Here is a 57671-nt window from a genome sequence, read left to right as displayed (position 1 = left end):
TGATTACCATACGCTCTCGGTAATCATGCATATGAGGGGAGGTAAAGACCCCAACCTGATACCCTGCTTCCCGCAAAATTCTGGCGATCATTACGGTCGTCGAACCTTTGCCGTTTGTACCACCTATATGCACCACTCGCAGGGCCTTTTCCGGATTTCCCATTCGCTTAAGCAGTTCTTTAATCCGCCCCAGCCCAAAATTGATACCGAAAGTTGTCAGTGTAGTGAGGTATTGTAAGCTCCCTTGATATTCCTGATCAAGATTGTTATCAGACATAGCATTAACCCTCCTGCGCAAACATGATTTCGATTCACGATTTATGCTCAACGAGTTACAATTCCTGTGTAACCAAGTAACTCCTGCAACACTAATGCCAACTAAATTTTTCTTAGCAACCAGCTAGGCTTTAACCTGCTAAAGTTAAGGCGTATCATCCCTTTTAGTTTAATCCCTTTTAAATTAAATACAACCTTGAAGCTAGCCTTGCTTCAACTCGTTTAAGCGCTCTTCTAAAGCGACCCTGCGAGCTGAGAGTCCTTCCAGTCGCTCCCGTTCTTTCGCTACGACTGCCGCCGGTGCTTTGCTGGTAAAGCCCGGATTATTCAGTTTAGTCTCCAATACTTGTTGGTCCTGTAAAGCTAAAGAAATCTCCTTTTCAATACGGGCAACTTCCTTATCCAGATCCATCAGTCCCTTTAAGGGGAGATATATTTCTACCCCTCCCAGAACGGCACTTGCAGATTGAGAGGGTTTCTCTGTCAAAGTCTCAAACAATTCTACACTGGCCCCTCCGGCTAATTTCAAGATATCTGCCTTCCCGTTTTCCAGCACGGCTCGTTGGGTCTGATCCGGGGCGAGGATTATGATCTCCACTTTCTGCCCGGGTGACACCTTCATTTCCGCCCGGATATTACGGATGGCTTTGATAGCTTCCATAAGCAGGGTCATATTCCCTTCGGCCACCGCATCTCTGTAGGCAGGTACTTCAGGCCAAGGCTGCATCATGATGCTTTTTCCTTGGACGGGGAAGTTCTGCCAAATCTCTTCCGTCAAAAAGGGCATAAAGGGATGCAATAGTCGCAGAGTTCCTTCGAGGACTTCAAGCAGCACGGATTGGGCAGTGTGCCGGGCCAACACATCTTCTTTATTATAGAGGCGCGGCTTTGTGAGCTCAATATACCAATCACAGAACTCATTCCAGATAAACTCGTATAACAAGCGTCCGGCTTCGCCAAGATCAAACTTTTCCAGAGCCCCGGTAACATTCTCCACTGTGGATGCATAGCGGGTTAAAATCCAGCGATCTGCCAAGGCGAGTTCTCCGCGAGGTCCCTCTTCATAGTCTTCTAAATTTAAGAGTACATAACGTGAAGCATTCCAAATCTTGTTGGAGAAATTTCTGGTGGCTTCAAGCCGCTCAGGGTGAAAACGCAGGTCATTACCCGGTGTATTACCTGTAATCAGCATGAAGCGCAGGGTATCTGCTCCGTACTGATCAATTACTTCAATAGGGTCTACACCATTGCCTAAGGATTTACTCATTTTACGACCTTGAGCATCCAATACCAGTCCATGAATCATGACTTTTGGGAAGGGAACTTCTTTCTTAAATTCCATAGCCATAAAAATCATACGGGCAACCCAGAAGAAAATGATATCCCTTCCCGTTACTAACACAGAGGTGGGATAAAATTGTTCCAATTCCGGCGTTTTCTCCGGCCAGCCCAAGGTGGAAAAGGGCCACAATCCCGAGGAGAACCAGGTATCTAAGACGTCAGGATCTTGCTTTAACTGATCCGCTCCACAGGTCGGACAGCTAGAAGGATCTTCCTTTGAACAAATTTCAGCACCGCACTTCTCGCAATACCAAACAGGAATGCGATGCCCCCACCATAACTGTCGGGAAATACACCAATCCCTGATGTTTTCCATCCAACCCAGGTAAATTTTATCAAAGCGGTCCGGAACAAATTCCAATCGCCCATCACGCACCACATCAATGGCAGGCTCAGCCAGGGGCCCCATTTTCACAAACCATTGTTTACTTACTAAAGGTTCGATGATGGTAGAACAACGATAGCATTCCCCTACTGCATGGGAATGGGCATCAATCTTAACCAACACTCCGGCGGTTTTTAAATCTTCAACAACCGCTTTACGTGCCTCAAAACGATCCATTCCTTGGTACTGTCCCGCATTTTCATTCATCTTCGCTTCTTTATCCAAAACGATAATCTGAGGCAACTTATGACGGAGACCAATTTCAAAGTCATTAGGGTCATGGGCAGGGGTGATCTTCACTGCACCTGTCCCAAACTCACGATCAACGTACTCATCTGCAATAATTGGAATTTCCCGATTCATCAGGGGCAGAATCAAGGTTTTACCGATTAAATGTTGATACCGCTCATCCTGTGGATGAACAGCCACCGCTGTGTCCCCCAGCATGGTTTCCGGTCGGGTAGTTGCTACCACCAGGGACTCCTGGCTGCCTTTTACCGGGTAACGCAGATGATAGAGGTTGCCATCCCGATCAGTATGTTCCACTTCAATATCTGAAATTGTCGTATGACATTTGGGACACCAATTGACTATGTAATTCCCACGATAAATGAGCCCTTTGTTATAGAGATCAACAAAAGCCTCACGAACGGATCGTGAACATCCTTCATCCATGGTAAAGCGTTCACGTTCCCAATCACAAGAAGAACCTAATCGGCGCAACTGCTGCGTAATTCGTCCACCATACTGCCTTTTCCAATCCCAGACCCGTTCTAAGAATTTCTCTCTTCCCAGTTCATTGCGACTGGTTCCTTCCTTCGCTAACTGCTCCTCTACCTTGGCTTGAGTTGCAATTCCAGCGTGGTCCGTCCCCGGAACCCAGAGAGTATTAAACCCTTGCATCCGCTTAAAGCGCGTCAAAATATCCTGAATCGTACTGTCCATGGCATGACCCAAGTGCAAGGCACCTGTAACATTCGGCGGAGGCATAACAATACTGAACGCCGGCTTATCCTTATTCACCTCTTCATGGAAGAAGCCATTATCCTCCCAATACTGATACCATTTGCCTTCAACTAAGCTGGAATCATATGTTTTTGCCATTTCCACTGTGTCTGTTTTCGCTATATTCTCTTCCATTATTAACGAACTCCTTTCGTCTATTTAATCTGCCGTTTTTAGCTCTGTGGCAGGATCTGTCTACTTTTAGTGTAACCTGTGGTTCTACTGAACAACCCTAGCGAACAAGGACGGATCTTAAGTTCTTATCCTGGGGAGGGTCGCGTCACACTTGCTCAACCATGCGCTCGTCGTGCCAAACTAGGGCTTTAATCCGTTATGAAAGCGGGCAGGGCGAAACACATGTGTTTCGGCCAAAGCGGCGTCCGTGCCGCATGGCCGGCGGGAAACGTCCTGTTTCCCGCCCTGCTTTATGCAAGCGGATTAAAGCCGAGTTTGGCTACGACTCACGCAAAGGTTTCGCGCCGTGTGATCGCGACCCTCTGAGGCTTAGGGAGACGTAGGGTCACGTGGGACGGTTCTTAATGGACGCAGTGTCACACGAGCACAACGTCTTTACATAAAGCAGATTAACAAACTTCCGTTTAAGCAACCGACCCCAGATGCGGGGCAGTGTACAGGGTCCCCTCCCGCCATCCTGCAAGAAGGCTAATCCGTGCGAAAACAGTGTTTTCGTGGGCTACAGGGGCACTAGACCATCCATGGTCGTCGGACGGCTCATCTGGCACGATAGTCTCCAGTGACGATAGTCTCCAGTGGAGACTATCGCCGAAGCCGCTATTCTCCAAACGATACTTACCGGCGTAGGATGATTATCGCCGTAGGCGGGTTCTTTAAAATGATACTATCGCCGAAGGATGAACCCCGCTCCCCAAAGCCAGTCGCTTAAACGGTTAGTTTGCTCTGCGTCGTATGACCGAGCGCCGTGTCACTCAAGTCAAAAAAAGCCTCTCCTCCTAGCAAAGGACGAAAAGCTTCCGTGGTACCACCTTTATTCTGAGAAACAAACGTTTCCTCAGCTCTTGGCATTGCTAACGGGTTTTTCCGTCAGAGAGTACTTCATTCCCCTCTGCCCCTCCTGTGCGACCTTAGCGTTTCCCGAAAAGGCCTTCCAGCTATGGCCCTTCTCTCTGAACGGTAATTGTCACTATTCCTCACATTCTTTGGGTTTATCTCGATTAACTTACAGTTGAATACATTATACTCGGCACAATAAATCTTGTCAAAATGGTACAACCAGCGACACCGACAAAAACAGATAAAACTAAAATTGATGCGATTAATTTTTTGAATAGTTTCATAGATTTCTTTTCTCCTTTTATATTAGCATATCTTTTTCAGCAAACTAAAAGAAGCCACTCGTATAAGAGTAACTTCGAAATATCTACATATATTATAGCATGGATTCTTCATACCTTAATTCAATTAACTTTTACGCTATTATGGCTATTTGGCAATGATTTAGGTGATAGTTTGATTTCTAAACTTCTGGAATTCATCAATTCTCTTGCTGCATGTCAGACTTTGATCACTATTCCAAAAAGCGATGCAAGGGACGCCATCGAACCAGCGACTCCGAGAATGCTTGTCAATAAACCAAAAACTCTTTCCGTTTTCTTTTTATCGTTATTCTTATAAGATTCCTTTAAATCTTCGGCAAGATATTCCGCCTGTTCTCTTGAACCTCTATCTTCAATTTGTTCAATTTCAGTCCTTAGTTCACTAAATATTCTTTCGAATTCTTCTTGCTTGCCTCCAAAACATTGAACAGTATCATCACTCTGGATAGCTATACCATTTTCCAACTTCGATTGATTAAAACTACCATTAATACTTCTATCATTCAAGTTATTTCCTCCTTCAGAAAGAAATATATGTTTAGCGTTGGGAGCAAGTACTTGTATCATCCTTGGAGCTTGAAGAGATTCTCCAACATATTTTTCTAAGTCCCATGCGACCTCAGCCTCTTTCAACGCTGAGCTAACTGCAGATACGGACGAATGTTCGTTTTTTTTTCTTCATAGATATCTGCCTTAAACTGATCAGTAACTTCAAAAACCGGGAAGTAATCACCTGGCCTTGCATCGAATTCTATACCGCAATACGGGCAGAATACAGAACTGTCTGCCTTAGCTTTATCATTTGATAGCTCTATTCTCCGTATGCAAGTGTCATTTGGACACCTTAATTCCCATTTGATGATAAGTTCTCCGTCGATTACTAATTGTAAAAGAGCCTCAAAGGCTACATTTAGAGGGACTTGAGCATACTTTGCAGCAGCTGAAGGATAAAATTGTTTAACACGGCTGAAAGCCACAGTATCGACAAATCGACTAATCTTACGCTTTATCTGGTATGCTTGCATGCCGTTCCCTCCTTAGTAATACTTCTTTAGCTTTATACTAATATAACACGATTTCGAACAAATTCAACTACAGATTCATTCGCTGGAGTGTTAAAATAAATACTTTTACTCTTTAGCCCAACCCTTACTGTATAAGGTTTTTCTACCCCTCCGTCTGGAAAGCTAAATCGGATGAATCCACTCTGGTGGTCAAGATATGGATTAAAACAGTCATAAAGGGGTAGTCCCCGCAATTCACGTTCTCCTCCTAAGCCTACTCGTTCCATCCCCCCCAAGATAAGAGCAGTAAAAGGAACCGCGATAGTTTGTTCATCAAATAATTCATCAGCCTTTTTCAGGCAAGTCTCGACAACAGTAATATCCTTAGTATTAAAATATTCATTTAGCGAGGCTAATATGTCTACCACTACTTTGGCCTCATCTGCGCTAATATCTGCCAGAAGAAGCTCCGGTTTAGATACGGTATCAATGAGTTCGCCATTTAGCTTGTCCGCAATATCATCGATTGGTTGATCAAAAGGAGTAATTATTTGCTCAAGCGTAATTTCTTTTCGCAAAATCCTAACAAAAGCGGAAGCAACTTTTTCTGCTTTTTTCGAATCTGCCCTTACTTCAATGATACCCAGATCTTCATTGACATAAACTGTCGTTATTTCGCTTATTGGTGATATATTCATTTCATTTCCGTAGTACTCTTTTTTTACGCCATTCTTATACATAAATCGCAAGTAATACTCGCAAACATATTCGCCGTTAGCCCCAGCAATTAAAACTGGTTCAGTTGTCAACTGCTCCTTTAGGGGAAGCTTCACTTGTTCAAAGGGATTAAATCCGGCATTTTCAATGACCAATTCCCTCGAACCTCTTAAGCTCTCCCTGCTCTCTAAGCGAAACCATGTTAGAGAAGCTTGTCCAACAAGTAATTTGTTTTTGGATTTCTCCAAGACGTTCTCTGAATTTTGGCCATCGCGAATATGCTCCCATACTCTCTGCGCAAGCTCATATGCTGATCCGCCGTTATCTAAATTTAAATCTGTACAGATTTCGGTTAATGTTATTTTGGGAAGTCGTGTGATATCATTAGCAAATACCACATTTGGTATGGTAAACATTTCAGACGCCTCCATATATTAGTAACTACACCTAATATATACGACAAATATTTAAGTTTTTCCTTTATGAAATAGCTAAATATTCAAAAAATATTTCAAGTAATAAATACTTAACATTTCTGATTGATTCTCTTTAAAGAAAAAGACCCAATGGCCGCTCAGGAGATTCCAGAAGGCTGGGTCGAGGGACATATAATCCTAGAAAATACCGAAAATGGTTACCGACATTACGTTTGCGGAGTGCCGATCCCATGCCGGAAGCGCAGTTCAAGTCAAGTTCGGCGGTGGTTGAATCGCTGGCCGATACGAGTGGAGCTTTGACGGTAAAAGCCCCATTAGAATCCATAGTGGTTGCGATGTGATTTATGTGAATATGGAGCATGTTGTCCGGGTACGGGGTGAAAGTTTTTTAGGGAGAGCATAACAAAAACGTGAGCCTCACTGAAAGGTTAGAAGTTTGTTTGTCTTGTAGGGGGCGATTAGCGTTCGAATAAGTTCAATTTGCATACAAAAAGAGGTTCGAGCATTTAAACTTTGAACCCTTTTTTTGTAGTCTAATCTTGCCAATCATAAGCAGGTTTTACTCCCGTTACTTTAGCCGTCCATTCATCCAGTGCCACGAGATCATTGGGACCAAGCTCTGACAAACTTGTCTTTCCGAGAGCCCTAACCCCCTCTTCCATTTCCAGAGCCATGGATTTGAGGACATTGGCCACACTTTTACTAGCCAATGGGATATCTAAACGTTGCTTATAGGGAGAATTGTACCAAATCAACTGAGTTAAGGGTTCCCAGGGGAGAATCTTCTGAATTTGGTTGTGAACTAATCCAAACAGAGGAACGGTTCCTAAATAGATGGCATCCGCACCTAAGGCAATCGCTTTAAGGCATTCCCCAGGTGTTACATATCCTCCTGAAACCACTAAACTCACTTCTTTTCGAGCACCCTGCTCCCGCAAAAAGCGTTCCGCCCGAACTAAGGCCAATAAACTTGGAATTCCCATATCGTCGCAAATCAAGGGTGATGCTCCAGAGGCTGCACCTTGGGCTCCATCGATGACAATCACATCAAAATCTGCTTCTAAACAGACGGCCAAGTCTCTTTCTAACCCCCCCGTCGCCATAATCTTAATGGCAATGGGTTTTCCTGCCGCTTCTGAGCGCAAATCCGAAACATACTTTGGCCAGTCCCAAGGAGTGTTAATTCCCGGGGTTACTGCTGAAGTAACAACAGATTCCACCGGAGAAATGCCCATTAGTCTTTGGGCCTTTCCCTTTACAGTACTGGGTTCTTTAGAAAAATACCCCACCCTGGCCCCCTGACCCATCTGAACTTCCAGCATATCTGCAGAGGCTATACCTTGTGAGCTGTGACCCCATTCACTTCGACTTATTTGCCAAATGAACTTTCCCGCTTCGTCTCGTTCCTCTTGTAAAAAAGGTCCTTCTCCGGAATTTGTGGCAGTACCCATTTGTTTCGCTGCCCTTGCTAAGGCTCGTTTAGCTTCTTCGCTGAGACCTAACCCGAAACTCATGCCGGTAATCATCAGCGGGATATCGATCTGAAGGGGTTTTTCGGCTTTGGCTCCTAAGGTTACCTTCATATCTACCGGAATCGTTCCTTCTTTAGGCAAGCGTGCCATTTGGGCCCCAACAAACATCAGAGTATCGTAATGGGGCAGTGGTTTTGGTGATCCTAAGGGGCGCTGAATGAGCTTTCCCTCTTCCGCTCGCAAACTGATTTCCAGGATGTTTTGTACGGAGGTACGACGTACTGAATTCCAAAGTTCCATCAAATTTTCCGAGTACTTATCTCTCAGCAACCTTTCTACGACCAACCCAAAAAGTCGTTGGGCTATGGCTCGAAACCAATGTTTACCAACGAAATAAAAAAGAATCAAAAGAATTCCTATAGCAATAAGTGTTCCCACTACTGAAAGTGCAACAATGAGCAGGGCCGTCTGTAACAACAAAGGTCAATCCTCCACCTATTTAATTCAAGCAACCAATACCCTAAGCTTAACAAGCTTAGTCTGTACTTCTCAGTCAATAATATTCGCCAACTAAGCTAAATTTTCCATCTCTGGAATTCAAATACCATTTGTAAGAAAAAGGATTTTTCGTTTTTTAGCGAAGTATATCGGGTAATCATTGTTCACTTAAAACATTTTCATTTACTTTTTAAGAGATTTATAAGAGATTACTAGAAAACTTAACAGTTGTCTCACAAAACAGTCCAAAAACGAGGAGGAAAAAACTTAATGAATAAAACTAAAAAAACCTTAGCTGCCTTAGCCATCGCAGGTATGACCCTCAGCATGCTTCCTTTCAATGTATTGGCAGCAGGAACAGTCCCGCAACGCTTAGCAGGAATAACCGCCCCAGAAACTGCTGTAGCAATTGCTGAACAAACCGGGTGGACAGGCACTGCTATTTTGGCCTCCTCTACTTCTTATGGCATGGTTGATGCACTGACTGCAGGACCGCTTGCCTCCTTCCTTGAAGCTCCTATCCTTCTGCAAGAGGCTGGTTCAGTTCTGAATGAAGCCACTAAAGCTGAACTTATTAAACTCGAAGTTAAAAAAGTTTATGTTACCAGTGGTACGGCAGTCATTAGTCAAGCAGTTTTAAACGAGCTTGCTGAGATGGATATTACAGTTGTTTCCCTTGGCGGAAAAGATCGATTCGAAACCTCTGTCAATATCGCTAATAAAATGGTGGAACTCGGTGCTTCAATAAGCAAAGTCGCAGTTGCTTACGGTTGGTTAAATCAAGATGCACTCTCTATCGCTTCGATAGCTTCCGCTCAAACTCAGCCAATTCTCTTAACAGAGGCTAATTCTCTTCCTGAAAGTGTTGGAGAGTTTCTGACTGAAAATGAAAGTGTTATCTCAACGGATGTTATTGGTGGAACAGCTGTCATCAGTGAAACTGTCAAAGCTGAGCTTCCTGGCGCTAACCGCTACTTCGGCAACACAGCCTATGATACGAACGTAGCAGTGCTTAAAGCCTTTGACGATGTTTTAGAGTATGATAAGGTTTTCTTAGCCAATGGCGAAACTGCCATCGATGCTTTAGCAGGAGCCCCTCTGGCTGCTCAATTCAATGCCGGTATTGTTCTCACTAAAGGCAGTGCCAATGAAGGCACAGAATATGCGAGCAGTAAACTGTCTGCTGCCAGCGTAGTAACTGCTTTAGGCGGTACAGCCGTAATTTCGGACAGCGTACTTGCGGATATAGTTGCAGCTCAAGTTGCCGCGGAGGCAAAAGCAGCCGCTCTTGTGAAAATTGAAGGTATTGTAGAAGGTGAGGATGCCTCATCTATATCTGTTCAAGATCTCTTAGATGCAGGCGTGACAAAGGCTGATGTTCTTGAAGTGAATCTGGAGGCTTATCAAACTGCCATTTCCGGCGCAGCAGAGTTGGAGCTCGACTCCACCGAAGAAATTCAAAAATTGGTTACCGATGTAAACGTTGCTGAAGCAGTCAAAGCTGCTGAGGCAAAAGCTGCAGCCATCAAAAAGATTGATGAGATTACCCTAGTTGCAGATGCCTCAAACGTAACTGTTCAAGATCTCATTACCGCTGGTGTCAATGCAGATGATGTTATCGCTGCAAACCTGGCCGCTTACCAAACTTCGATTTCTGCAGCTGCAGACTCTGCACTTAACTCCACTGAAAAGATTCAGAAAATGGTTACCGACGTGAACGCTGCTAAAGCTGCAGCGGCAAAAGCAGCAGCCATCTTAAAGATTGATGGAATTGTCCTAGCTGCAGATGCCTCAAGCGTGACTGTTGATGATCTCATTGTCGCCGGAGTCACTGCAACTGATGTTATTGAAGCAAACCTGGCCGCTTATCAAGCCGCGATTTTCGTAGCTGAAAACTCAGCCTTGGACTCCACTGAGAAGATTCAGAAAATGGTTACCGATGTAAACGCTGCTGAAGCAGCTAAAGTTTCCGCGGCAAGGTCAGCAGCAATCTTAAAGATTGAAGGAATTGTTCTGGCTGCAGATGCCTCAAGCGTAACTGTTGATGACCTCATTGCTGCCGGTGTCACAGCAGAAGACGTTATCCCTGCGAACTTGACAGCCTATCAAACTGCAATTTCTGAAGCAATAGATTCAGCCCTAAACTCCACTGAAGAAATTCAGAAAATGGTTACCGACGTGAACGTTGCTGAAGCTGAAGCCGAAGCCGAGGCTGAAGTTCAACAATAAGATTAGAAATTCCGTAAACGAAAGCATATGGGGCCGTAACGAAACTTGAGATTTTTTCAAGCTGGTGGTGCGTTATTCCAAAATAGAGGACTGTACACCTTTGAAGTGGTGAACAGTCCTCTAATATATAAGGGGATTACAAATAGAGCGGGGATGTAATAAACCGGAAAACAAGTTTTGTTACATCCCCTTCTTTAATATAAACAATCGATTTTTATATTAACCGTTTAAGTTCACAGTTGTCCCGCCATATCACTTAGAGAGCGTTGTAACGCCATGCTCCCTATGCTTGCCCCCATTTTCCATGGAAAACCATTTCAGACATAGTCCTTCGAGGGCGCGGACGTCGTTCCTCAGCTGCATACCCCAAAGGAGTCATAGCCACAACTCGAACATCCTCCGGAACATTTAAGGAAGCACGTACTTTTTCTTCACTAAATAGGCCCTGCCAGCACGTCCCCAGTCCTTGTTCTGTTGCTGCAAGAATTAAATGCTCCATCGCCAGCCCCGCATCAAGCATCATATTTTCCTTGCCTTCCCACACTTCCGATTCCCTGATCACTGCACAGAGCACAATGACGATGGGAGCTGACATCAGAGCTTTACGCCCCGGGTTATTTTCATCCATGCTTTCAGCCATAGATTGCCGCCCTGCTGGGTCATCGATCACAATAAAGCGCCAACACTGCATATTCTTCCAAGATGGCGCTAACCGCGCGCATTCCAAAGCATACTCCAGTTTCTCCTTCTCAACCGGCTTGTCCAAGTAAGTACGTAAACTTCGACGAGTCTGAGCCAATTCTAAAAAGTTCATTTATAAAATCCTCCCCATATTTAAATTCTTCCAGAGAACTCATTCAGCTAAGCTGAAAACCGAAGGGCCTCCCCTACAAGCCTTCGGTGATTAGTGCACTCCTTCAGCTAAATCTGAACATCGAGATTTCGGTGACGTGAGCCTCTGTAGCGATAGTCTCCAGAGGAGATTCATCGCTGAAAGCGCACGGCCATCACAACAACTGTTGCGCTGACGATAGACCTTATGCTGAAGGCGCAGATCCATAGACGAATATATTCGCGCTGTAGGCTGGACTCTACCTCCATCGCGCCAAGTGTTCCTATCGGAAAGGCGCTCGGCGATACTCCTATCCTACGCCGTTAGGCATTCCTATTGGGACCACGGCTTCGGCGATGCTCTCCATCGGGGGAACATCGTACTGGAGAATTTCGTTACCGAACCCGAATAAGGAAGACTACTCATAAGAAGTAGGAGTCTCTTTGAATTGATAACAAACTCTCAGCTGAGCAGAAGTTTTAGCTCTGGTTGTACTTATCTTATTCTGACTAATTACTTCAAATTCCTGCGTGAATCATATAATTTTCCGATTTTTCTTGTTATTGCTCCCACCAAGGCTTTGCTTTTTCCTCTCCTCTATCCCACACTACCAAATCATTTCGCACCTGATTTGGCGCTCTTGTCGCAATGGCAATCTCATTCGTAGTTTCATTCTTGGTCTTATTCTTAGCCCCATTCGCAGTCTCATTCTTAGTCTCAGGTTCCCTGTCCCAAGGCCATTCTATGACAGGTTCACGCCTTGTTTCTGAAACCTCCGCGAACTCCTCATCATAGCTGTCGATCCAATTTAGCTTGGAAGGGTTTGCCCTTGGGGCAATGTCTTCTTCAGTATCCCACTCAAAATTGCTGCTGCCACGATCTTCCCTGCCAAATCCCGCATAGGAAGGGGTAAAACGAGTCGAAACCGTTGCCTTTTTTCCTGCTCCAAAAGCTCCTGCCACTAGGCCAATGAGCGCCCCTTCTCCAAGGATTTGGATAAAACCCAATCCCCGGATTGGTAAAAACAGTGCCAACAACAACGTTCCCACTGTAACATAGCCTGCCCCGGCAACTCCGCCCATATACCACACTTTACTTTCCTTGGCTGTGCGGTACCCACCCACCAGACAACTTGCTAAAAGCCCGATATCTAACAATTTAGAAATACTTAACCCTCCCAGGCCCATGGAACTCCATACAATACCGGCGAAAAGAGTAAGTACCGTGACAAGTAAGGCCGTGGTGATTCCCCTTAAGACATATGAACCCACTCCCGCACTCCTCCTTTTTCAAGATAGTTCTATACATAACTACGTCGGACTCGTCCAATTCATTCCATTTTCCAACCCATTATTATCCATTATCATGTCTCTTTCTTCTCGAATATAGTGTGCTATGACATAAAGAAAACTTGGCTAGCGCCCGAAGACACTGTCTTCGCACGTATTAATCATTCTGTCAGCCATAGGCGCAGGACAGGGATGTCCAAGTGTCCCTGTAGCCATGGACGGCGAGAAGGGACCGCAGGCGGTAGCTTAGTTGCACTTATGCTTCCAGAAAGTATATAACGAAAAGTTATACTTTCTGGCTAGTATAAAAAAGGGAGGATTTCCTAATGGATTACGCACGCTATATCGTTAATGCCGGGGATACCATCTATAAAATAGCTAAAGCCTACAACATTGAAATGGCTGAAATCATCCATCTTAATAATTTAAAGCATCCTGATCGAATTTATGCAGGTCAAGTTTTGCTTCTTCCATTCCAAGGAACCTGTGAACAACCGCCGTCAGAGCCTGCACCTATACAAATTCCCGAACCTACCTATACATATGCCATGTGGCTGTATGAGGCCTATGCAGGGAAGGATTCGGAATTAACGGCGATTACAACTTACCTTTATCAGGCAGTACTTTTAGACCGTCCGGAATTCGATGCCTTGTTAAGGCCTATTGCCTATGATGAAATGCAACACCTGGAGAAATTAGCCCTCGCCTTGCGTCATCTGGGTGTCGACCCCAAATACGGCTCATTAAGCTGTGGTCATTGGGTCGATTGGCGATCTCGTTTTGTCAATTATACCACCGACCTTTGCATGCTCCTTGACTCTAACATTGAGGATGAGGCCAGAGACCATCGCGAGTATCTTGAGCTCGCAGAAAAAATACCTATTCCAGAAATTCAATGCATCCTAACTGAAATAGCAGCTGATGAAGAACGCCACTACCACTTATTCTGTCAAGCGAAGCAACAATACTGCAGTGAATTTTCTCCGCCTCCGCCTCCGCCATGTTCTCCCCCCCCAATCTATACCCCGATTGAGGAGCCTGAGCCTGTTCCGATCATTGATCTCCCGGGACCTCATGACGGAGGAAGAGGTTAATTACCTCTTTTCAGTTGGCATTAGATCCGTTATACTAGGAATATCGTAATCCAGTGCCACAACCATAATTTCTGTCCTTGATCAGAATAGGTCGTTGCGTATCTTACGCAACGACCTTTTTATATTAGAAAGGAAGTAATCGGATTGAAACTAAGCAAAAGCCATGGGGCTGATCTTTCTTTGCTTTTGGTTACCCTAGTTTGGGGTTCAACCTTCGTCATTGTCAAATGGGCCATCGAGGATCTCCCACCATTCCCCTTTCTGGCGGTTCGCTTTGCCCTTGCATTTGTGAGTTTATTACCATTCCTCTGGTTCCAAAGAAATCATATTAATAAAGCCTCCTTACTCTGTGGTGCAACTGCGGGAGTCTTCCTTTTCTCCGGCTATGCTTGGCAAACAGTCGGTTTGCAATATACGACCTCCTCAAATGCAGGGTTTATTACCGGGCTCTCTGTCGTCTTTGTTCCGGCCTTAGTCACCTTAACGACCCGGAAGCTTCCCAGCCGAAACCTAATCTTCGGAATCCTATGTGCTTTGACCGGTCTTGCTTTCCTTTCCTTAGGCAACAGTTTTCAACTTAATCGGGGCGACCTGATGATTCTTGTTTGTGCCTTAAGCTTCGCCTTACATATTTTCTTTGTTGGACGTTATGCTCCTCAAACAAATGCTACAGTTTTAGCCAGTTTTCAAATTCTTACTGTAAGCGTTCTAAGTGGGCTTGCTACCCTTCTTTTCCCACAGCCCGCAATTCACTTCAGCTCAACAGCTTGGTTTGCTTTACTGGTTACCGCGATTCCTGCAACTTCACTGGCTTTCTTTGTTCAAACCAAAATGCAGCAATTCACTACTTCCACCCACACCGCCCTCATTTTTTCTATGGAACCTGTTTTTGCCGCCGCCTCTGCCTATTTTCTTGCCGGTGAGCTATTAAGCCCTAAGGGATTTTTTGGTGCGGGACTAGTCTTAACGGGTATGCTGATCGCAGAGTTTAGTGGATCGCAAAGCGAATCACCGTCATAATAAACAGCAGGTAAAAAGCTCCTCCAATCAGGAGGGTGGTGGGATAAATTGCCCCTTTTCGACTCAGGGAAATGTAGGGTATAATCGCAGCTCCTAATGCCAGCAGTGCACTCCACAATGCCAAGGCATCCAGTTTCCAGGGCGTAAGAGCAATTCCGATGGCAGGGATTACGGAGCTTTGGAACACCATGGCTCCGGTTAGGTTTCCCATGGCTAGGGTGTCTTTGCCCTTCCGAATCCAAAGAACACTATTAAACTTTTCCGGTAACTCTGTGGCAATGGGCGTAATAATTAAGGCAAGCACAAATACCGGAATTCCAACGGCTACAGCAATGGGTTGCACTGCGTTGACAAAGCGATCTGCCCCAAAGACAATTGCTATCAAAGCCAAGGTGATTTGCAAGAGTATCATGGACATGCTCGGGTTACCGGAGCTCCTGTCCATATAAAGGGGTGCTAATTCTTCATGTTGGCAACCATCCTTGCAATCACGTATTGTCTGGTATACATAGATCACATAGGCTGTAACCAAAGTCATCGCTGCTCCATTTTTAAGGGTTTGAGTGGGTAAAAAGGATGCCAATATAGCCAAAGAATAAACAATGAGAAAAAACTTCAGATCGTGTCTTACGACTTTAGCATCCAGCCGTAAAGGAACATTCCGTCGGCGAAAAAACAATGCAGCAACTCCCGTAATAAAAAAAGCTACCGTCGCTAACATAAATGGGGCACCTAGAATAGCTCCTATGCCTATCTCCGCACCTTCCGGTCCTACGCCTCCGCCTAAAATGGCCATAATAGGAACCATGGTCTCGGGTAAGGCTGTGCCAACCGCCGCGAAAATACTCCCAACGGCACCCGCTCCAAGTTTGAGTCGTCTTCCCAGCCACTCAATTCCATTGGTAAAGGCTTCCGCTCCAATCAAAATGATACCTAAGCTTATAATGAGCAGTCCTATATCTCTCAAATGTTCCCCTCCCTTCTTTATGCTTATCTCCCGAGGGTCTCCCACCATACAGGCTAATTACTGATAGTTCTCACTCTATAACTATACTGGAGTGAGATTTTTTTATGATAAAACAACCCTCTTCCAAAGCAGAAAAGCCAAGATCCTTCTTTTGGACATGAAGGGGCCGTAACGAAACTTGAGATTTTTTTCAAGCTGGTGGTGGGTTATCCCAAGAAAGAGGACTGTACACCTTTGAAGTGGTGAACAGTCCTCTATTATATAAGGGGATTAACAAATAGAGTGGGGATGAAATAAACCAGAAAACAAGTTTCGTTACATCCCCTACCATCTCCTAACAAACTTTGTACTATATAGACCCAAAGGAGATGAGATGATGAAAATGCCACTGTAACTGCCATAGTAATAAAAAAAGCGTGCTGTCGCACGCGCTCAAATCAGTTATCCACAAAGCAAAAATTTTATACTTTCCTGTACAATAAAAAAGGAGCTATCTTAACGATAACTCTCTAACCGTTCATGGTGTCCGTACCTTTGAAACAAGCATATCTAAGGGAAGCCTATCAGAGTTCCTGGCTTTTCTCGTTCTTATATGATTAAATGAGTATAAAATTGGTCTCATTAATGGAATGCTAAATTAAAATTTCGGTCAAGCTAGCTCTTCCGTTGACCTGAGAACTCCGATTCCAGACTGTAAAGGGGGACTATGGTTTGAATTCTCGGTGGAAAAATCTATTCGAATTGGTTCAGATATTAGCCTTTGCTCTTATTCTGTCATTCATTGTCAGAACGTTTCTTTTAGATAACAGGATCGTGCCTTCAGGCTCCATGTTGCCCACCATCCAATTGCAAGATAGATTGCTCGTAGATAAACTGCTGTTCAAGTTTAGTGAAATAGAGCGTGGGGACATAGTCGTATTCCATCCTACTGCAAAATCCGGCGAAAAAGACGATCTCGTAAAGAGAGTCATCGGACTGCCTGGAGAGGAAATTCAGGTTAAGGATGGAAATGTTCTGGTCAATGGAACAGCGCTTGAGGAAGATTACCTTCTTGAAAAGCCGGATTACCAATACGATCCTGTTACAATTCCGGCGGATTCATACTTTGTCCTAGGGGATAATCGCCGAAACAGTAATGACAGCCACATGTGGGGTTTTTTGCCCAAGCAAAACATCACGGGGAAAGTTTGGATTCGTTATTGGCCATTTAATGCATTCGGAAAGTTAGACAGCTAAAGTAGGTAAATACGTCAAACGAATTGGCATTGAACCTGGCAAAAAGCAGATTACCGACATTCCTCTTATCATAAGTTTGTCGTTTGGTTATTTAAATACAACGTTTGCTTAACTTTAAATACAAAAGAAATATGGAAATTAAAGGTACGAATTCATCGGTGACGAATGATTTTAGTATTCCTGTAACATGGTGGAAAGCCCCCTTGCGAAGAAACATATTACATAAGCAAAAGACCACCTATAAAATAGGCGGCCTTTCATAAAAGATCGAAAACGTCAAGCCCCGAAGGCTTCATGTAAGATGGCATAATAATACCATAAAATCTAATCAAAGACAACAATTATCTTAACGCAATTTGTGATTTTATTGTGGCAGAAATCTTTGTTAATACATCTCCATCGACATTAAATATTCTTGTAGGATAAATCATTCGTTGCTTACTAATATTTCTAACACTTAATATATTTGCCCAATGTTTATCTTCTATATGTTGTTGAACCTACACGTCCTCGACGGTAAATCCCCCGATGACAAAGAATTGAGACGGAGGGAAATATCAATGATAAAAAGAATTCATATTTTAGGTGCATCTGCTTCAGGGACAACAACTCTTGCGAAGGCTTTATCAAAGGAAATAGGTTATTGTCATTTTGATACGGATGATTATTTTTGGACCTCCACTGATGTACCATTTACACAAAAGAGAAAAATAGAAGAGCGTCAAGAACTTTTAAAAAAAGATTTGAATAGTACATCTAAATGGATTTTGTCAGGTTCGTTATGTGGTTGGGGGGATATTTTCATCCCGTACTTCGATTTAGTAGTCTATCTGTCACTACCAAAGGAAATTCGGATAAAAAGACTAATTGAGAGGGATAGACAAAGGTATGGAATGGAAATAGAACAAAGTGGGAAGATGTATCAAATGCATAAAGAATTTGTAGAGTGGGCTTCGAAATATGATGAAGCTGGACCTGACATGAGAAGTAAGGCTTTACATGATCTTTGGCTTTCAAAATTACCCTGTCCAATTTTAAAAATAGAGGGCGATAAGACTGTAGAAGAACGTACGAATATAGTAAAGGAACACTTGAAACGGCTTGATATGTAAATGAATGCATTTATCTCTTAAGTCATCTTATCTCAGGCATCAAAAAGAGCCTGAATTTCAGCGCCATCTCTCCGGAAGTTTAACTTCGAATGGAAATCCTTTTACCCGACTGGTAATCGGGCAAAAAATACCCATCCCGGTCTTGCTATTATATTCCTTTGCGGATATAACCAAAGCAGGTCTGGTCCCTTGCTGTTCATGCAAGTAATTCTTTTAAATCGTATTTTTTTCGAGTGACGATGATCTTATCTCCATCAAGTTCGATATCAATTGGGGTCCCGTCATTAATTTTTATTGAATTAGCCATTGAAGCCGGTATTCTTATACCAATGCTATTTCCCCATTTCCGGGCCATTGCCTCCATAGTGTGTCACCTCATTTTTTTATTTAGTTTATACAAAAAATATACATTGTAATGAAATTTATCAACATTTGTCATTGAGTATGCCCAAAGCTATAATGAAGCAAAGAAAAACATATTTTGGGCTGGAGATTGGTACCCGATATCTCTTGGTGAGGTGTTTTACTCGTTAAGCTTCGTTCTGATTTAGCAGAGTTCTATATTTCCGATAATAATAGTCAGTTTTTCTATGTAACCTAGAAACGCGCTAGTTCACATAATTTCGTACCTCATTTAGTAGAATTTACGGAGTTGAACTATTATAAAATTGACAACCATATATAACGAAAGTACTTATTTATTATTATTTACACAAAAGAGGTTTAGTTATGATTATAGTTTATAATAGAGAAACTAAGACATATGAAACTGAGCAAGTAGCAGGAAATACGTATCTAAAGTGGACTTATTCTTCACCTGTTGGAATGAAGCTATTAGAATTAATTGTAAAGAAAAAACTTTTTTCTAAGCTATATGGCTTCTTTTGTGATAGCAAAATAAGCAGAAAAAAGATTCCGTCTTTTGTTAGTGAATTTGGTATTGATCTGTCTCTCTGCGAAAAAAAACTAGAACAATTTGAATCATTTAATGATTTTTTTACTAGAAAGCTTACTAGACCCATAGATAGGGCATTAGGTTCACTAATATCGCCTGGTGATGGCAAACTTGTAGCCTATGACAATATTGACTTGAATAAATTAGTTCAAATTAAAGGGTATACGTATAGCTTTAGTAAGCTTATCGATGATCCCAGTATGGCGTCAAAGTTTTCAGAAGGTACCTGCCTAATTCTTCGACTTAGTCCCACAGATTATCATAGGTTTAACTTTATAGATAACGGTATCTGCGAAGAAACAAAAAAAATAAAAGGTGATTATTACTCTGTGAATCCAATTGCACTAAAGGCGGTAACTGAGCTTTTCTGTAAGAATAAAAGAGAATGGAGTATTTTTCATTCAGATAACTTTGGTGATGTATTATGTGTAGAAGTAGGTGCAACCTTTGTCGGTTCAATAATACAAACCTATTCTCCAAGAGAAATAGTAAAAAAAGGGGATGAAAAAGGGTACTTTAAATTTGGCGGCTCTACTACCCTATTATTTTTTGAAAAAGGTAAGGTAAGCATTGATGAAGATATCATTGCTCAGACAAATAAAGGACATGAAACAAGTGTAGTTATGGGTGAAAAAATAGGAGAGAAAGCCATTAGATAATTAAGAAGCCGTCCTTTTCGGACGGCTTTGATACTTAACAATCTTCTTCGCATTCCCTTGTTTTACTTATCCAAATTGCAGCTCCAGTAGCTAGGGCAAGGATGAATAACGAAGGAGGGCTAAACAAACTATCTGTCTTTCTAGTTCTCATTTTTATACCAAACATTCCTAAGACCTCCTTGCAATATTATATTGACAATTTAGGTTTTACAGTTATGCCCTCGTTATACCAGTTAAAAAATGTATCTAACATGAGGTATTGAGAAAGTGAAGGTTCGAACGGCACAAAATCCATAGCATTAGATAGTTAGTAAAGTCTTTACATTACCGTAGTTAGAGGCTTTTTATATCTATGAAACAGATTCCCCCTTATTTTTCACAAAAATTATGAGATAATAAGTCGTCTTAAGATGATATTGATATTCTAAGGAAGGCGGAGCAGGTATATCAATTAATCCTTTCTGGACTTAATGGTGGAAAAGAGGTTGTCTTCACAATTCCTATAGAGTACAGCATCGTTACTAGAGGAAGTGGTGACTATCTAACACATGAAATAACACCTAAAATGCCTAGGCACGGTATCAAGCTAGGTGGAGGCAGTGTCCCAATTCCCGGGAAAATGATACCTACGAAGCGAAGATAATTTTAGGGTAAGACGGAAGAATTTGTACTAAAACCAGGTAAAATTGATGGTAATATTAAGTTATGGAAGTAGGAAAATACGCTCTTGCCGCACTGTTTATATAAAGTGTAGAATACCCTCAATAAAGAGAACTCCATATTATCCCCTTTGCTTGGAGATGGGTCAAACAGGAATGAAAAAAGTGGGGAGGAAATTGAAATGCCTTTCTTTTTGAAAATTATTGCAAGTGCATTTCTACTTATTTATATTTTTAACCCGAAAATCGGTTGGATGATTTCTGAAGGATGGAAATACAAAAATGCTGAGCCGAGTGAAGTGTATTTAATAATTAACAGAATATTAGCTGTTGCCTTTTTAATCATTATTTGGTTCCTAGTTAGGTGAAGATACTAATGCAGACTAATGAATGTCATTCTTATTATGCGACACATCAGCAGGATATGCGTATCAGTAGTAAGGTATAAAAACAAAATTCAAAAGCATTTGGAGAGGGATTATAAATGAATCTAAAATCAGTTGGTATGTTGGCATTACTACTATTAATAGTTTTTTCAATGTCTAACACTTTAGGAACTGGTATAACTCTACTTATATTTGCAATTATTTTTTTGGTACAGGCTATCTTATTTAGCATTAAAACAGAATACTACGATAAATTTCTAAGTTTTACGAATCCAGGATTATACAGTGCCTACAGTGAAAAGGGTAGTGACTTCATTAGGAAAAAGAGAAGGATGAATATAATAAGTTATTACCTCTTTTCGGCCATCACAGGATTTAATGCATTTACACAAATAAGGTTAATGACTAAGATTGATGCAAGACCTTTATTTAATTATAGAGAATATTTTCCGTTTGCAATTGTAATTATGGTCCTAATTTTTCTAACAAATCATGCTTCCATTTTAACAATAAAGAAGTCTAAAACTGCTAATGAGGATTTAGGGTGGAATATAATCATAGGCATTGTACTTGCTATTATTTTGGTTGGCTTTGTAAGCTTATATGTTTTTCACTCAATATTTTAAGTTTAGCTACCTTTTGCCATAAAAATGATTCACATCATTCTTAATACTACGTAATAGGATTGTATATCTTCAAATATTCAAACATTCCGAACTAAAAAGACACGTTTAGCAATATCTAAGCGTGTCTTCTTTATAACATTTTTAGTACATTTACTAAAACTCAAACGTTGTCTACCATACATTATCTTGGTTTTAGTACACTACTAACTATAGATAGGCATAGCTTAAACCCTCTATAGTTAATTTCACTATAAATTTAATTAAGGAACCGACGATCCCAATGATATTTTAGTCTTTCCCTCTAACCCTTTAATCCGTATTGATAAGTAGATTCCTAAGAATCGCTCTTCGCGGCTTCCGCTGCACTTTCCTGGTTTAAACCCAAGATCTCTTCAATTGCCTCATTCAGCTCGGTTTTACCAACCCCTGACTGTGCCGAAAAGGGCAGGATCAGCGACACATCTTGGATATCTAACGCTTTGGCGATAACCTTCAAGTGTTTAGCCCACTGACCACGTGCAATTTTATCGACTTTGGTTGCCACGATCATGGTTGGAACCTGCATAGTTCGCAACCATTGCTGCATTTCGATATCTTCAACGCTCGGTGCATGTCGAATATCGACAATTTGAATAACCGCACGCAAAGGCTCACGCTTTTTGAGATAATGCTCCATCATAGGACCCCATTGGGCATTTACCGTCTTGGCGACCTTGGCATAGCCATAGCCGGGCAAGTCAACTAAAAACCAACCATCATTGACTCTATAAAAATTCAAGGTTTGAGTTTTCCCCGGTGTATTCCCCGTTCGCGCAAGGTTACGCCGTCCTAAAAAACTGTTAATCAGAGATGACTTACCAACATTTGACCGCCCAGCCATCGCTATCTCCGGCAATCCATCAACAGGATATTGCTCATATTTTACAGCAGAAGCTACATACTCTGCCTTCTTAATGACTATCAAGATACCTCTTCCTTTCGTGCAATTTTTCTTGACTTGCACTCTAACTTACATTCGTTTTCCCCTAGCTTCATTTTAGCACGACGAGCGCACGGCAGAACAAGTGTGACATGCCCCTCCCATAATGAACCTCGAACCATCTCCCGGTGCCTTCATCATCAAGCCCAAGAGGATCGCGATCACACGGCGTGAATGCCTTTGCGTGAGTCGTAGCCAAACTCGGCTTTAATCCGCTTTCATCCAGCAGGGCGGAAAACAGGGACGTTTTCCGCCGGCCATGCGACACGGACGTCGCATTGGCCGGGAACCCTGCTCTCTTTCATTAGGATTAAAGCCCTAGTTTGGCACGACGAGCGCACGGCTGAACAAGTGTGTCGCGACCCTCCCCCCAGAGGAATCCCCAACCTTCCCCCGGGTACCTGAAACCCAAGAGGGTCGCGATCACACGGCGTGATGCCTATGCGTGAGTCGTAGCCAAACTCGGCTTTAATCCGCTTTCATCCAGCAGGGCGGAACACACGGACGTGTTCCGCCGGCCATGCGACACGGACGTCGCATTGGCCGGGAACCCTGCCGCTTTCATAACGGATTAAAGCCCTAGTTTGGCACGACGACCGCACGGCTGAACAAGTGTGTCGCGACCCTCTCCCCAGAAGGACCCTAAACAGCGTCTCGCGACCCTCCCTAGCAGGTCGTCGGCCTCTCCTCTGATCTCGGCACCGAATCCGGTATCCCACCCTGTCCATACACAGAATGAACCGGCATATCCTTCTGAAGCTTATCCGAATGAGCCAGCGGCAAAAGCGCCAGCTTCAACACTTCCTCAATTCGGCTGACAAAGTGAAATTCCATGACTTTGCGAACATTCTCCGGAACATCTTCCAGGTCCTTGCGATTTTCCTCAGGAAGAAGTACCACTTTAATTCCTGCCCTGTGGGCTGCCAAAACCTTTTCTTTTACGCCACCGATAGGCAATACATTGCCGCGCAAGGTTATTTCACCCGTCATAGCCAGATCCGAGCGAACTGATCGCTTTGCTATAGCAGATGCCATTGCAGTGGCCATGGTAATCCCTGCAGAAGGACCATCTTTAGGGGTTGCACCTTCCGGAACGTGAATATGAAGATCAGTTCGATCATAAAAGTCTTCTTCAATATCCAGTTGAAGGGCATATGCCCGGATAAAGGTCCAGGCCGCTTGAGCCGATTCCTTCATGACATCCCCCAGTTGGCCGGTTAAGGTTAACCTTCCTTTGCCCGGCAGAGGGGTTACTTCTACCGTGAGAACCACCCCACCTACTTCCGTATAGGCAAGTCCCGTTACTGCTCCGATTTCAGGAGCCTTCGCCGCTACTTGGAAATGATAACGGGGAACTCCCAGAGTGGATTGTAAATCTTCAACTGTTAAAGTATGAGGTTCCCATTCCTTCTTCACCCAACGGACAGCTATTTTCCGACAAAGGTTGGCCACTTGTCGCTCAAGCCCCCGTACTCCGGATTCTCTGGTATACCCTTGAACCAGTTTGAGCAGGACATCCTCCTCCAACGTAAAGACTTCTTTGGTAAGTCCATGGGCTTCTAATTGTTTAGGAACGAGATAACGGCTGGCGATATTGACCTTCTCATCTTCTGTATACCCACTTAGGGTGATTACCTCCATCCGATCAAGGAGCGGGCGAGGAATCGTGTGTAAAGTATTAGCCGTCAACACAAACAGAGTTTGGGAGAGGTCAAAGGGCACTTCTAAATAGTGATCTGTGAAAGTACTGTTTTGTTCTGGATCTAACACTTCTAACAGAGCAGAAGCCGGGTCACCACGGAAGTCCGATGACATTTTGTCGATTTCATCTAGAAGAAAGACAGAATTACGAGTTCCGGCGGTACGCAACCCTTGAATGATTCGTCCCGGCAAGGCCCCAATATAAGTGCGTCGATGCCCCCTGATCTCAGCCTCATCACGCAATCCGCCCAAGGACATGCGCACAAACTTTCGATTTAGGGATCTGGAAATCGATTTGGCCAAGGAGGTCTTCCCAACTCCGGGAGGTCCCACTAGGCAAAGAATTGGACTTTTCATTTTCGGGGTTAGTTTACGGATTGCCAAGAACTCTAGAATCCGCTCTTTGATTTTCTCCAGACCATAATGATCCTCGTTCAGAATTTCCTCTGCCCGATTCAGATCAATTTTATCTCTGGAAGACTTGTTCCAGGGCAGGACTAAAAGCCAATCTAAATAAGTACGAACGACTGTGCCCTCTGCCGAAGAAGGAGGCATTTTCTCTAAACGCTCAATTTCTTTAAGTGCTTTTTCTTCAACTTCTTTAGGGCATTTGGCCTTGGCTACTTTCTCTCGGTATTCTTCCGCCTCAGCTTGACGCTCATCTTTGTCTCCCAGCTCTTTCTGGATCGCCTTCATTTGTTCCCGCAAATAGTATTCTTTCTGCGCTTTATCCATTTGCTTACGAACTCTTTGCCCGATGCGCCGTTCTAATTCCAGAAGTTCAATCTCACGCATAATAAGTTCAGTTAAACGTTCCACCCGCAGCTCGACTGACATCGCTTCTAAAATTGTTTGTTTGTCCGGTACCTTCAGGTTCAGATGGGATGCCACAATATCCGCTAATCGTCCGGGTTCCTCAACAGCTAACACTGTTCCGATGGTTTCCAGGGGAACCCGTTTACCCAGTTTGGCATATTCTTCAAACTGATGGGTCATTCCTCGCACCAGTGTCTCTAACTCCGGCGTCAGAGATTTCGTTTCCTCTTCTAATTCCTCAACACGCACTCTAAAATACTCGTCTTCCTCAAGGAATTCAAGAATTCGGCCTCGGGAAATCCCTTCGACTAAGACTCGCATAGTGCCTCCCGGAAGTTTTAGGAGTTGCTTTATTTCAGCAATTGTGCCCATCTCATACAAATCATCCGGATTTGGCGAATCAATCTCCGTCTCTTTTTGGGACGTCAAAAGTATAATTCGATCATCGAGCATGGCTTTTTCAATCGCGGCCATAGACCGTTCTCTGCCTACGTCCAGATGAATGACCATATAAGGGAAAACAAGAATCCCACGTAACGGGAGTAATGGTAATTCACGTTCTTTTATCAACGAATATCCCCCCATTTTGAAAAAATCTTGAGAAAAAAAGACACACTACAGCTTAGTGTGCCAAACTTATCTTGAACTATTCTAACATGTTTTGCCTTGATCAGGCAAATTGGCGACTATGTTTGTAACCGCCTTATTAACCACTCCAAAATCCAATCTGCTTAAAACCTCTTCAATCGGAGGCCGGGTCTCGACTTTCTCCAGCTTAATTTTTGGGGTCAGCGCAAGCTCAAGAACTTCTGAGAGTTCTTCCACCGAAATAATTTCTATCTCCTTCTTAAACTCTGAAAAACGTTCTTGATAATTCTCTTTAGGAATCAAAACTCGTTTGCACCCGGCCTGTTTGGCAGCCTCAATCTTAGCCGCCACGCCCCCTATAGGGTTAACCCGCCCACGAATGGAAAGTTCCCCGGTCATAGCCAAATAATTGTCAACTTTTTCTTGGCGTATAGCGGACACTGTAGCGGTTGCAATGGCAATTCCAGCAGAGGGACCGTCCACAGGACCTCCCCCCGGAAAGTTGACGTGGATATCAAAATTTTTAGGTTCCACTCCCATTTGCCGTCTCAAAACAGTCAAGACATTTTCCACTGAACTTCGAGCCATACTTTTACGGCGAAACTTCTTCCCTGAATCCCCTTGTTCTTCTTCCTCCACAATCCCCGTCACCAACAGTTCGCCGGTGCCCGGAGTTACAGGAAGAGCCGTGACTTCTAACTCCAGAAGTCTTCCCATATTGGGACCATAGACGGCAAGACCGTTCACAACCCCAACACAGGGCTCTGTCGGTACTTTTTTATCCGGCCGGGGAGCGTATTGGCCGGTTGCTACAACCCATTCTACAATTTCCACATTGATTTCCGGCAATTGATCGGTGAGGGCCACTCCTGCGGCAAGCTGAACCATATTTACGGTTTCCCGGCCATTACTGGCAAACTGTTTGATGACTTCAACCGCCGCCGGGGTAATGGGAATTTCCATCTTGGCTGCAGCTACCTGAGCGATTTCTGCTATTTCATCCGGAAGCAATCCCCGAAAGTAAACTTCCATACACCGGGAGCGGATGGCAGGCGGAATTTGATCCGGGCTCCGAGTGGTTGCCCCCACAAGTCTGAAATCCGCCGGCAGACCGTTTTGAAATATATCGTGAATATGTTGTGGAATATTTAAGTCTTCCGAGCTGTAATAGGCGCTTTCCAGGGTTACTTTACGATCTTCTAAAACCTTTAAAAGCTTGTTGATTTGAATTGGATGAAGCTCCCCAATTTCGTCGATAAATAAAATCCCGCCGTGTGCTTTGGTGACGGCTCCCTGTTTAGGCTGGGGAATTCCCGCTAAACCCATGGCACCGGCCCCCTGATAAATGGGGTCATGAACCGAGCCTATCAAAGGGTCTGCAATTCCTCTCTCATCAAAACGTGCAGTTGCACCATCAATTTCAGTGAAATGAGCACTTCCTTTAAAGGGAGACAGAGTATTTTTCTTAGCCTCTTCTAAGATTAAGCGAGCGGCGGCGGTTTTGCCGACACCGGGAGGTCCATAGATGAGTACATGCTGTGGATTTGGGCCGCACAAGGCAGCTCGCAAGGCTTTAATTCCTTCTTTTTGCCCAATAATTTCCTCAAAATGTACGGGTCGAGTCTTCTCTGATAAAGGGGTGGTTAAAGCAATCTTTCGCATAGTTTGCAGTTTTTCAAGTTCTTTGCGTGATTCTCGTTCTACGGAGACTTTATTTCCCTGTTGAGACTTGAGCATTCCCCAAAAGTAAAGCCCAATCACAACGGCAAATATTAACTGAACCATCATGACTATTCCGCTGAGTCCATTCATGCACAAATTTCCCTCCTAGCAATCTCTCTTATTTAGTATTGCCATAAAGTGGGGAAAAAACCCTTAGAAAGGAGGACAAGAAAAAAAACACCGGGGATGCTTATAAAGCGACCCGGTGTTTGGCGTTTTTCGACTGAACTTTATTAGATGCCCAGTAAACTTACCAAGCAAAATATTCAATGTGTAATGCCGATATACAACTTCGACACACGATACTGAACTTCAGTAAATGTGAAGCCTTAAAAACTGTATATCACACTTTACTTAAGCCGACTCTTCTTTCTTACCCTTTTTAACCTTATCCGTCATAACTAAAAGAGGCTCTTCTTTCTTCATGACCACTTCCGGTGTAACGACGCATTTTGAAACGTCATTACGCGAAGGCAAATCATACATGACGTTGAGCATGAGATCCTCAAGAATCGACCTAAGTCCTCGCGCTCCCGTGTTCCTGCGAATCGCTTCGGAAGCTATCGAGGTAAGGGTTGCATCTTTGAACTCTAAGGTTACACCATCAAGCTCCATTAACTTTTGGTACTGCTTAATGAGAGCATTCTTGGGTTCTGTCAGGATTCGAACCAAGGCTGCTTCATCCAGTGCCTCAAGGGTTACAATGACGGGTAAACGCCCAACAAATTCCGGAATCAACCCAAATTTCTGAAGGTCAATGGGCAGGATTCCTTTCAGAGTTTCACCGACATTTAAATTGACCTTGTTGGGAATAGTAGCGCCAAAACCCATGGTTTTTTGTCCGGCTCGGTTTTGAATGATTTTTTCAATCCCGTCAAAAGCTCCACCGACAATAAATAAAATATTCGTGGTGTCTAACTGAATAAATTCTTGGTGGGGATGTTTGCGACCGCCTTGCGGAGGTACACTGGCAACCGTTCCTTCAAGAATCTTCAGCAAGGCTTGCTGAACTCCTTCGCCTGAGACATCTCGGGTAATGGAGGGATTTTCAGATTTGCGGGCAATCTTATCAATCTCGTCGATATAGACAATACCCTTTTCTGCTTTTTCCACATCGTAGTCAGCAGCTTGAATTAATTTCAAGAGAATATTCTCAACATCCTCACCTACATAGCCTGCCTCGGTTAGTGACGTGGCATCTGCAATGGCAAAGGGAACATTAAGAACCTTAGCCAGCGTCGAGGCCAACAAAGTTTTTCCTGAACCTGTGGGTCCCAACATGATAATATTTGATTTTTGTAATTCTACATCATCAATTTTCATGCCCAAGTTAATTCGCTTGTAGTGATTGTAGACTGCGACTGAAAGTGCCTTTTTCGCTTGTTCTTGGCCAATAACATATTGGTCAATGATCGCCCGAATTTCTTTGGGTTTAAGAATGTCTCCAATCTCAACGCCCAAATCATCCGTAAGCTCTTCCTCGATAATCTCATTACAAAGTTCAATGCATTCATCACAAATATAAACGCCCGGACCAGCAACTAATTTTTTGACTTGTTCCTGGGTCTTGCCGCAAAATGAACACTTGAGTTGATTTTTATCTTCGGTGTATTTTGCCATCCTCTCACCTCTATACCTCAGAATTCCCCCCAAGGCGTCGGGTTTAGGTGTTCTGTTCTACTAAGAAGCTGACCGTCTTCTGACTAGTCATGCTTTGTTTATAGAACGGGAGCTCCCCACGCGCTATAAGGGTCTGTTTGAGTAATGCAGCGTCTTGACCGTGACGCTCACTTACTTTCTTGATCTCTTCGTCTACTTCGTCTTCCGTGACCTCAATTCCTTCTGCTTTAGCAATAGTTTCTAAAACTAAATCCATTTTGACGCTTTCCGCAGCTTGAGGGCGCACTTGCTCCTGCATAACCTCCTCGGTTGAGTTCGTATACTGATAATACTGCTCAAGGGTCATGCCTTGCTGGGCAAGATTGCGGCTTAAATCATCCAACATTACTCTGATTCTTTCAGTAATCATAACTTCAGGAATTTCGACGCTGGCATTGTCTACCACTTTAGCGACGATTGCTTTTGCATGTTCGTCTTTAACTCTTACTTCGGTGGTCTTCATTAATTTATTCCGCAAATCGGTTTTCAATTCATCCAGAGTCTCAAATTCACTAACATCTTTTGCAAATTCATCATCCAGAGCTGAAAGTTCTTTACGCTGAATTTTTTTGATGACTGTTTTAAAGACAGCTTCTTTTCCTGCAAGCTCTGAACTATGATATTCATCTGGGAAGGTAACGTTGACATCAACAGGATGTCCGATTTCAGTACCAATTAAACCCTCTTCAAAACCTGGAATAAAGGTTCCGGATCCGATGACAAGTTCATAGTTCTCGGCTTTACCGCCAATGAAGGCAACTCCGTCAGTAAACCCTTCAAAGTCTAAGGTGACAGTGTCATCATTTTCCACTTTGCCCTCTTCGAGGGTGATAAGGCGAGCGTGCTGTTCCTGCTTGCTTTTCAGCGCTTCATTTACTTCTTCTTCAGTGACAACAGCTGCCCCTTGTTCGACCTTAAGTCCTTTATAGTCTCCAAGTTCAACTTCCGGCTTGACCATGACTTTTGCTTTAAAAATCAAGTCTTTACCCTCTTCGATTTGAACTAAATCGACACTCGGACGATCAACGGGATCGATACCGCTTTCGATAACTGCTTCAGCATAAGCTGGTCCAACTAATTGATCTAACGCTTCATCATAAAGGGCTTCTTTTCCAACGTGTTGTTCAACCATGCGACGTGGAGCTTTACCTTTGCGAAACCCTGGAACATTCACTTTTTTAGCTAATACTTTGGCCGCTTGATTCACCGCGCTGACAAATTTTTCGGCTTCAACGGTAACTTCCAAAGCTACAACATTTTTTTCTAGCTTTTCTACTGAGACTGACATATGTTCTCCCCCTTAAACACTGTTTAGTATATGTGCAAGGCAGCTGTGGATACTTCGTTAGTCTTGCCGTTTTTTAAAGACTACAAACCCCCGCTTAAGCCAAATACATCTATAAAATTTACTAATCAATTATACCAGACTTACTTCTTCTAATCAAATGATCAATCTTGAGCAATCCTTGAGCAGTGCGTCACGGATAACTCTAACTATTCAGGGTAAAATAATCTTTATAAAAATAACCTCCGGAGCATGAAAGAAAGGAGACCAACATGCTTATTGTTGTCGTCAGAACCCTTATTCTATACATTGTGGTCATCATTGCCCTGCGCCTAATGGGAAAAAGGGAAATCGGCCAATTACAGCCTTTTGAGTTAGTTGTTATTCTCATGATATCCGAACTGGCTGCCGTGCCAAGTGAAAACGTCGGGGTTCCACTCCTCAGTGGCATAATACCCATTCTGGTTCTCCTCTCTGCAAGCCAGAGCTTAGCCTACATTTCCTTGAAGAGTGAAAGGGCTAGAGATATTATTTGTGGCAGACCGAGTATCCTCATCAATCGCGGAAAGATTTCGGAGAAGGAACTAAGCAGAAACTGTTATAACATCAGCGATCTGCTGGAAGAGCTTCGCTTAAATAACGTCCCAAACATCGCCGACGTAGAATTTGCGATTTTAGAAAACAACGGACAAATAAGCGTTTTTCCTAAAGCGCAAAAAAGGTCAACCATTCCAGAGGATTTCGGTATAAAACCGCCATACGAAGGACTGCCCCTCACGATTATCATGGATGGCAAACTAAAAAAGAATTACTTAGAGCAAAGCAAGAAAGATCTGGACTGGTTAAAAAGCGAACTCGAAAAACAACAGATTTCTCAGATCGAAGATGTCCTCATTGCCAGCCTTGATTCCTCAGGAAAACTCTACGTGCAAGCTAAGGCAACGAAAAAATCAAACTCAAAACATAGTGTGAGGTGAAACCCGTTGCGCACCCTTTTAACCATTGTTGTCATTGTCATGCTATTATTAGGAGGTTCTTTTACTTCCTATCGGTATATTCAAACCACGACTCATACAGCAGGGGAGCATCTTGAGCTTCTCGAACAATCCATCTCAATTGAAAAATGGGAGGGGGCCCAAAAGGAATTGAGCACTGTTCACCAAAGTTGGGATAAAAGCAACACCTGGTGGAGCATTCTCCTCGATCATGAAGAAATCGATACGATTGATATGAGCCTGAGTCGGTTAGAAAGCCTCCTTGCCAGGCAAGATGTCACACTTTCCCTTGCTGAAGTGTCAACCTTAAAAATTTTATTTGAGAACCTTCATGAGAAGGAAAAGTTTACTTTAAAGAACGTTCTTTGATCTATATTTTACCAAAAAATGACCTATGTCTCCTAAAACCTAAGGTCTATGTTTAGGTGCAAAAAAGAAATTTCAACAAAGTCAAAAAGAAGTGCAAATCCTATTACAGATTCGCACTTCTCTCCAATGTATTCTCATGCTTCTCTAAATTTTGTCTATTTCTAAATCAGAAAGGATTGGGTTATCTCCTTCTAAAGCTTCTAAATAATAATTGTTCTTCTTCGATATCAGTCACCCGCGTTAAATTATAAATATTAGATAGCTTCAAATGACTGTTTTATCTCACTATCTGTTAGTAACCCATTAAACGAGTACTCATCTAACCCATTTACATAGTATGATTTATATTCTTCAAATAGTTTAAAGTCAAATTCTTTTATTAGAGTTTTGAACTCTTTCATCCTATTAGCCGAAATAGTAATTATCGGTTTAGGGTAGTCGAGCGTATACAAGCACTGACTCATCAAGTCACGACCTATTCCTAATCCTTTAAACTTATTTTTAACAAAAAGTGTACAAATCTTTTTTTCCTCAATTGTATCTTTCAAAATTGCAAGAGCCATAATATTGCTACCATTGATTTTTAATACAATACTTCTGGAATTTAGATTTAATCCATTAACCACCGAATTGAAATACCAGTTATTAAATCCTGGATAAATACCGTTCAACCCTTTAAGTTCATTATAAATTGAAACAATGTATTTCTCAGGTAAATATTTAATCGTCTTATTATTGAGCATTATAGTTTTCATGTTCATTTTACTCATTTCCTTTCTTGGGAAATGTGTTCATTCTTGTTAAATTAGTTACCATGTCGATATCAAGTTAGTTATCAAATTAAAGCTGATTGTGAGGATACCAAGTATTATAACATATAATATAATAGTAGCCCAATTATTGTTCTCAAATTTTGTTTTTATCATGGCATTAATACTATTCCTAGATTTGATAGACCATTGATAGACCAGTAAATTATTCTTTTTACCAGTGTCTATATAATTGCCACTTAGGTTAACATAACTCTTCCATAAATCTGCTTCAAGTGTTCTACAGCGCTTGAAAGGACCGTGAGAGAAGAAGCTTATTTCTTCAGTAGAACTGCACATAAAGAAAAAATTAAATTTTTTAAAGTTAATGATCCCTTTACTCATTTCAAACTGCAACGAATTGTTTGTAATATTTCTTTTTTCGTTTACACGGAAATCTATAACTTCAACTATAGAGAATGCACTTTGCAGTCTGGCATTACTAGGTTTTTCCAATTCCGATAACATATCTGTCAGACTTGAGCCAATAAGCCTAAAACGAAAATAACAGTCCTGAATAGAACCCGTTGCGCATACATCTATTTTAAAAATCTTGTACCCATAACAGTACTTAACAGTTACATCATTTTTAACATCGATATGGCATACATGAAATTGCAAATCTCCATTATTTGTTAAATGTATTGCGCTGAATTTTGGATTTTGTACATTTGTTCTCTTTTCATAATCTTCATTAAATAAAGCTGGGAGTAACTTATCGTTATTACAAAGTACTTTTCCCAAATCAGATAGTTTTATATCATTTTCATCATTTTCTTTTTCATATTCTTTTTTTTCTTTAGAAACATCATACTTTAACGGAATTCCAATAAAAAGACTTTTAATGTATTGAGCTTCTGTGGTACGTATACCAAAATCAACAAATCTACCAAATGTTTTTCTTAATATATTTGTATTTGATTCTGGTAACTTCCAAAGGTTAACATGTAAATCTACATCTAGCTCTTTATTCCCCACAGTCGGTTCGTACCAAATGGCAAAACTTTCACTCATTAATCAATACTCCTATACTAAAGATAATAAAAAGATTGTGGAGGCTTAAATGCAGTCATATAAGGATTTATAGGTTTATCAAATTGAATTATTTTTCTAACTTTTATTGCAGTTACTAATTGAGCATTATTTGTATATAAATCATATTCTTGCTTCGATAAACCTGAATGTATATAAGTTCTTTGCCATATTTCGGCTGGAGTATCACAATAGAAAATTTCAGGCGTAAAAAATCCAATTATGCTTTTTTCTGGAGAAGTGGAGTAGATAAAGATTTTATGAGGTAAGGTCCTAAATCTTACTCGACGATATTCGTAAATCTTGATGCCCTCTAACATTCTATTGACGAAAATTGGCTTAATAGACATTAAACAACATTGTTCATTAGGCATGATATATTCTGATAATAAATTGGCTAAATCATAAAACGCCATTACTTAGACCTTCAATCTTATTTGGTTAATATTTCTATTCTATAAAAGTTCAAAGTTTTCCTTCTTTTTCCTTAATCTTATTCGAATAATATAGCCTATTTCATCATGTTGCAATATATTTACAAATAGAAGTTATATTACTTCAGACTACCGTGTTCATAAGTTACTCAGGCAATCAACGAATTACATTCTCATGATGGACGCCCTTGGTTTTGGCTGTACACTTCCCACTATCAGGGTGTGTTAGGGACTTACCCTTAGACTATGACTATGCTTACTCAGGGCGAACCACAAAAGGCAGTTAACCCTTTATAGGTCAACTGCCTTTAACTAGCTTAATTGGTGCGAGAGACAGGACTTGAACCTGCACGGTTTACCCGCTGGAACCTAAATCCAGTGCGTCTGCCAGTTCCGCCACTCTCGCAAGATAATTGTTGCAACAAAGAGAATTCTACCATAATTTTTAGGGTATGACAAGTGTTAGGTTTTTACAGTATCCCATGGGGTAATTTTTGGTTTATAATCAATCACCCGCAATGTAATATTAGACGCAACTATTTCTGAAATGTTCTGGTTACAATACTCCTTGTGTTGAACACTCCCCCACTTAAACACTGCGGAGTTTTGAAGTCGGGGTCTTCTTGTTGACCTTGTTAAAAAGGAGGTAATTATGATGGATCATATTGATGCGCATAAATATTGTTCTAGCCACAGAAGGCAATTGTTAAATGATCACAAGTGTGGATGTTTTAATTGTTTAATGATATTCAACCCCAATGAGATCACGGAATGGATTGAAGAACAAGATGGTACAGCTATATGTCCTTATTGTGGAATTGACTCTATCATCGGAGAAAGTTCCAACTACCCGGTCACAGTGGAATTTTTAAATAAAATGAAAGATTATTGGTTCTAGTTTTTGAAGATGAATCGGTGACTTCAATTCCCAAGATCAGCCCATGCTCTGCATTAGCCAAAAATATTCAAAGATTAAGATCAGCAGATTAACTCCAACTAAAGCCAGTAAATTCCGAAGCCAATTTTCGGGGTACTTCCAGTGATAAAACAGGATATTGAAAATAACTAAGAAACCAGAACAGATACCCCAAGGTACATAAAGTTCTTGATCAGGTGAAAATAGATGGACAAACCATAACAATGGGAGAAACAAAAATACACTCAAAAATGTAATCATCGTGTATCCGATCAAGCGGCGCAGATCATCAGGACTCGGCTTCGCTTTGCTCATTATCTTTCCCCCTCATCTTCACAGTTTCTCACGGAGTAAGTATAACACGTATTATATAGGGTTCAAAAAGATTTGATCCTTTGAACCTATATACCTCTTTCCAAGAGAAAAGCGACTCCAAAGAGTCGCTTTAGCCGTCAATTTGCGGATCACCTGACTTGAAGGTGATCTTTTATTTATCGTCTCGTTGGTTATCTTGTTTTTTGTCTCCGCCTCTGTCATTTCCTTTTTCACTCTGTTTGTTGCGTTCTTCATTGTTCTTTACAGACGATCGGTCACCGGAAGGTGCCGACTGCGATTTTGCAGGAGCAACAGTCACAGAAGTCGGCTGGCTATTGGCAGATGTTACTTCATCAGCCTCAGTTGCTGTTTGGTCTTGGTCTTGGTCTTGGTCTTGGTCTTGGTCTTGGTCTTCATCATCTTGGTCCTCATCATCTTCAAGCTGGATGTTTTTATTATGTTTAAGTGATTTTTTAAATTCCTTTAACGCCGCTTTAGCTTGTTTTTCCAAAGATTTGTCTTCGGTTGCCGGTGTTATTACAGGTTCAGTTGAATTCTCAGCCGTTTCCGGGAGAGTTTCTGTTGAGGTTTCTGCGGCAATTTTTGCTTCCTGTTTTTCCATTTTTGAAACTGCCTTTTCCATGGAGCGCACAACATTGAGCGCTAACCTTTGAGCGGCCTGCGGAGGAAGCTTATCTAACAAATCGCCTAATACCTTAACGTTATTTTGATTAACATTTGTGAGAGCGATGGCCAGCTTTTTAGCCTCTTCAGAGTCAGGATCTTCAACTTGCTCTAAAAATTCCTGTGCCTGGGTAATCTTATCCGTGTATTCACTGAAAGCTTTCTCAGATTCTTCTGTTTTACCTTCAGTCATCAACTTCTGAGCTTTGGCCAGCTTTGCAAGTGCCTGCTGTTGATTTAACTCGCTCTTGCGCGCTGGGTCAAAGGCCAAAGCCACTTTGAGTTCTCCTATTAAATCGGATAACCAATTGGCAGGATCGATTACATTGCCCTCAGCATCAGTAACGGCCGTTGATTCTTCATCTTCGTTATCTGTATTCGCGGCAACTGCACTTGTTGTATTCGCGCTCCCGATATCTGTACTGGCGGTGTCTGTATTCGTTGTATCCGTGCTAGTGCCAGTGGTAGTAGCTGCAGTTTCCACTTGGGCTGCTGTTTCTGCAAGAACCAACGTTGTTCCTAGCGGAAGGGCCAAAAGTGCTGTTGCAACGGCAACCGCAAGTTGTTTTTTAATTGTTTTTGTCGTTTTCATTAGATTCCCTCTTTCCTTTTAATAATAATTTACTTAGTAATAATTGGTTTAGAATTTAATATTCCTTCCCCTCTTAATACTAAATTCACCTTACACAGTATCTTACGAACCTTAGATTCTTTTTTAGGGGGTCCTTCGAGAAAATTGGATGTCTATTGTTAAGTATCAAAGATATTTAATAACGTCTCTCTTTAATTTTAATTATTAATAGAATATATTACTAAATGGCAACAATGTAACTATATGCATTTAAAAAAACCGCAATAAATAATTATTGTTGCGGTTTTTTGGACATTTAAGAGAAAATTTTGTAATGATTCTTTATTTTCTACGACCTTTCTTTTCCTTTGACGAGAATACTATTGTGAGCGTCTTTTTATACGCTTTGCATCCTCATGGAGAGTGCACTTTTATAACCTGACCAGCACAAAAACACCGAGAATAAATTCTCGGTGAAATCTTTGTATTATGGGGTGGGTGATGGGGCTTGAACCCACGAATGCCGGAACCACAACCCGGTGCGTTAACCACTTCGCCACACCCACCATAGGAATTTTGTTTAATTGGTGCGCCTGGAGAGATTCGAACCCCCGACAACCTGCTTAGAAGGCAGATGCTCTATCCAACTGAGCTACAGGCGCAGTTTCAAGGATACGATTTGTCAACCCAGGTTACCACTTCAACTAAAAGGAAAACTGGGAATTAATGGTCGGGGCAGAGGGATTTGAACCCCCGGCCTCCTGCTCCCAAGGCAGGCGCGCTACCAAGCTGCGCTATACCCCGATTTGGTGACTTGATTAGTATAGCTCATCTTTAAGTATTCGTCAAGGAAAAGAACGAAAAATATTGGAGAATTTTTTCAGCCTTTTTTCAGCTATTTTTAAGAGTTTTTTTTAGATACTTATGATCCTTTGTCTCAAGGTGAATCTTAAGCGAATCTTAAGTTGAATCTGAAAGCTCATTCATAGAATGCCAACATATAACTAAAGAAATATCACCCAGGACCCTATGTCCAGTTGAGAAAACTGCTCGGTTTACGGTCTGAATCTAACCTTTGATTTTGAGGGCTTGGAGGATCGGGATCGCCTTTCGAAATGCTTGAGCTCGATGACTGAGCTTATTCTTTTCAGCCAGTGTCAATTCGGCCATGGTCCGTGCATACTCAGGCACAAAAAAGAGTGGGTCGTAACCAAATCCATCCGTTCCGCGACGTTGAGTCAATATTTGCCCTTCGACTGTACCCTCAGTTAGAAATTCCTCCCCTTTAGGGGTTGCCACAACTAGGGCACACCGGAACCGGGCCTGCCTTTGATCATCCGGGACGGTTTCTAATAGTTGAAGGAGTTTGTTGTTATTTCGTTCATCATCTTTCGGTTCTCCGGCAAAACGTGCAGAATAGACCCCCGGCGCCCCATCTAAGGCGTCGACTTCCAGCCCTGAGTCATCAGCTAAGGCAATTAACCCCGTTTTCTTAACGGCTGCTTTAGCTTTGAGAGAAGCATTGTCAGCGAAGGTTTTTCCATTCTCCTCTACGTCTTCCCAATCCTTAATATCTTGTAACGAAAGAACCTCAATCTCTTCATCTACAAGGAGTTCTTGAAGCTCTCGAATTTTTCCTTTGTTTTGAGTTGCAAGTATTATCTTCATGCAGTTGTTTCCACGGCAGATTTCTGCACTTCCATTAAAGTACGAATGCCCTTTTCGGCAAGTTCCAAGAAATTATACAAGTCTGTACGATCAAAGGGAATATCTTCAGCAGTTCCCTGGATTTCTACAAACTTCCCCGCGCCTGTCATGACGATGTTCATGTCGACTTCTGCCTTCGAATCTTCTTCATATTCCAGATCCAAAACGACATTTCCCTGGACTTTACCCACGGAAATTGCGGCTAAGGTATCTTGAACCGGATTTGTTCGAATAAGTTTCTTCTCCATCAAGTATTGAACCGCATCAATCATGGCTACGTAAGCTCCTGTAATGGCCGCTGTACGTGTTCCACCATCCGCTTGAAGCACATCGCAATCCAACCAGATTGTTCGTTCACCGAGTTTCTTTAGATCAATAACTGAGCGTAAGGCACGGCCGATTAATCGTTGAATCTCCATGGTACGGCCGGTGAGCTTTCCCTTACTAGCCTCACGCTGGGTCCGTGTTTGGGTCGCTCGTGGAATCATGGCGTATTCCGCAGTAACCCACCCTTTACCTGTTCCTTTCTGAAAATGAGGTACCTTTTCTTCAACACTGGCTGTACATAAAACCCTTGTTTCTCCGATCTCGATGAGAACAGAACCCTCAGGTATGTTAGTGAATTGACGCGAAATTTTCACAGGACGTAATTCATCATTTGCCCGACCATTGGAACGTTGCATATTGATAACCTTACCTTTCTTTGGCAAATCTTATTGCTGAGTTTTAGTTTATCAGAATCACGGCCGAAATGCCAATCTTCTCCAATGTTTTTTGTTAAATATTGGTTTTCCTTGCTGCAAACAGATCGAGTGAACGGGCAGGCGTCATTTCCTCTCCTACGATGCCAGCGATGGTATAAAGCTGGGCGATGGGGTCGAACCTAAATTCCTTAAGCAGGTGAAACCCTTTAATATCACTGGATCGCCGAATATGAATACGAGGACCTGTGCAAGGGTAAAGCATTTTCCCCACCCGAATGTGATCATCATTAGCAAAACAGATGGGCAAATCTGCATCGATTAAATCGAGCACCCGTTGCTCCACCAAATCTAAGTCAATATCAGGTTTCTCGGGAAGTTCCAATACAAAGCCATGTTTAATATCACTGTGTACCTCAGGCTTTGGCAAGCCCATTTCTTCCAGGATCATAGACGTGATGTCTTCAGCACTGTGGGCCATGCGCCGATACTTTATGGAATCAAAAACAATATCTGCGATACTTTGAGGTTCCGGCCCAAACACCGTTGGCCGAGTTACAATCACTTCTTCCCCTACTCCTATCAAGACTTCGGCATTTACCCCAAGCTGAGAATACACGAGATCAAAGTGCTCAACAACCACTCGCCGTCCCTTGGCTATGACTTTTTGAATTGCCTCAGCTATTTTCCAAGGTTGGGTAAAGGCAGACTCGAAGCGGACGTCTAAATGATAGGTATGATGTCGAAAATTCCCACTATCCGCATCTTCCATTAAAGGTAAGGGGCGAATATTAATGCCATCATCGTCATTGGTCAGTTCTAATCCCGGGAACATACCGCGAATAAGCAAGGACTTTCCAGCTCCGGCATCACCCACAAACCCGATCAGCTTATCCTCAGGGCTTAAATAACGTTGAGAAATATTTACCCCCAAAAAAAGAAGACGTTTCTTCCCGCGTGGAGCAAAATAAACGGCCTGCATCAAATGTTCATGAACAAACATTGCCAAAGCTGTGGCCCCCTTCCTTATTTTTCACATCAGTACTTAACAATAATACCTGGAATTCCCGGACTTATTGGATATCCCATCACCTGCAAATCTCCACATGAAATGTTAGGAGTCTTGTCCAAAAGCTATTAGGATTTCGCTAAAAACGTTTATAAAAGTCTTATACTAAAAATAACGAGAAGAATTAGGGGCTGATGAACTAAATAAATCATTAAAGAATTTCGACTCAACCACAGAATCGGCTTTGAATCGAGCCTAAATGTCCATAAGGGCTCAGACCTCTGAGCGTACCAATGTCGATAAGCAAGTATCCCCAGGAAAGTTACACTTATATAGGGAAAAAGGGGATAATAATCCATGGACCCAAACCCCTTATACATAAGGCCAAATGGAAGGAAGAGGCTTGTTTCTACCACTAGTTTCTTAAACCAAAACCCCAGCAAAGCAGTAACACCGGCAAGGGCCCAGAGCATTCGCGAAGACAGGGAATATAGGAAGGTCGATAAAATCATGGTAACACCTAAAAAATGAAGAATTCCGAAACGAACATAATTATCCCTCATCGCTAGATAGGTCGCAACTGTGATTGCCATTCCATAAAGCAATACCTTAAATCCCCGTCTCACCGGCGATCTGCTAAACCCGCTGGCAAGCCCCGATATAAAGATGAAGAGCAGTGCGGCAGTTTTTCCTACCAGAAACCAAATCGGGTCCTGGTAATTAATATTTACCCCGGCAAACTCCCTTAAATCATAGACAATATGGAATAAAACCATTAACACAATAGCTATAGCCCTTAGCAGGTCAATCTCTCCATAGCGCTCCCCAGGGGTCATAGCACTATCCGCCGACTAACCGACACTCCATCTCCAAATGGTAAAACAGTCGTGGAAAAGTCCGGATTCCGAGAAAGATCCTCTAAAAATCGCCGCAAGCCACCCACCATGCGATCATACTTCGGCGCAAAGGTACTTTCCGGAACTACCCACCCCCGGAAAAGCACATTGTCCACGACCAGCAACCCCCCCGGTGCAATTAAGGGGTAAATTAGACTTAAGTACTCTAAATATTCTCCTTTTGCGGCATCGATAAAGACAAAATCAAACATCGTATCCAGGTTCTTTAGAATTTTACGGGCATCCCCTTCTAAAGCCGTAACCTGATCACCCAGCCCCGCACGTTCAAGGTATACCCGTGCACGAGCCAGACGATCTTTATTCATATCAATTGTGGTAACCTGCCCACCTGTCTCTTCTGCAGCCCGGGCCAACCAGATCGTCGAATATCCGATGGCTGTCCCGATTTCTAAGATAGTCTGCGCCTTACAAGTATGTACGAGTAAGTTGAGAAAATTCCCAACCATCGGCGTCACAACCGGAATAGTTTCTTTTAAAGCCTGCTCTTCCATTTCACGCAACAGCGGATCCCGTTCACCCAATAAGGTTTCCAGGTATCGTTCCATTTCAAAGGGGTAAAACAAGGTCATCTCCCTTTCTTATTCTGTCAGATTGCCGATATTTCAGTTTTTCTTCCACTTTACCACAAATGATATAAGAACGCATAAAAAGCATAAAAAAATTAAAAATAACCCCAAACAAGTAAAGTTTGAGGAACTTAATATGTTGAACGAGCCATTGACCTTCTGGAAGGAGTGATTAACGATGAACAAGACTCTTGATTATTACATGGGATTACCATACAGTTACTCGCTATATTCTGCTGAAGAAGAGCCTCCACAAAACTTTATCTGAACAAGCCAAAAAAGAAAATACAAGTCTCAACCAACGCCTTAGAAGTGCCTAGGGCTTACCTATTTCCTTAGGTCCATAACTGAGATTAAGTAAATTCCTCATCCTAGAGACTGCTATAAAGCTTGAAAATGACGGGCTAGGGGAGGGTGGATAATATTTAGTGAATTTTGAGTCTGGATATTTCTTATCCACCGTAATAACTGTTCAAATCCCTTGCCGTCGTTAGAGAAGCTTAGATACTCACCCAATTCGATTCCTCGGTAATTGACTGCTCTGGTTACATGTGTCTCCAGGGCGATGTCAATGCCTACTACCAAGTGAGTAATGGTAATGTTAAAAATGCGTCCATTTTATGCTTGCCTTTCTTTATACTTCATAGTAAGAGCGCCTCCTTTGGTGGTAATTAATGTTTGTACGAAACATTTACATTACCATCATAACGGAGGCGCTTCCATTTTTTCAAACTCCAAATTAGCGCACTACAGGAATGCTTTTATAAACGTGCTTATCATCAAAAGGACTTAATTTATTGTTTAAGGCTTGAGGGGTTGCAATTCTATAAGAGTGGAATTGCCTTCGTTGGAAAGTTTAATCAGCTCTGCACCATCGTCAGAGACGTAATTCTCATCTCCGTGCAATTGAACCTCTGCTAGCTTTCCGGACGTAACGATATAGACTGTTTGATGATTACAAACAATTATTTGACCTTTAGCACCAATGAGCATGCGCACGTTATTGTCAAAAGGAATAGATCCTTCCCATTCTGTTTTTAGAGAGGGGTTATTCGTCAATTTAGCAAGGTCAGTCGTAGTTTTAACTTTTAAGAGTTTATTATTTTCTACTTCGCCGATATATACCGTGCCCGCTTTGATTCCTAGTATTCTATCGTTGGTATTCTTAGAGATGATTTGACGCTTAGTTCCTTCCAAGGCAACGACTTGACGGGTAGCCCCCACTTTACTGTCAATAAAAAGAGTTCCATACCGATCTGAGACAGCCATATTATAGATGGTCTCACCAGATTTGTTTAAGTTGGTTACGCTCTTCATTACATTTATTTCCATAAGCAGTTCGGTTGATCCATCTTTAACAGTAAGATAAATGAGATTGGTAGGAGTTGAGATAACCAAATCTTTGATTTGACCGCCTGATGGAAAATTGTCAATCGTTTTTTCGAAGCAATCATCTGGAGCAGTAGTCTCATCACTATTCGGGAGTTCAAGCGAATATAGTTCTGTGATTTGCGGATTTCCATACCGTTTTTCAATTTGAGGCCTTACGGGAACCTCTTTGGGCACGACCTTTGGAACCTCCTCCACTTTTTTTTGATTGGGGTCTTCTGTTTTCTGTTTAACAGGAGTCGGAGTCTGAATAGAGGTCTGCAACGAGGTTTTGGATGGGGTAACGGTAACATAAGTTACAGAATTAGGATTTTTCTTGGCATAAAAATACAGCAGGGTATTGCGATCGGGTAGCCATTGGTACGTTATAACACCTAATGTCCTATTATTCTCAGATGGTGATTTCTTCTCAAAAACAACTTTTTCATTTTTAAGGTTAAAAACTTTAAGTGTACCATTTTCCGAGTATGCTAAATAATCCTTATTATAAGAAATTTGGATATTATTAAGGGCAGAACCCGGGATGGTTGCTTGGAGAGTGATCGGTTCACTAGATACCACCGGGTTTATAACTTTTCGAACTTGGTTGTTCAAAAGGGAATAACCTCCAAATTGTAGGAGTAATGAAGTTAATGTCCAAACCAATAGAATACGCAATTTCTTCTTCAAACGTAATTTCTCCTTTTTGGGCAGGTATTTTTTTAGAGTGTAAAGTGAAATTACAGGGCACTTATGAGGTACTTCAAAGGCAGTGGGAATATAGGATTCATCGTTTTATATCCACTATAAGATTAGGTTCAAAGTCAACTCCCTCCTGAATGTGTTTTTTTTCAATTTAGGCAGAAAGAATTGTGGAACTAAAGAGAGAGCGCTGTTTTGTTAAACGGCATCCTTTCTTCGTATATATTTCTGGAAATTCTATAGCCCTTGCAACTCGCTTTTTTTGTTAGGAGTGGAGTCAATACCCCTGCATCCATTTCATATACAGTATCACATAACTTGGCAATGTCCTCGGAACTGTGCGAAGCAATTAATATGGTTTTCCCTTCCGCTTTAAGATTCAGGATGAGATGACGAATGTCTTCTACGCCATGCTTATCCAAACCGTTCATAGGTTCGTCCAAGATGAGAACAGAGGGATCTTCCATAATGGCCTGAGCAATTCCAAGACGTTGCCTCATTCCGAGAGAATATTTATTGACTCTTTTTTTATTGTCAGGGTCCAAACCCACCTTTTTCATAGTCTCCTTGATTCTGGCATCATCTATTTGATGGCGGATCAGGGAGAGCAACTTAAGATTTCTGTAACCGCTATAATTTGGCAGAAATCCTGGCGCTTCAATGATAATGCCAATGTTCTGTGGTACATCGATTTGATTGCCGTCCACCAAAATCTGACCAGAGGTGATCGGCATAAATCCACAGATGCATTTAAATAACACTGTCTTGCCCGACCCATTGCGTCCAATGATACCATGAATTTTTCCTGCTTCAAAGGAGACGGATACCTTATTGAGTACCGTTGTGTTTTTGAATTTCTTAGTAACTTCTTTAAGAATTAATTCGTTTTTAGTCATTTTTTACTCCTTTTACACCGATTACACCGGTGGTAATACATCGATATCCTTTTTACGCATTAGTAACGCTGTCAGTAAAATTAATATCAGACTTAGACTGATTAAAGCGCTAACCGCATAGGTAACTGACGGCAAAGCCGAGGTATAGGTGGTGTCCAGCATGTTCAGATTGGCCCAGGATACAGGCGAGAAGCTATATAATAAAAATCCTCCCGCTTCAAAGCAAAAGTACTGCAAAAAAACCAGGGCCGTGCTCACAACAACTCCAATTTCTCTAGTAAAACGCATATTCAACACAAAGATGAGCAGACCCAAAAAAGTTCCGACCAGCCAAGCCATTAACAAGCTCCAGGCCATTGCCGCGATGGGCGAGTAATTAAGTTGCAATGCATAACTAATTCCCAAAGGAACATTGAATTGATTTCCCGCATCGGTGATCCCCAAGGTTCCCAATACTTTTCCCCATTCGCTGGAGAAGGTTATATTCGGCAGTAAGAACAAAACTGAAACTAAGAAAATTAACATAAAATAGATGGCCGATGCCACAATAATGTAGGCAATCTGACCAAGTAGCCAATTCTTTTTGCCGGAACGAATGATGACATAGGGTTGATGAGAGTCAATAAATGGGGCATCACAAAATAGGAAGACAATCCCCAGCATAATCAATGCTAGCAGTCTCGGGTCAAGCGCTAGATAGGGAAAAACCCAAGGGGTTGCCGGTATCTGAACAATATGAGAGAAATTGGATATTGGCAAAATATATTCGGCCAATACTCCGATAAGAAACAGTCCAAGTACATAGCACCGGGGATTGGCGGGTAATTTGCGTAGGTTCTGAGCGCAGCAATGAGCGATTATATTAATCTTAACCATGCTCAAGCCTCCTTCTAATTTGACCGACTACCAAAATCCCCATTAGAATACTCAATAGGCTACATACGACAATCGAATACAGCAAAGAACCATAGGGATTGTTTGCATAAGCACTTCCCATCAGGGCGTTATAAAACCATCTCATCGATATGCCAATTACGGGGGGAATTGTAATTAAAAAATAAAAAGAGAGGATTGGAACGGCCAAAGTGACAAAGACGTTGGTGAGATAAGTAGAAATCCACAGTGCTAGAACAGAAAAGAAAGTTGCCGCGAAGAATTTCACAAGAATCTGGAACGAAAAAAAAGCGATAAGATTCCCTCCTGAAAGCATCGAATTGTTAAGGTTTCCTTCAGGGCCTACCAAAGGAAAACATAAACAAAGCAAAAGAATAAAGAGAACCTCCCCAAGCGCCACAGCACTGCCTCCGGCCAACGCACAGGTTAAAGCCTTAGATATGCCGTAAGTTCTGATATTTGTCCGAATAACGACGGAACGGATAAACTGGTTGTTCCAGTCTATACAGAAACTTGTACTGTAAGGCAGGGTCGCAAATATTGCGGACAGTAGAGAAAAGCCCTGGAAATGTGCAAGGTTATAAAGATTTAACACATCCGATTGCATAAGACCATTTACCATTGCTCTAAGCTGTGAACTTACGCTTAAGAAAAGAACTGTGCACATTCCAGCCACTGATAACAGAAACTCGAAGGAAGAAAAAGCCCGCCTCAAATCCACTCTGGCATTACTAAAGAATTTTTTCACAGGATTTCACTCCCATTCGTCGCGTCAATGATCATGTCGCTGGGAGTTCCGTCTTTCTCTTGAATTAAATGAAAGCACCAAGCAGGAACCATGCGGAAGGTTTCCCTTGAATTATCAATCAGCGTCGGTACATAATTAAATTCGATCCTCGTAATGGAGATTAGATCGGTCAGAATAACATTTTCGTATTTCTCCTTGACAACAGCCAATGCATTTTCCACCCCGATGATCGGTACATCCTTTTGATCAATAGCCATTTTCTGGTAAGGAAAATTAGCAAATATATATTCCAACCCTGATTGGGAATAATAGGCATAAACAAAGGAGCCAGACACTAAAGTATTAGTATCTATACTACCGTGATTCAACGAAAATACTGGAATACCATCCAATGCATTTTGAATAGACATAAAGTAACCATCGTCTTCACTGCTCCATTGATCTTTGAGGATTAGGTGGTTACCTTCTGTGGACATAAGAGTCTTGTCATTCATAAGCTTCTCCTCTAGGTCTTGCATTGTCTGGTGGTCTAAGGTATACGTTTCAACTTCGTCATGAACAGAAATCCCTATAGAAACAAGAACCTTTTTGACCTCATTAACAGCCTGTTGATACGGCATGAACGATAAATCCTTGTTTTTATTGAAGTGGTCTGCGGTTGGATACGGCTGATCGGGCAGATTAAAGATGGGATCAATATACTTAAATTTCTTTGTTCTAAGAGAAATATAATTGCCGTTCTCAAATGCAAAAACCTTTCCGTCCTCTGTTTGCACATATTTATCTTCTCCATTATTAATTTGATTCGTGAACTTGCTATTGTCTATAAACATTCTTTCTAATTCCTGCACCTTTTGGCTATCTAACTTGAGTGGCATTGCAATTAGAGTATTTAATTTTTGGACATTAGGAGGTGCATTCACAGCGGCGTTTACAGCTAAATTTTTAACCAGTTGTTTTTGGATGTGCCCCCCTGTGCCAGTTCCGGAAAAAGCATTACTATCACTTTGTCCTAAGTTATCAGTACTCTTCCTCTGGCAAGAAGTACTAACTAAAAGCATGAGCAAGAGAATAATTGCTGTTATCATTTTTCTTCTTTTCATTAAGATCTCCTTTATTATTTAAGATCACCGGCTGCGAGTATGCCGATGATTTAAATTATGAAGCTTGTAATATAAGGATCAAGGGTACCATTTTCCACTAATAGAACAGGTCCCGGAATAGCCAGCTATACCCTTTCTGGCACCCAGATAATAGCTTCCTGGCTTAGCATCCTTGTAACTCAATGAGAAAGTGTCGGGGATATTGTGACAAGTATATGCCGTAACATAAATCGGATTTTTGTTTGAGTCATAAAGACCAAAACCAATTGAATCACCTGACTGCATAGTTCCGCCTTGAACATACACATCTGCCGTAGTGTAATCATTTTTATAGCCAGAAGAATATTTTACATCTCCCGCATAAGTAACACTAAAGTTAAAGTTAACTACACTCGATTGTGGCGTTATCACAGAAGCAGGTGTCTCTTGAGCAAAAACAACTGGTGCTCCTATGGATAACATAAGCGCTAATACGCAGATTAAACTAAATAATTTTTTTTCACTCTAATTCTCCTCCTTAATGTATTTAATAATTTATGTGCCTTAACTCGCATAAGGACATAAATAGCTAACGCAATGTATTAAATATTATAGGTAACAAATTTAACCATCAATATCTCTACACTTAATAGAGGGTTTAAACATGTCAAAAGGTTACATAAAATTTAAAAATATTTTATTATTAAGAAGTTCAAGTATATTTATGAGAGATAATTTGGAATATATGTTTGCACTAATTACTTTCGGCGGCAAATTTAATGCGGTTAACCCCATTGCCATCCGATTACGAGGTGGGGGTAGTTTATGTGAGCCAGCTTAAAAAGCCAGACGGAAGTGTTGAAGAAAATAACCCGCCTTAGCAAATTTGAAGCTAGGCGGGTTATTTTTAGTTTTCACATATAATAATGGCCTCTGTAAATTATTTGGCTTATTAGAAATCTAATCATATTCCAAAATGTACCTCAGACCAGTTACACCAAGTCTTGAGCACAGTTTTTTTGCAAAATCTTAATTTGAGCCAACAGTATTAGAAAACTAATACCCTTTATATATTATGCCATATCTATGCTATCAAGAGCGCTTCGAATACTGCGTCTGAGGGTGTCCAAAAGGGGAATAAAACTGATTGAACATTTTTTCGCCTCTGATTTGGAGGGCCTACTCTACTGCAAATATGAACTGCTTTACTATTTTTGGCCCTAAAATCTTTTTGCAAAATTTTTAGGACGTTTAAAACGACTTGGATTATATTTTCCGAAAATTTTTTTATTTTTTTCAGAAAAAATGATGCCCTGTGTCCTGAGTATCATTGTATACATGGGGGGGACATTCTGTGAGCGCAATCTCGTGCCACTTTCTAGGAGGGGGGGTGGGTAGTCCTGATAAGGTCCTCTGTTGAACGAATAGGGGGCACTTTAACCGGATTGTCATCCTTGGGTATAGGGGAGGGTAATTTCAAGCGAGTGTTTCTTGATCTTCGGAATGGAATAGGCAGAGGCAAAACAAAACTAGTCAACAGAGCGCAGCCATTCGGCAGGAGACTGGGAGGATGACTATAATGTTTAGTTCATCCAATAAAAACTTAACCAAAAAAGAAGAGGTTGCTTATTACCCCTTCTTAGCTTCGTATTCTTTTACTTTCCGGTAGAATGTCGCCTTGCTTAATCCACTCAATTCCATAGCCTTTACCGCTGTAATCTCTTCTGCTTTCCATAGCTTATACGCAGTTGCAAAGTCCTTGGATAATTCTATCGATTCTATATCACCTATCAAGAAGTATAGGATTAAATAACTAATAAAACAAATAATTAATTTGAGCGGGAAATAAAGCCCCGCTCTTTTTTAATCCAGTACCCGTTTCGCTAAATCAACTAAACCCTGGTCCAATTTTGTCCCCGCCCCACGTTCAATCAAAGCCAAAGCTTCACCAGAGCTCATAGCAATCCGGTAAGGGCGATCCTCAGTTAACGCCGCAAAAATATCGGCTATTGCCATTAAACGAGCACCCTCATCGAGATCTTTCTCTCCCAAGGCGAAGGGATATCCTTTACCATCAAGGCACTCGTGATGATGAGCAGCCCATTCAACCATACGAGTCGGAAAACCAGCCTCGGTCAACAAGCGGTGGGTATAATATGTATGCCTGCGAATTATTTCAAATTCAGCAGGATCAAGGGGGCCTGGCTTGTCTAGAATCTTCCTGGGTATAGAGAGTTTACCCAAGTCATGAAGTAAACCCGCCACATAGATTTCATGTAAACCATCGTCTTCCCATCCCTTTCCCCGAGCCAAACGTTCAACTGTTTCCGCAACTGACCGCGAGTGACGCGCTGTAAACTTACTTTTCTGGTCAATCAGATCCGCAAAGGTCGCTGCCAAGTCATCGGTAAAACCAATTTCTAATTCCCGCGTCGCCGGCATTTGCCACTGTCCATACAACAGCCCTAAAGCAATCTGGAGCAGATCCGGCTGTTCAATGTCCAACCAAAACGCTTCCTTTTGAGCGACCTGTTTAAAGGCATCCGCCACTTCCGGGTAAAACAATATCCCCGTTTCCTTGGTAACCCATTCTATGATTCCGTCTCTCTCCCGACGGTTTGAAGGCCTACGCTTCAACCGAAGATCAACCCGGTCCGCAAGAGATAAAATTCGAGCCATTAAAGTAACATCTTCAGCAGGCGCCCTCAAAGCACAGTATAAAGGATCCGGAGTCTCATGGTGATATTTGATTGCTTGGGCAAGAATTCTTCCGGCAGGAAAGCGCTCAACAATCGATGCCCCTGTAAGACAATGTCTTTCAAAAATATGTTGGTCCCCATTATACTCACCCATATAACCTACCGCCCCGATGTCATGCAACAGTCCTGCTACTGTAACATGAACAAGGGATTCTTTATTGAGTCCTAAGATACGACCCAGACGCATGGCAATATAAGCAACCCGTTCTCCGTGCCGTTCCCCAAGTGAAATCTGCAGGCCCCTTTCGACCTCTTCATCAACTAAAGCAAGATCAAGCGCACGGGAAAAGCTCCACATCTGCCGGATATAGAAAGCATCTTTAAACATTCTCCTACCCCCAATTAGACCAACATACTACACGCTCTATGCTTCACTGCCCATTAGTCCAGTCTATTCTAACGACTTTCCCCTTAACCCCGGGACGCAGTGAGACACGAGCGGACTTCTTTACCTAAGCAAAAAAGCAAACTACCATTTAGCGACCTACCCCAAACGTAGGGTAGTATGCAAAAGAATACAGGAAGGTGCACATGTAAGTGCCTTCTTCCCAAACAACGTCCCTCGACCCAAGCCAGGGACGCAGTGTGACACGAGCGCGACGTCTCCACGTAAGCAGAAAATCAAACCTCCGTTTAAGCGACCGACCCCAGAGGCGGGGCAGTAAACAAAGGAAAAGGAAGGTGCACATGAAATGTGCCTTCTCCCGAGCAACGTCCCCTCGACCCAAGCCAAGGACGCAGTGTGACACAAGCGCGACGTCTTTACGTAAGCAGAAAAGCAAACTTCCGTTTAAGCGACCGACCCCAGAGGCGGGGCAGTGTACAGGGATGTACACTGCCCCGCTCCCCAAAGCAGTCGCTTAAACGGTTAGTTTGCTCTGCGTCGTACGACCGAGCGCTGGGTCACACAAGTCCCCTTAATCTCGTAATCCCATTTGCGCCAAAGAAGTAGCCGAATTAGCTACATCCTCAGAAGCTGCTCCGATCTGGCCGGCTGTCAACGACAAGGCATCAATCTGACGGGCAATCCCCTGTACTTGTTGGATGCTTGCATTAATAGCAGACATTATTTCTCCAAAACGGTTCACTACTTCCCCTGCCTCTGTTGCCGCGCCCTGCATAGCATCAGAGGTTTGGGCAATAGAGTGGTTTACCGCAACTGTATTTTGTTTTGTAATCGTAATCAAGGCGCTAATCTCTTTAACCGACTGTTCCGAATGATTGGCGAGCTTCTTCACTTCTTCTGCCACAACTCCGAAACCTCTGCCGCTGTCTCCGGCACGAGCCGCTTCAATAGCGGCATTTAAGGCTAAGAGATTGGTTTGGGAAGCGATTTCTTTAATTACATCCGTGACAGAGGCAATACGTGCAGAGCTTTTATCCAGTTCGGTCATTTTCTCTTGCATCTCTGATGTCATACCTGCTAACCGTAAAATCGTCTCAGATATCGCTTGAATCTTTCGGACACCCTCTTGAGCCAAAGCATCGACCTGCCGGGAAAACTCTGCAGCCTCAGAGGCATTACCGGATATTTGCGAAGTGGCTTCATTCATCTCTGCCGCAGAGGCTGCTGTTTCTTCTGACGTTGCCGCCAAAGCTTGGCTGGCTTCGCTAACACTGCGTTGTAAGCTGTCAATTTCGGTTAAGGCATTCTCTAATTCAGCCTTCTTATCTATTTCCGTCATATAGGACTGGATATAACTGGCCATGACAACTTGCTGGTCAAAACTCAAGAGTCTTTGGAAGGCTAAACTAGCACGAACAGCCTGATCCGTCTTTTTGCGATAGTGTTTAAAAATCCGCGGAATAATTTCGTCGCAAAAATATTGATTGGCACTTAAATAGTAAAAAGGCGGTAAATTGATCCGATTATGAACCTGCCCGATTGTAACCCGCCATTGCATAAACTCTTCATCAATCTTATCGGGGAAGAGAGAAAACAAATACTTTTTCATAGTGATTTTCAGCTTCTCCACCGAAGAAAATCGGTCAATAATTGCTTTAAGATCTGGGAACGAAGTCACATGGGCATAAAAATTACGGATAATTTCTTCAGAATCCCCCTCAACAACTAGTCGAACCTCTTTAAGAAGGGCCAACTGTTCAGCATCTATCCTCAGTAATTGAACAGCCTCATCTAAGCTAAACTGATGTAATTGTATCAACAATATTCATCCTTTCTATCCCTTCAACATTTTAACTAAAATCTTTTTTTCATAAAAACATCCGTAACAAGGGGTCTTGCCTGACTACATGTACCTAAGACTGGATTTCCTTATCTTTGTCCGTAATATAGTCTTTGCCTTCCAATATAATTCCCAGGGCAGTAAGGACCACGTTCACCGTACAATAAGAATCATGTTCATCAGTTGCACAATTATCACAGATACTCTGTACCTCAACAAAAGCCTCCTGAAGTTCCATGCTTTTATACCGTTCCGGGATTAAAGGAACACTTCGGAACATATCAAGAATGTCATCCGGTATCTTATCGGAGAACTTCTCCCCTGTCTGAGCAGACAAACTGAGAAATTCTTTTGCCATGAACAATTGACACAGCGCTGAACATTTACATCCCTGTGAGCAAGATCTGTCCATCTTTGAAAATGCCTTATAGGCACTAAGCTTACTAAATCCTTGAGTCGTCATATCCCCGCTCCTCTCTTACATCCACTAAATTGAAGCCCTATATTTACTTACTTACGGCCCCATTGCTCAGGAGTTCTTCGACAGCCTTCTTAAATCGCTCAAACCCCGTCTTTTCTATGACTCGATAAAGGCGAGCCCGGTTGCCAAGCTCTTCCTTAAACTCTTCTGCTCCTGAGATATACGTTTCCAAAATTCTTCCTACAACAGGAATAACTTGGTCGCGAGGAATCCCCTTGAGTACCAACATTCCATGTTTCGGGCTCATTCCCGACTCCGTCCCGCCAATCCAAAGTGAATATTTTCCGCGGGGCTCAGCCATCAGCCCCAGATCTTGGCACTGCACTCCGGTGCAATTACGTGGACATCCAGAAATTCCTATTTTGAAATCCCAGGGCAGAATCGTTCCGTAAAACTCTTCATCAAGCATTCTGGCTAATTCTAAGGTATCCCCACGAGAATTAGGGGAAAACCCTTTACCTGGACATGCTGCAATATTTCGAACGCTCTTATGCAAATTTGCTACCCGAAGACCGGCTGCCTGGAGTTGCTCCAAAGCGGCAGCAACTTTTTCTTTGGGAATAAGAAGAAGGGAAGTCATGCGACGTGTATTTTTAATGACCCCATCTTCGCCTACAATCTCAGCTAAAACACGCACTTGTTTGCCAGTCAGGATCCCTCCGGGCGAATTAACAATAATAGCTACAGTACCATTGGCCTGTTCCGCGATGGCCCAATGGATTCCACTGGTACATTCTACCGCCTCACCTGTCCACTGATAGTTACTGTCTCGTTGAAGTTCAGTCATACTAACCTCTCCTCTATACAATTTAGAGTAATTATTATATCCTCCTACATTTCTATATGAGTCGACGAAATCCTGCACCAATCGATAATTATTATTAATAATAATTAAAAAGAGAGCCCAAATGGCTCTCTCTTTTAAGTACCTTACTCATTATTCAGGGATTACTATGTTTTCTCATACAAAAGGTGGTTTAATCGCGCCTTTTAAACGTTTACTCTAGCCAGCACGCCTGCGGACAACGGGATGGGCTTGTAACGCACGGGGAAATGGTTCCAACTTGGTTTCTAAGCGTTCTACCGAACCATCTGACAGTACCTCATAAATCTTAACGACTCCATCACCCTTCGTCCATTCATGGCAACACTCTCTGCAGTAATAACGTTCACGGCCAATTCGGCCGACATCACGCGCTTCACATAGCGGACAATTCATTGCACCTCAACTCCTATCAAGGGTTTTTATGAATACCTTATTATACCGCACAACCCAATTATTTTGCTTAAGAAATTGTGAAGCTTTTGTGTCTATTTAGACTAAAAGTTGTGTCTTTTTCACTTTCTTTTAAACACCTTATCCTTCAAAAAGGTTGTTGAAATTCTGTAACATTTCGCCAAAACAGAATAAGGGGCCGTAACGAAACTTGAGATTTTTTTCAAGCTGGTGGTGGGTTATCCCAAGAAAGAGGACTGTACACCTTTGAAGTGGTGAACAGTCCTCTATTATATAAGGGGATTAACAAATAGAGTGGGGATGAAATAAACCGGAAAACAAGTTTCGTTACATCCCCTGAATTGATAAAAACAGAGGTCTGAAACCGCTGCGCAGTGTGCGATTCACAGACCTCCGTTTTTATTTTTATATACAACATTCAGACTGTGCTTTGATAATGTTCGATAAGTCTCTGATAATGTTTAATAAGTTCATCCTGAAATTATATTCTTAATTCTAATGCTTGACATGTCATAATATCAGGAGATGACCTGGATTGTTATACCCTTCTGTATTGTGCCTTGCCAATTTCATAAAGATTATTGCCCTCGTAGTCAATAATCACCATGACAGGAAAATCTTTTACTACTAAACGGCGTACTGCTTCCGGCCCCAGCTCAGGATAAGCAATGACCTCAGCAGAAACAATACGCTTTGCGATGAGGGCGCCTGCCCCGCCAATCGCTCCAAAGTAGACGGCACCGTGTTTTTTCATCGCTTCAATCACATCCGGGGAACGGAGTCCTTTACCAATCATTCCTGTTAATCCTCTCGCGATCAACTTTGGAGAATAGGCATCCATTCGTCCACTCGTCGTTGGCCCTGCTGAGCCGATCACTTGTCCTTCTTTTGCAGGGGTCGGACCCACAAAATAAATGATTTGGTCTTTCATTACAAAGGGGAGGTCTTCCCCTCCCTCGAGAGCTTCAACCATTTTCTTATGAGCGGCATCCCGTCCGGTATAAATCACACCACTTATTAAGACATTGTCCCCAACTTTAAGGGATTTAAGCTTTTCTTGGGTAAGGGGAGTCTCAATGCGGATTATTTCATTCATTGGCAAGCCCTCCCTTGCAAGGTAATTTCCTTATGACGAGTGGCGTGGCAACCTATGTTTACCGCAACGGGCATTCCTGCAATATGTGTGGGATATACTTCTAAGTTGACGGCAAGAGCCGTTGTAACTCCTCCAAAGCCTTGAGGACCAATTCCTAAACGATTGACACGATCTAACAACTCTTTCTCGATATTAGCCAGACGCTCCTCGGGATTATGTATTCCCACTTCACGCAAGAGACCTTTTTTGGCTAAGAAAGTAGCTTTTTCCATCGTTCCACCCACGCCCACCCCCACAATTATTGGGGGACAAGGGTTTCCACCCGCTCGATCAACTGTATCTACAACAAATTGCATCGCACCCTCGAGGCCCTCAGAAGGCTTGCACATTTTTAAGCCGCCCATGTTTTCACTGCCGAACCCCTTAGGCGCTACAATTAGGTGCAATTCATCCCCAGGGACAATATCATAATGAATAACTGCCGGGGTGTTATCTCCGGTATTGACACGCTCAAAGGGATCCTTCACAACAGATTTCCTAAGATATCCTTTGTCATACCCTCGGCGCACCCCTTCATTAATAGCCTCAGTAAGGCCACCGCCGACCACATGCAGGTCCTGTCCGATACTCACAAAAAGTACAGCCATCCCCGTGTCTTGACACATGGGGACTCTTTCCTCTTTCGCGATTTCTGCGTTCTCAATGAGACGCTCCAGCACCTCTCGACCTAAGGGAGAACGCTCATCCTTTAAAGCTTGATTAAAACCAGTCATGATGTCCGATCCCAGGTTATAATTTGCTTCAATGCAGAGATTTTCAACGGCGGAAATAATCTCTTCCGCAAGTATTTCCTTCATTTCTCTATCCCTCCTTCAATATCTTCTTTTATGGCAATAATAATTCCAATGAACTCGTTCAATTAAAGTTGAACATCGAGACTTCGGCGGGGGACTCTATCACCAAAGCAGAGTACGGGGGCACCACTCCCACTTATAAAAGCGAGAGTCTTAACGTCGGGTAAAATAACGGACTCTTCTGAATATTTCCACCCCTGTCTTTATTTTACTCCTACGCCAAATAAAAGCAAGCGTCATTACATGACAAGAACTTCGAATGCCGCAAATGGCATTCGAAGTTCGCTTTGTGATTTTTACATTTAGTCATCAGACAAAGAAGTCTTTGCATGATCTACAGGCGAAAATGAGCTTGAACCAGCATTGTTTACCGCCTTAACTTTGTAATAATAGGTAGTATCTGCCCATAAACCGAAATTTATATAACTTGTCGTGGTTACCGTTGCAATGTGAGTATAGGTTCCGGTAGCGGAAATTGCCCCGTAAACCTGATAAGATGTTGCTCCACTTACAGAATCCCATGTTAGGTTTATTTGACTGGAACTTTCAGTTGTTGCAGTTAACTCTTCCGGTGCCGACGGTGTATCATAGACATCGGTATTCTGCTCAATATTAATTAAAATGCTGTTAGGTACAATGGCTATTCCTCCAAATACAACCTCTTTCTTAATACTGCCGATCTTAGTGCTAATGTAATCAATTGTTGTCTGTTCGACAGGATCACTAACCAAAATAAGCGGGGAATGAAATAATGAAGCTAAGGCTGAACCAGATAAAGCATCTGCGAACTTTTCACCCGTCGATACGTAACAAGTGCTGAAATCAAGTTCGTCTTCGAATTCTTTAATAATACTGATGTTTGTATCGTACCTGGTTATCCCGCTTAGGCGTTTTGGAGATGGAAGTTGCTTAAGCACATTGTCACTTATTACGCCTGTTCCCCCGACAACATAAGTACTTTGTGCATTCTTTAATAAATAGGCTTCTATGCTGGCCGGCAGTTTATCCTTGGGGGTAAGCAGGATTGGCATTCCCTTCATCGCAGCAATGGGAGCAATTGATAAAGCATCCGGAAAAGTTTCACCGCTGGCAATGACCGCTTGGTCGAATTCCCCCATGGCTTGGGCAATTTTAATAGATGTGTCATAACGATCTGTTCCGACAATCCTCAGAACACTCATTCCCATCGTTTTTATGCTTTGTTCAACTCCGGAAGAAATAATATCGGTTCCGCCTACCATGATAACTCTTTTTACTTCCAAACGTGCCAACTGAGCTCTGGTTTGTTCATTCAAGCTGTCCTTTGTCGTAAGCAGTAATGGAGCGTTATATTTTTTGGCCAGGGGAGCGCCGCATAATGCATCAGAAAAGCTTTCTCCGCTTACTACAATGGCATAATAAGAAGTATTCCATCCTGCTTTAGCAACCTCTGCAGAAGTTCCATACATATCCTCCCCGGCTAATCGATCCGACTGGATTTGGGTTGAAGGGTTCGTTGGAACATCGTCGTCTGAACCGGCAGTAGTCGCATAAGCTTTGGAGGAATATCCGCTGGTGTCCGAGCTGTTCACGGCCACAACTTTGTAATAATAGGTAGTATTCCTCGATAAATTAGTGTCTCTGTAACTTGAGGTTGTCGTTGAGGCAATTTTGGAATACGTTCCCGACGACGAATCAGATGTGTATACATAATAGGATGTTGCGTCACTTACCGAATCCCAATCTAAGTAGATTGCGCTGGAGCTTTCAACGGTAGCTTTTAGATTTGTAGGTGCCGAAATATCAGAGTCATCTGACTCATCCGTAGTGGCATGTTCTTTGGAGGAATAAGCACTTTTGTCAGAACCGTCTACTGCCCTAACTTTGTAATAATAGGTAGTATCCTCATCTAAATCGTCATCATCTGTATAATTTGAGGATTTCGATGTCCCTATTTTGGTGTACGTTCCCGATGACGAGGTAGATCGGTATACTTCATAGGATTCTGCACCACTTACTGAATCCCAATCCAGCTCTATTTCATCCGAGCCTTCAGCCGT

The 57671-nt window shown here is 42.4% G+C and carries 56 protein-coding genes, 4 tRNA genes and 1 other annotated feature (1 of these 61 only partly in view); of the genes, 13 read left to right on the top strand and 47 right to left on the bottom strand.

The features are described 5' to 3' along the window. The 6 genes from BUB11_RS04000 to BUB11_RS03980 form a co-directional block, all read right to left on the bottom strand. Nucleotides 1–277: the start of a bifunctional folylpolyglutamate synthase/dihydrofolate synthase gene (locus BUB11_RS04000; RefSeq protein WP_073028028.1), read on the bottom strand. Its footprint begins 1049 nt before the window's first position; only the first 277 of its 1326 coding nucleotides appear in the window; it begins with the start codon at nucleotides 275–277; its stop codon lies beyond the left edge, outside the window. 201 nt (nucleotides 278–478) lie between these two features. Beyond that, nucleotides 479–3142 carry a valine--tRNA ligase gene (locus BUB11_RS03995; protein WP_073028026.1) on the bottom strand — a complete coding sequence of 888 codons (2664 nt, stop codon included), beginning with the start codon at nucleotides 3140–3142 and terminating at the stop codon, nucleotides 479–481. A 464-nt stretch (nucleotides 3143–3606) separates the two neighbouring features. Beyond that, entirely contained in the window at nucleotides 3607–3750 is a 144-nt protein-coding gene (locus BUB11_RS27985; RefSeq protein WP_207650023.1) for a hypothetical protein, read from the bottom strand. Between the two features lie 231 nt (nucleotides 3751–3981). Then, nucleotides 3982–4195: a binding site (T-box leader), on the bottom strand. A 344-nt stretch (nucleotides 4196–4539) separates the two neighbouring features. After that, nucleotides 4540–4995: a hypothetical protein gene (locus tag BUB11_RS03990; protein ID WP_073028024.1), complete on the bottom strand. Its 456-nt coding sequence runs from the start codon at nucleotides 4993–4995 to the stop codon at nucleotides 4540–4542. Beyond that, complete coding sequence (locus BUB11_RS03985; RefSeq protein ID WP_073028023.1) at nucleotides 4992–5387, bottom strand: hypothetical protein; 396 nt, start codon at nucleotides 5385–5387, stop codon at nucleotides 4992–4994. The genes BUB11_RS03990 and BUB11_RS03985 overlap by 4 nt, the downstream gene beginning before the upstream one ends. A gap of 32 nt (nucleotides 5388–5419) precedes the next feature. Continuing rightward, nucleotides 5420–6499, bottom strand: a complete 1080-nt coding sequence (locus BUB11_RS03980; RefSeq protein WP_073028021.1) for a hypothetical protein — start codon at nucleotides 6497–6499, stop codon at nucleotides 5420–5422. A gap of 123 nt (nucleotides 6500–6622) precedes the next feature. Between BUB11_RS03980 and BUB11_RS26825 the strand changes: the two genes are divergently transcribed. After that, complete coding sequence (locus tag BUB11_RS26825; RefSeq protein WP_143187532.1) at nucleotides 6623–6820, top strand: hypothetical protein; 198 nt, start codon at nucleotides 6623–6625, stop codon at nucleotides 6818–6820. 233 nt (nucleotides 6821–7053) lie between these two features. Here the strand turns inward: BUB11_RS26825 and BUB11_RS03975 are convergent, their stop codons facing one another. Beyond that, nucleotides 7054–8430, bottom strand: a complete 1377-nt coding sequence (locus BUB11_RS03975) for an FMN-binding glutamate synthase family protein (RefSeq protein ID WP_427846296.1) — start codon at nucleotides 8428–8430, stop codon at nucleotides 7054–7056. A gap of 330 nt (nucleotides 8431–8760) precedes the next feature. Here BUB11_RS03975 and BUB11_RS03970 point away from each other — a divergent pair, with 330 nt between their 5' ends. Continuing rightward, on the top strand, nucleotides 8761–10719 hold the full coding sequence (locus tag BUB11_RS03970) for a cell wall-binding repeat-containing protein (RefSeq protein WP_084110143.1): 1959 nt from the start codon (nucleotides 8761–8763) through the stop codon (nucleotides 10717–10719). Nucleotides 10720–11002: 283 nt separating this feature from the next. Here BUB11_RS03970 and BUB11_RS03965 read toward each other — a convergent pair whose 3' ends face one another. Together BUB11_RS03965 and BUB11_RS03960 are read right to left on the bottom strand one after the other, a co-directional pair. Beyond that, complete coding sequence (locus tag BUB11_RS03965) at nucleotides 11003–11533, bottom strand: nitroreductase family protein (protein ID WP_073028020.1); 531 nt, start codon at nucleotides 11531–11533, stop codon at nucleotides 11003–11005. Between the two features lie 578 nt (nucleotides 11534–12111). Further along, entirely contained in the window at nucleotides 12112–12822 is a 711-nt protein-coding gene (locus BUB11_RS03960; protein ID WP_073028018.1) for a TIGR04086 family membrane protein, read from the bottom strand. A 344-nt stretch (nucleotides 12823–13166) separates the two neighbouring features. On the opposite strand from BUB11_RS03960, the gene BUB11_RS03955 reads away from it, so the two are divergent. Continuing rightward, nucleotides 13167–13934: a LysM peptidoglycan-binding domain-containing protein gene (locus BUB11_RS03955; protein ID WP_073028017.1), complete on the top strand. Its 768-nt coding sequence runs from the start codon at nucleotides 13167–13169 to the stop codon at nucleotides 13932–13934. Between the two features lie 144 nt (nucleotides 13935–14078). Further along, complete coding sequence (locus BUB11_RS03950) at nucleotides 14079–14954, top strand: DMT family transporter (protein WP_073028015.1); 876 nt, start codon at nucleotides 14079–14081, stop codon at nucleotides 14952–14954. Here the strand turns inward: BUB11_RS03950 and BUB11_RS03945 are convergent. Further along, complete coding sequence (locus BUB11_RS03945; RefSeq protein ID WP_073028014.1) at nucleotides 14923–15921, bottom strand: sodium:calcium antiporter; 999 nt, start codon at nucleotides 15919–15921, stop codon at nucleotides 14923–14925. The genes BUB11_RS03950 and BUB11_RS03945 overlap by 32 nt on opposite strands. 711 nt (nucleotides 15922–16632) lie before the next feature. Between BUB11_RS03945 and lepB the strand changes: the two genes are divergently transcribed. Together lepB and BUB11_RS03935 are read left to right on the top strand one after the other, a co-directional pair. Beyond that, entirely contained in the window at nucleotides 16633–17157 is a 525-nt protein-coding gene (gene lepB, locus BUB11_RS03940) for a signal peptidase I (protein WP_073028012.1), read from the top strand. A 560-nt stretch (nucleotides 17158–17717) separates the two neighbouring features. Continuing rightward, a complete protein-coding gene (locus BUB11_RS03935) occupies nucleotides 17718–18269 on the top strand; it encodes an ATP-binding protein (RefSeq protein ID WP_073028010.1) in 552 nt (183 codons plus the stop codon). Between the two features lie 57 nt (nucleotides 18270–18326). Here BUB11_RS03935 and BUB11_RS03930 read toward each other — a convergent pair whose 3' ends face one another. Together BUB11_RS03930 and BUB11_RS03925 are read right to left on the bottom strand one after the other, a co-directional pair. After that, nucleotides 18327–18443, bottom strand: coding sequence for a hypothetical protein (locus BUB11_RS03930; RefSeq protein WP_242947455.1), 117 nt, complete (start codon nucleotides 18441–18443; stop codon nucleotides 18327–18329). A 22-nt stretch (nucleotides 18444–18465) separates the two neighbouring features. Beyond that, nucleotides 18466–18633: an AbrB/MazE/SpoVT family DNA-binding domain-containing protein gene (locus tag BUB11_RS03925; protein WP_242947445.1), complete on the bottom strand. Its 168-nt coding sequence runs from the start codon at nucleotides 18631–18633 to the stop codon at nucleotides 18466–18468. 365 nt (nucleotides 18634–18998) lie between these two features. Between BUB11_RS03925 and BUB11_RS03920 the strand changes: the two genes are divergently transcribed. Then, nucleotides 18999–19883 (top strand): phosphatidylserine decarboxylase, encoded by an 885-nt coding sequence (locus BUB11_RS03920; protein ID WP_073028008.1) that lies wholly within the window; start codon nucleotides 18999–19001, stop codon nucleotides 19881–19883. Between the two features lie 34 nt (nucleotides 19884–19917). On the opposite strand, the gene BUB11_RS28680 is transcribed toward BUB11_RS03920, so the two are convergent. Continuing rightward, on the bottom strand, nucleotides 19918–20049 hold the full coding sequence (locus tag BUB11_RS28680; RefSeq protein WP_282433971.1) for a hypothetical protein: 132 nt from the start codon (nucleotides 20047–20049) through the stop codon (nucleotides 19918–19920). 624 nt (nucleotides 20050–20673) lie between these two features. On the opposite strand from BUB11_RS28680, the gene BUB11_RS03915 reads away from it, so the two are divergent. Then, nucleotides 20674–20910: a DUF6199 family natural product biosynthesis protein gene (locus BUB11_RS03915; protein ID WP_242947444.1), complete on the top strand. Its 237-nt coding sequence runs from the start codon at nucleotides 20674–20676 to the stop codon at nucleotides 20908–20910. Nucleotides 20911–21026: 116 nt separating this feature from the next. Then, complete coding sequence (locus BUB11_RS03910) at nucleotides 21027–21554, top strand: hypothetical protein (RefSeq protein ID WP_073028005.1); 528 nt, start codon at nucleotides 21027–21029, stop codon at nucleotides 21552–21554. Nucleotides 21555–21888: 334 nt separating this feature from the next. Here the strand turns inward: BUB11_RS03910 and yihA are convergent, their stop codons facing one another. The 5 genes from yihA to tig all read right to left on the bottom strand — a co-directional run bounded on the left by yihA (nucleotide 21889) and on the right by tig (nucleotide 30307). Continuing rightward, nucleotides 21889–22518 carry a ribosome biogenesis GTP-binding protein YihA/YsxC gene (gene yihA / locus BUB11_RS03905; protein ID WP_073028004.1) on the bottom strand — a complete coding sequence of 210 codons (630 nt, stop codon included), beginning with the start codon at nucleotides 22516–22518 and terminating at the stop codon, nucleotides 21889–21891. Between the two features lie 681 nt (nucleotides 22519–23199). Continuing rightward, nucleotides 23200–25620, bottom strand: coding sequence for an endopeptidase La (gene lon / locus BUB11_RS03900; RefSeq protein ID WP_073028002.1), 2421 nt, complete (start codon nucleotides 25618–25620; stop codon nucleotides 23200–23202). Nucleotides 25621–25701: 81 nt separating this feature from the next. Continuing rightward, on the bottom strand, nucleotides 25702–27450 hold the full coding sequence (gene lonB, locus BUB11_RS03895) for an ATP-dependent protease LonB (protein WP_073028001.1): 1749 nt from the start codon (nucleotides 27448–27450) through the stop codon (nucleotides 25702–25704). Nucleotides 27451–27714: 264 nt separating this feature from the next. Then, nucleotides 27715–28980 carry an ATP-dependent Clp protease ATP-binding subunit ClpX gene (gene clpX / locus BUB11_RS03890; RefSeq protein WP_073027999.1) on the bottom strand — a complete coding sequence of 422 codons (1266 nt, stop codon included), beginning with the start codon at nucleotides 28978–28980 and terminating at the stop codon, nucleotides 27715–27717. A 43-nt stretch (nucleotides 28981–29023) separates the two neighbouring features. Next, nucleotides 29024–30307, bottom strand: a complete 1284-nt coding sequence (tig, locus tag BUB11_RS03885; RefSeq protein ID WP_073027997.1) for a trigger factor — start codon at nucleotides 30305–30307, stop codon at nucleotides 29024–29026. A gap of 269 nt (nucleotides 30308–30576) precedes the next feature. Between tig and BUB11_RS03880 the strand changes: the two genes are divergently transcribed. Beyond that, nucleotides 30577–31281: a DUF421 domain-containing protein gene (locus BUB11_RS03880; RefSeq protein WP_073027996.1), complete on the top strand. Its 705-nt coding sequence runs from the start codon at nucleotides 30577–30579 to the stop codon at nucleotides 31279–31281. A gap of 6 nt (nucleotides 31282–31287) precedes the next feature. After that, nucleotides 31288–31668 (top strand): DUF4363 family protein, encoded by a 381-nt coding sequence (locus BUB11_RS03875; RefSeq protein WP_073027995.1) that lies wholly within the window; start codon nucleotides 31288–31290, stop codon nucleotides 31666–31668. A 254-nt stretch (nucleotides 31669–31922) separates the two neighbouring features. On the opposite strand, the gene BUB11_RS03870 is transcribed toward BUB11_RS03875, so the two are convergent. The 4 genes from BUB11_RS03870 to BUB11_RS03855 form a co-directional block, all read right to left on the bottom strand. Next, complete coding sequence (locus BUB11_RS03870; RefSeq protein WP_073027994.1) at nucleotides 31923–32429, bottom strand: GNAT family N-acetyltransferase; 507 nt, start codon at nucleotides 32427–32429, stop codon at nucleotides 31923–31925. 48 nt (nucleotides 32430–32477) lie between these two features. Continuing rightward, entirely contained in the window at nucleotides 32478–33491 is a 1014-nt protein-coding gene (locus tag BUB11_RS03865; protein ID WP_073027993.1) for a hypothetical protein, read from the bottom strand. A gap of 17 nt (nucleotides 33492–33508) precedes the next feature. After that, a complete protein-coding gene (locus tag BUB11_RS03860) occupies nucleotides 33509–33925 on the bottom strand; it encodes an ASCH domain-containing protein (RefSeq protein WP_084110142.1) in 417 nt (138 codons plus the stop codon). Between the two features lie 340 nt (nucleotides 33926–34265). After that, nucleotides 34266–34349, bottom strand: a tRNA-Leu gene (locus tag BUB11_RS03855). Between the two features lie 249 nt (nucleotides 34350–34598). On the opposite strand from BUB11_RS03855, the gene BUB11_RS03850 reads away from it, so the two are divergent. Next, the gene (locus BUB11_RS03850) at nucleotides 34599–34841 is read left to right on the top strand and encodes a cytoplasmic protein (protein ID WP_242947443.1); all 243 of its coding nucleotides are present in this window, start codon (nucleotides 34599–34601) and stop codon (nucleotides 34839–34841) included. A 36-nt stretch (nucleotides 34842–34877) separates the two neighbouring features. Here BUB11_RS03850 and BUB11_RS03845 read toward each other — a convergent pair whose 3' ends face one another. The 16 genes from BUB11_RS03845 to BUB11_RS03770 all read right to left on the bottom strand — a co-directional run bounded on the left by BUB11_RS03845 (nucleotide 34878) and on the right by BUB11_RS03770 (nucleotide 47502). Beyond that, complete coding sequence (locus BUB11_RS03845) at nucleotides 34878–35174, bottom strand: hypothetical protein (RefSeq protein WP_073027991.1); 297 nt, start codon at nucleotides 35172–35174, stop codon at nucleotides 34878–34880. A gap of 172 nt (nucleotides 35175–35346) precedes the next feature. Beyond that, on the bottom strand, nucleotides 35347–36450 hold the full coding sequence (locus BUB11_RS03840; RefSeq protein ID WP_073027990.1) for a DUF5667 domain-containing protein: 1104 nt from the start codon (nucleotides 36448–36450) through the stop codon (nucleotides 35347–35349). Between the two features lie 469 nt (nucleotides 36451–36919). Further along, nucleotides 36920–36995, bottom strand: a tRNA-His gene (locus BUB11_RS03835). A gap of 19 nt (nucleotides 36996–37014) precedes the next feature. After that, nucleotides 37015–37091 (bottom strand) — tRNA-Arg (locus BUB11_RS03830). A 65-nt stretch (nucleotides 37092–37156) separates the two neighbouring features. Beyond that, nucleotides 37157–37233, bottom strand: a tRNA-Pro gene (locus BUB11_RS03825). Nucleotides 37234–37497: 264 nt separating this feature from the next. Further along, nucleotides 37498–38097 (bottom strand): XTP/dITP diphosphatase, encoded by a 600-nt coding sequence (locus BUB11_RS03820; RefSeq protein ID WP_073027989.1) that lies wholly within the window; start codon nucleotides 38095–38097, stop codon nucleotides 37498–37500. Next, on the bottom strand, nucleotides 38094–38819 hold the full coding sequence (gene rph / locus BUB11_RS03815; RefSeq protein WP_073027988.1) for a ribonuclease PH: 726 nt from the start codon (nucleotides 38817–38819) through the stop codon (nucleotides 38094–38096). Before rph ends, BUB11_RS03820 begins: the two co-directional genes overlap by 4 nt. 94 nt (nucleotides 38820–38913) lie before the next feature. Next, complete coding sequence (locus tag BUB11_RS03810; protein ID WP_073028206.1) at nucleotides 38914–39840, bottom strand: lantibiotic ABC transporter; 927 nt, start codon at nucleotides 39838–39840, stop codon at nucleotides 38914–38916. A 155-nt stretch (nucleotides 39841–39995) separates the two neighbouring features. Further along, nucleotides 39996–40682, bottom strand: a complete 687-nt coding sequence (locus tag BUB11_RS03805; protein ID WP_073027987.1) for a heparan-alpha-glucosaminide N-acetyltransferase — start codon at nucleotides 40680–40682, stop codon at nucleotides 39996–39998. After that, nucleotides 40679–41326 (bottom strand): O-methyltransferase, encoded by a 648-nt coding sequence (locus tag BUB11_RS03800; protein ID WP_073027986.1) that lies wholly within the window; start codon nucleotides 41324–41326, stop codon nucleotides 40679–40681. Before BUB11_RS03800 ends, BUB11_RS03805 begins: the two co-directional genes overlap by 4 nt. An 804-nt stretch (nucleotides 41327–42130) precedes the next feature. Next, nucleotides 42131–43387, bottom strand: coding sequence for a hypothetical protein (locus BUB11_RS03795; RefSeq protein WP_073027985.1), 1257 nt, complete (start codon nucleotides 43385–43387; stop codon nucleotides 42131–42133). A 188-nt stretch (nucleotides 43388–43575) separates the two neighbouring features. Beyond that, complete coding sequence (locus tag BUB11_RS03790; protein ID WP_084110141.1) at nucleotides 43576–44295, bottom strand: ATP-binding cassette domain-containing protein; 720 nt, start codon at nucleotides 44293–44295, stop codon at nucleotides 43576–43578. 21 nt (nucleotides 44296–44316) lie between these two features. Next, complete coding sequence (locus BUB11_RS03785) at nucleotides 44317–45171, bottom strand: hypothetical protein (RefSeq protein WP_073027983.1); 855 nt, start codon at nucleotides 45169–45171, stop codon at nucleotides 44317–44319. After that, nucleotides 45164–45937: a hypothetical protein gene (locus tag BUB11_RS03780; protein WP_073027981.1), complete on the bottom strand. Its 774-nt coding sequence runs from the start codon at nucleotides 45935–45937 to the stop codon at nucleotides 45164–45166. Before BUB11_RS03780 ends, BUB11_RS03785 begins: the two co-directional genes overlap by 8 nt. Next, the gene (locus BUB11_RS03775; RefSeq protein ID WP_073027979.1) at nucleotides 45934–47040 is read right to left on the bottom strand and encodes a hypothetical protein; all 1107 of its coding nucleotides are present in this window, start codon (nucleotides 47038–47040) and stop codon (nucleotides 45934–45936) included. Before BUB11_RS03775 ends, BUB11_RS03780 begins: the two co-directional genes overlap by 4 nt. Nucleotides 47041–47118: 78 nt before the next feature. Next, complete coding sequence (locus tag BUB11_RS03770; RefSeq protein WP_143159031.1) at nucleotides 47119–47502, bottom strand: hypothetical protein; 384 nt, start codon at nucleotides 47500–47502, stop codon at nucleotides 47119–47121. A 181-nt stretch (nucleotides 47503–47683) separates the two neighbouring features. Between BUB11_RS03770 and BUB11_RS27425 the strand changes: the two genes are divergently transcribed. Beyond that, nucleotides 47684–47860, top strand: coding sequence for a hypothetical protein (locus tag BUB11_RS27425; protein WP_159436893.1), 177 nt, complete (start codon nucleotides 47684–47686; stop codon nucleotides 47858–47860). A 788-nt stretch (nucleotides 47861–48648) separates the two neighbouring features. Here the strand turns inward: BUB11_RS27425 and BUB11_RS03765 are convergent. The 9 genes from BUB11_RS03765 to BUB11_RS03725 form a co-directional block, all read right to left on the bottom strand. After that, nucleotides 48649–48813 carry a hypothetical protein gene (locus BUB11_RS03765; protein ID WP_200797856.1) on the bottom strand — a complete coding sequence of 55 codons (165 nt, stop codon included), beginning with the start codon at nucleotides 48811–48813 and terminating at the stop codon, nucleotides 48649–48651. 69 nt (nucleotides 48814–48882) lie between these two features. After that, nucleotides 48883–50106 (bottom strand): HD domain-containing phosphohydrolase, encoded by a 1224-nt coding sequence (locus BUB11_RS03760; RefSeq protein ID WP_073027977.1) that lies wholly within the window; start codon nucleotides 50104–50106, stop codon nucleotides 48883–48885. 589 nt (nucleotides 50107–50695) lie between these two features. Next, nucleotides 50696–51943, bottom strand: a complete 1248-nt coding sequence (locus tag BUB11_RS03755; RefSeq protein ID WP_073027975.1) for a globin-coupled sensor protein — start codon at nucleotides 51941–51943, stop codon at nucleotides 50696–50698. Between the two features lie 94 nt (nucleotides 51944–52037). Continuing rightward, the gene (locus BUB11_RS03750) at nucleotides 52038–52427 is read right to left on the bottom strand and encodes a nitrite reductase (protein ID WP_073027974.1); all 390 of its coding nucleotides are present in this window, start codon (nucleotides 52425–52427) and stop codon (nucleotides 52038–52040) included. Nucleotides 52428–52470: 43 nt separating this feature from the next. Continuing rightward, the gene (locus tag BUB11_RS03745; protein ID WP_073027972.1) at nucleotides 52471–53232 is read right to left on the bottom strand and encodes a nitrite reductase; all 762 of its coding nucleotides are present in this window, start codon (nucleotides 53230–53232) and stop codon (nucleotides 52471–52473) included. Nucleotides 53233–53448: 216 nt separating this feature from the next. Next, on the bottom strand, nucleotides 53449–53664 hold the full coding sequence (locus BUB11_RS03740; RefSeq protein WP_073027971.1) for a hypothetical protein: 216 nt from the start codon (nucleotides 53662–53664) through the stop codon (nucleotides 53449–53451). A gap of 556 nt (nucleotides 53665–54220) precedes the next feature. Then, nucleotides 54221–54778, bottom strand: coding sequence for a Fe-S-containing hydro-lyase (locus tag BUB11_RS03735; protein ID WP_073027969.1), 558 nt, complete (start codon nucleotides 54776–54778; stop codon nucleotides 54221–54223). Continuing rightward, nucleotides 54775–55635: a fumarate hydratase gene (locus tag BUB11_RS03730; protein ID WP_073027967.1), complete on the bottom strand. Its 861-nt coding sequence runs from the start codon at nucleotides 55633–55635 to the stop codon at nucleotides 54775–54777. Before BUB11_RS03730 ends, BUB11_RS03735 begins: the two co-directional genes overlap by 4 nt. A 299-nt stretch (nucleotides 55636–55934) precedes the next feature. Beyond that, nucleotides 55935–57671, bottom strand: a 1737-nt coding sequence (locus BUB11_RS03725; protein ID WP_073027966.1) for a cell wall-binding repeat-containing protein, incomplete at its 5' end; no start/stop codon positions are given.

Source organism: Desulfosporosinus lacus DSM 15449 (genome assembly GCF_900129935.1).
Taxonomy (GTDB): Bacteria; Bacillota; Desulfitobacteriia; order Desulfitobacteriales; family Desulfitobacteriaceae; genus Desulfosporosinus; species Desulfosporosinus lacus.
This window is presented reverse-complemented; position numbering and strand designations above follow the sequence as displayed.

Bases quoted from the DNA above. Each gene is read 5' to 3' on its own strand.
- lonB (WP_073028001.1), bottom strand. From the start codon at position 27,450: ATGAATGGACTCAGCGGAATAGTCATGATGGTTCAGTTAATATTTGCC.
- BUB11_RS03965 (WP_073028020.1), bottom strand. From the start codon at position 11,533: ATGAACTTTTTAGAATTGGCTCAGACTCGTCGAAGTTTACGTACTTAC.
- BUB11_RS03935 (WP_073028010.1), top strand. From the start codon at position 17,718: ATGATAAAAAGAATTCATATTTTAGGTGCATCTGCTTCAGGGACAACA.
- BUB11_RS03880 (WP_073027996.1), top strand. From the start codon at position 30,577: ATGCTTATTGTTGTCGTCAGAACCCTTATTCTATACATTGTGGTCATC.
- BUB11_RS03745 (WP_073027972.1), bottom strand. From the start codon at position 53,232: ATGACTGAACTTCAACGAGACAGTAACTATCAGTGGACAGGTGAGGCG.
- BUB11_RS03840 (WP_073027990.1), bottom strand. From the start codon at position 36,450: ATGAAAACGACAAAAACAATTAAAAAACAACTTGCGGTTGCCGTTGCA.
- BUB11_RS03860 (WP_084110142.1), bottom strand. From the start codon at position 33,925: ATGGCGTTTTATGATTTAGCCAATTTATTATCAGAATATATCATGCCT.
- BUB11_RS03785 (WP_073027983.1), bottom strand. From the start codon at position 45,171: ATGGTTAAGATTAATATAATCGCTCATTGCTGCGCTCAGAACCTACGC.
- BUB11_RS03910 (WP_073028005.1), top strand. From the start codon at position 21,027: ATGAATCTAAAATCAGTTGGTATGTTGGCATTACTACTATTAATAGTT.
- clpX (WP_073027999.1), bottom strand. From the start codon at position 28,980: ATGGCAAAATACACCGAAGATAAAAATCAACTCAAGTGTTCATTTTGC.
- BUB11_RS03810 (WP_073028206.1), bottom strand. From the start codon at position 39,840: ATGTTTGTTCATGAACATTTGATGCAGGCCGTTTATTTTGCTCCACGC.
- BUB11_RS03870 (WP_073027994.1), bottom strand. From the start codon at position 32,429: ATGAACATGAAAACTATAATGCTCAATAATAAGACGATTAAATATTTA.
- BUB11_RS28680 (WP_282433971.1), bottom strand. From the start codon at position 20,049: ATGTTTGGTATAAAAATGAGAACTAGAAAGACAGATAGTTTGTTTAGC.
- BUB11_RS03970 (WP_084110143.1), top strand. From the start codon at position 8,761: ATGAATAAAACTAAAAAAACCTTAGCTGCCTTAGCCATCGCAGGTATG.
- BUB11_RS03820 (WP_073027989.1), bottom strand. From the start codon at position 38,097: ATGAAGATAATACTTGCAACTCAAAACAAAGGAAAAATTCGAGAGCTT.
- BUB11_RS03985 (WP_073028023.1), bottom strand. From the start codon at position 5,387: ATGCAAGCATACCAGATAAAGCGTAAGATTAGTCGATTTGTCGATACT.
- BUB11_RS03980 (WP_073028021.1), bottom strand. From the start codon at position 6,499: ATGTTTACCATACCAAATGTGGTATTTGCTAATGATATCACACGACTT.
- BUB11_RS03790 (WP_084110141.1), bottom strand. From the start codon at position 44,295: ATGACTAAAAACGAATTAATTCTTAAAGAAGTTACTAAGAAATTCAAA.
- BUB11_RS03735 (WP_073027969.1), bottom strand. From the start codon at position 54,778: ATGAATGAAATAATCCGCATTGAGACTCCCCTTACCCAAGAAAAGCTT.
- BUB11_RS03925 (WP_242947445.1), bottom strand. From the start codon at position 18,633: ATGGAGGCAATGGCCCGGAAATGGGGAAATAGCATTGGTATAAGAATA.
- BUB11_RS03995 (WP_073028026.1), bottom strand. From the start codon at position 3,142: ATGGAAGAGAATATAGCGAAAACAGACACAGTGGAAATGGCAAAAACA.
- rph (WP_073027988.1), bottom strand. From the start codon at position 38,819: ATGCAACGTTCCAATGGTCGGGCAAATGATGAATTACGTCCTGTGAAA.
- tig (WP_073027997.1), bottom strand. From the start codon at position 30,307: ATGTCAGTCTCAGTAGAAAAGCTAGAAAAAAATGTTGTAGCTTTGGAA.
- BUB11_RS03865 (WP_073027993.1), bottom strand. From the start codon at position 33,491: ATGAGTGAAAGTTTTGCCATTTGGTACGAACCGACTGTGGGGAATAAA.
- BUB11_RS03750 (WP_073027974.1), bottom strand. From the start codon at position 52,427: ATGACGACTCAAGGATTTAGTAAGCTTAGTGCCTATAAGGCATTTTCA.
- BUB11_RS03920 (WP_073028008.1), top strand. From the start codon at position 18,999: ATGATTATAGTTTATAATAGAGAAACTAAGACATATGAAACTGAGCAA.
- BUB11_RS03805 (WP_073027987.1), bottom strand. From the start codon at position 40,682: ATGACCCCTGGGGAGCGCTATGGAGAGATTGACCTGCTAAGGGCTATA.
- BUB11_RS03730 (WP_073027967.1), bottom strand. From the start codon at position 55,635: ATGAAGGAAATACTTGCGGAAGAGATTATTTCCGCCGTTGAAAATCTC.
- BUB11_RS03850 (WP_242947443.1), top strand. From the start codon at position 34,599: ATGGATCATATTGATGCGCATAAATATTGTTCTAGCCACAGAAGGCAA.
- BUB11_RS03845 (WP_073027991.1), bottom strand. From the start codon at position 35,174: ATGAGCAAAGCGAAGCCGAGTCCTGATGATCTGCGCCGCTTGATCGGA.
- BUB11_RS27425 (WP_159436893.1), top strand. From the start codon at position 47,684: ATGTCAAAAGGTTACATAAAATTTAAAAATATTTTATTATTAAGAAGT.
- BUB11_RS03770 (WP_143159031.1), bottom strand. From the start codon at position 47,502: ATGTTATCCATAGGAGCACCAGTTGTTTTTGCTCAAGAGACACCTGCT.
- BUB11_RS03775 (WP_073027979.1), bottom strand. From the start codon at position 47,040: ATGAAAAGAAGAAAAATGATAACAGCAATTATTCTCTTGCTCATGCTT.
- BUB11_RS03740 (WP_073027971.1), bottom strand. From the start codon at position 53,664: ATGAATTGTCCGCTATGTGAAGCGCGTGATGTCGGCCGAATTGGCCGT.
- BUB11_RS03955 (WP_073028017.1), top strand. From the start codon at position 13,167: ATGGATTACGCACGCTATATCGTTAATGCCGGGGATACCATCTATAAA.
- BUB11_RS03760 (WP_073027977.1), bottom strand. From the start codon at position 50,106: ATGTTTAAAGATGCTTTCTATATCCGGCAGATGTGGAGCTTTTCCCGT.